Origin of the sequence: Streptomyces sp. NPDC037389 (assembly GCF_040636475.1) — a bacterium.
GTDB classification, from domain to species: domain Bacteria; phylum Actinomycetota; class Actinomycetes; order Streptomycetales; family Streptomycetaceae; genus Streptomyces; species Streptomyces hesseae.
The window spans coordinates 246,633-302,911 of record NZ_JBEZUS010000004.1; the positions used below are offsets into that span (position 1 = coordinate 246,633).

The following is a 56,279-nucleotide window of genomic DNA, read 5'->3' on the forward strand; positions in this document are numbered from 1 at the left end:
TGTAGACACCCTCGCTGTACTGGGTGTTCCACTGCATCGACACCTCGAGGGAGAGCATCCGCTCCTTGTCCTCGGACTCGAAGGCGATCACCGAGGGGTGAACGACCTCGCCCTTGCGGGAGTTGAGGTAGCGGACGAAGTCGGAGATGCCGCCCTCGTAGTGGTAGCGGACGGAGAGGGGCTTGCCCTCCTCGTCCACGTGCGCCGGGCGCTCGTCGGTCAGCGAGATGGTCAGGCCCTTGTTGAGGAACGCCATCTCCTGGAAGCGCCGCGAGAGCGTCTCGAAGGAGTACTCGGTGGTCTCGAAGATGTCGCCGTCGGCCCAGAAGGTGACGGAGGTGCCGGTCTCGTCCGTCGCCTCGTTCTTCTGCAGCGGGGCGGTCGGGACGCCGAGCTTGTAGTCCTGGGTCCAGCGGAAGCCGTCGGTCCTGACCTCGACGGCGACGCGCGTGGACAGGGCGTTGACGACGGAGACGCCGACGCCGTGCAGACCACCGGAGACGGCGTAGCCGCCGCCGCCGAACTTGCCGCCCGCGTGCAGCACGGTCAGGACGACCTCGACGGCGGGCTTGCCCTCGGAGGGCACGATGCCGACCGGGATGCCTCGGCCGTTGTCGACGACGCGCACGCCGCCGTCGGACAGGATCGTCACGTCGATGGTGTCCGCGTGACCGGCGAGAGCCTCGTCGACGGAGTTGTCGACGACCTCGTAGACGAGGTGGTGGAGGCCGCGCTCGCCGGTGGAGCCGATGTACATGCCGGGCCGCTTGCGGACCGCGTCCAGGCCCTCCAGCACGGTGATCGCACTGGCGTCGTACGACGTCTCACCGCCAGGGGCGGACCCGGCGCCCACAGCCTCGGAGGGGGTGGTGTTCTCGTTGGGGTTGCCGGAATCGGCCACGAAGCGCCCTTTCTGGCACAGCACAGGCCATCCCCTACCGCGGCGGGAATCCCGGGGGCAGGCAGGAGCGGCTGCGTCGTTCAGTGTTGGTCGACGACTCCCGCGATCCGGCGGGATTACTACCAGTGTACCGGTGGCGCTGACATGAATGGGGGTTTGCCGGTGCCTGAGTCCTCTTGTGGCGCCCTGAACCGGCATCAGCCGACTCCCCATATTCGGCCCCGGCCTCCAAGAGGCTCACAGGGGCACTCAGCGCTTCGGGCTGTCAACCGCCCGCTACCGTGCGCGGAGTGTCCACCGGCCCCGGGCGTCACTCTGCGCATCACCCGTCGTCGGCCCGGCTTCCGCACGGCCGTCCCCGGTGCTTCCGACCTGGGACAACCTTTGACCAACCATGACCGGTAGATCATCCATAGGTGTCGCCGGGGCCGGTGCTCCCGGGGGCGCGCAGCGGCCCGTACCGGCGCGCGGGCCCGCCCGGACCCAGCACCTTGATCGTCTTCACCGTGCCCTGGCCCAGGTCGTCGTTGAGCCGGGCCACCAGCGTGGGCGCCAGCAGCCGCAGCTGGGTCGCCCAGGCCGTCGAGTCGCACTGCACCGTGAGCACCCGCGCGTCCTCGTCGTACTTCTGCGGCTCGCAGTGCAGCGCCACCTCGGGGCCGACCATCTGCGGCCAGCGGCCCATCACCCCGCCGACCGCCGCGGGCGTCTCCCAGCCCCGCTCGGTGATCAGCCGGTTGATCGCGGCACCCAGCGGCAGCGGATCGCGACCGTCGGCGCGCGCCCCGGAGCGCAGTCCCCCGCGGCGGGCCTGCTTCTTCTGCTGCGCCGCCGCGCCCCGCGCCCGGGCCTGCTCCTTGGCGGCCCGCAGCGCCACGCGCGCCAGGTCCACTCCGGAGGGCTCCGGCGGCTTCCCCTGGTCCCCCGGACCGTGGTCCCGATGGCCGGACGGCGTGCTCATACGCGCTCGACCCCGCCCCGCTCGACCGCGTAGCGGGCACCGGTGAGGACACCGGGCACGTCGTCGTCCACGGCCGCCGTCACCAGGACCTGCTCGCCCGGAGCAACCAGCTCCGCCAGCCGTTCCCGCCGTCTGGCGTCCAGCTCGGCGAAGACGTCGTCGAGCACCAGCACCGGCTCGTCGCCCTCCGCGCGCAGCAGCTCGTACGAGGCCAGGCGCAGCGCCAGCGCGTACGACCAGGACTCGCCGTGGCTCGCGTACCCCTTGGCGGGCAGCTCGCCCAGGCGCAGCAGCAGCTCGTCGCGGTGCGGGCCGACGAGCGTCACACCGCGCTCGATCTCCTGCTTGCGGGCCTCGGCGAGGGCGACGAGCAGCGCCTCGTAGAGCTCCTCGCGGGTATGGGCGCCCTCGATGCCGGCCGGGCCGCGGTAGTCGAAGGAGATGGGGCCGCCGCCGGGCGCCAGCTGCTCGTAGGCCTTGTCGGCCAGCGGGCGCAGAGTGGCTATCAGGTCGAGCCGCCGGGCGAGCAGCTCCGCGCCGGCGCGGGCCAGGTGCTGGTCCCAGATGTCGAGGGTGGAGAGGTCCATCTGGCGGCCGCCGTGGCGGCGGGCCATCGCGGCGGACTTCAGCAGGGTGTTGCGCTGCTTGAGGACGCGCTCGTAGTCGGAGCGCACACCCGCCATACGGGGTGAGCGCGCGGTGATCAGCTCGTCGAGGAACCGGCGGCGCTCGCCGGGGTCGCCCTTGACGAGGGCCAGGTCCTCGGGGGCGAACAGCACGGTGCGCACGATGCCGAGCACGTCGCGCGGTCTGACCTGGGAGGAACGATTGATCCGGGCCCGGTTGGCCCGGCCCGGGTTGAGCTCCAGCTCGACGAGCTGCTGCCGCTCGCCCTGGACGACGGCGGCGCGGATGATCGCCCGGTCGGCGCCCATCCGTACCAGCGGCGCGTCCGAGGAGACCCGGTGGCTGCCGAGGGTGGCCAGATAGCCGACGGCCTCGACGAGATTGGTCTTGCCCTGGCCGTTGGGGCCCACGAAGGCCGTGACGCCCGGGTCGAGCGGGACCTCGGCCCGGGCGTACGAGCGGAAGTCGGCCAGCGACAGATGCGTGACGTGCATGGTTGCGTGCCGACCTCCCCCGGCTGCTGGGTATCGCTTCTCGGAACTACTTCTTGGTCTCGACCGCGTGGCCACCGAACTGGTTGCGCAGCGCGGCGATCATCTTCATCTGCGGGGAGTCCTCCTGGCGCGAGGCGAAGCGCGCGAAGAGGGAGGCCGTGATCGCGGGCAGCGGCACGGCGTTGTCGATGGCGGCCTCGACCGTCCAGCGGCCCTCGCCGGAGTCGGCCGCGTAGCCGCGCAGCTTGTCGAGGTGCTCGTCCTGGTCGAGGGCGTTGACGGCCAGGTCCAGCAGCCAGGAGCGGATGACCGTGCCCTCCTGCCAGCTGCGGAAGACCTCGCGCACGTCGGTGACGGAGTCGACCTTCTCCAGGAGCTCCCAGCCCTCGGCGTAGGCCTGCATCATCGCGTACTCGATGCCGTTGTGGACCATCTTGGCGAAGTGGCCGGCGCCGACCTTGCCCGCGTGGACCGAGCCGAAGTCGCCCTCGGGCTTGAGCGCGTCGAAGACCGGCTGGACCTTCGCGACGTTCTCGGGGGAGCCGCCGTACATCAGCGCGTAGCCGTTCTCCAGGCCCCAGACGCCGCCGGAGACACCGCAGTCGACGAAGCCGATGCCCTTGGCCGCCAGCTCCTCGGCGTGCTTCTCGTCGTCGGTCCAGCGGGAGTTGCCGCCGTCGACGACGACGTCACCGGGGGAGAGCAGCTCTGCCAGCTCGTCGATCGTCGACTGGGTGGCGGCACCGGCCGGGACCATGACCCACACGACGCGCGGGCCCTGGAGGGAATCCACAAGCTCCTTCAGGCTGTGGACATCCGCCAGATCCGGGTTGCGGTCGAATCCGATGACGGTGTGGCCTGCGCGGCGGATGCGCTCGCGCATGTTGCCGCCCATCTTGCCGAGACCGACGAGACCGAGCTCCATGGGTGATCCTCTTTGCCGTAGTCGTGCGGGTCGTACCAGGGGTACGTGCTTCGAGCCTACGCCGAGGGCTGGGAGCACACCTGTGGGGTGAGAGCGCTCAAACGGGTCGGCCCGCGCCCCGTCAGGGGCGCGGGGAACTGCGCGACCAGCCATGACCGGCCCGCAGCCGAAATGACCGGCTACGAGCCCATAGCGGCAATCCTCAGCCGGACAGGCGAACCGGCATGATCAGGTACTTGTAGGCGTCGTCCGCCTCCGCGTCCATGGCCGGCTTGCCACTGAGCAGCGCCGGCTTGGTGGACGTGGTGAAGGACAGCTGGGCGACCGGCGAGTCGATCGCCGAGAGACCCTCCAGCAGGAAGCCCGGGTTGAAGGCGATCGAGATGTCGTCGCCCTCCAGGTGGGCGTCGACCCTTTCCACAGCCTGTGCGTCGTCGCTGGAACCGGCCTCCAGGATGAGCACGCCCTGCTCGAAGCTGAGCCGCACCGGGGTGTTCCGCTCGGCGACCAGGGCCACACGCTTGACGGCCTCGACGAACGGCGCGGTCTCGATCACGGCGACCGAGTTGAACTCGGTCGGGAAGAGCGTGCGGTACTTCGGCAGGTCGCCCTCGAGCAGACGCGTGGTCGTACGGCGGCCGGCGCCCTCGAAGCCGATCAGGCCCTCACCGGCGCCGGAGCCGGACAGGGCGATCGAGACGGTGTCGCCGCCGCTGAGGGACTTGGCGGTGTCCAGGAGCGTCTTGGCGGGCACCAGGGCGACCGCGGAGATGTCCGGGGTCGCCGGCTTCCACATGAACTCGCGGACCGCGAAGCGGTAGCGGTCGGTGGAGGCCAGGGTGACGGTGTCGCCCTCGATCTCGATGCGCACACCGGTGAGCACCGGCAGCGTGTCGTCGCGGCCGGCGGCGATGGCGACCTGGGCGGCGGCGGAGGCGAAGACCTCGCCCGGGACCGTGCCCGTGGCGGTCGGCATCTGCGGCAGCGCCGGGTACTCCTCCACAGGCAGGGTGTGGAGTGTGAATCGCGAGGAGCCGCAGACCACGGTCACACGCACACCGTCGGTGGAGATTTCCACAGGCCTGTTGGGAAGCGCGCGGCAGATGTCGGCGAGCAGCCGGCCGGAGACGAGGACGGTGCCGTCCTCCTCCACATCCGCCTCGACCGAGACACGGGCGGAGACCTCGTAGTCGAAGCCGGAAAGGCTCAGGGAGCCGTCCTCCGCCTTCAGCAGCAGGCCCGCGAGGACCGGTACCGGCGGACGGGCCGGGAGGCTGCGGGCCGCCCAGGCCACTGCCTCCGCGAGTACATCGCGCTCCACCCGGATCTTCACCGGAACCGCCTCCTGCTTGTTGCTGGCTCGCCCTGCTGGCTTCTTCGTCGGCTGAGTGCCGGGGACCAGTCTGACGCACGCCGCTGACAGCCGGCGCTGCCGGCGGTCAAATCGAGCTCCGTGGCGCGAGGCCGGTTCATCCACAGCACCCACTTCGAAACGAGTTCTCCCCTTGAACACTGTGGTCGTAGTAGTAGGGGCTGTGGAAACCGTGGAAAACTTCCTTTGCCCAGGTCAGGGCCGATTTTTTATCCACCGGGCCTGTGGGTGGGGGGAGTGGAAAACCGGGGTGGTCTGTGGACCGCGAAAAGTTCTGCACACCCGGTGCACAGGCGAGGCGCACTTCTCCCCAGGGCTGTCCCCAGCTTTACCCCCGTTGCCCACAGCCCAACCCGGCACCCTGGTGTGACGCCTTTCACTCGGTGCGGTGAGATGGGGCGTTTCGTTGCCGAACAGTGGACAGCGGTGTGGAAAGGCTGTGTATAACACCGGTTCTCCTGTGGGCGGCCGGTGGACAACTTCGAGGGCGGTTGTGGGCGGCCCGGCTGTCCACAGGCTGTGGAACAAGGTTTGCCACAAATCCACACGCGGCTGACCTCGCCTGATGGCATATCAACAGCCCGGTCTGTGGACACCCTATGGATAACTTCGCGGTCCCCAGGGTGTGGACGGTGGACAGAGCCCGAATCTGTGGAGAACCGGCAGGTCAGGGGCAGGATTCGAACAGGCTGGGGACAGCGGGCACGGCGTCGGGGACGATGCGCGAGGCTCCGGGGACGTCTCCGACGGGTCCCGGAACGCCTCCGACGGTCCCCCGGGCGGCCCCTGAAACGCCGAAAGGGCGCTCCGGGAAGCGTCCCGGAGCGCCCTGGGACAGCCCTCGGCGGGCCGTCTCAGCCGTTCTTGATGCGGTTCGTCAGCTCGGTCACCTGGTTGTAGATCGAGCGCCGCTCGGCCATCAACGCGCGGATCTTGCGGTCCGCGTGCATCACGGTCGTGTGGTCACGGCCGCCGAACTGTGCGCCGATCTTCGGCAGCGAGAGGTCCGTGAGCTCCCGGCACAGATACATCGCGATCTGCCGGGCCGTCACCAGCACCCGGCTGCGCGAGGCCCCGCACAGGTCCTCCACGGTGTGCCCGAAGTAGTCGGCGGTCGCCGCCATGATGGCCGTCGCGGTGATCTCCGGCGAGGCGTCCTCGCCCCCCGGGATCAGATCCTTGAGGACGATCTCGGCCAGGCCTAGGTCCACCGGCTGCCGGTTCAGGCTGGCGAAGGCCGTCACCCGGATCAGCGCGCCCTCCAGCTCACGGATGTTCCGTGAGATCCGGGACGCGATGAACTCCAGCACCTCCGGCGGGGCGTTCAGCTGCTCCTGGACCGCCTTCTTCCGGAGGATCGCGATGCGCGTCTCCAGCTCCGGCGGCTGGACGTCCGTGATCAGGCCCCACTCGAAGCGGTTGCGCAGCCGGTCCTCCAGGGTCACCAGCTGCTTGGGCGGCCGGTCCGAGGACAGCACGATCTGCTTGTTCGCGTTGTGGAGCGTGTTGAACGTGTGGAAGAACTCCTCCTGCGTCGACTCCTTGCTCGCGAGGAACTGGATGTCGTCGACCAGGAGGATGTCCATGTCGCGGTAGCGCTTGCGGAACGCGTCCGCCTTGCCGTCGCGGATGGAGTTGATGAACTCGTTGGTGAACTCCTCGGAGCTCACATAGCGCACCCGCGTGCCCGGGTAGAGGCTGCGCGCGTAGTGCCCGATGGCGTGCAGCAGGTGGGTCTTGCCGAGCCCCGACTCCCCGTAGATGAACAGGGGGTTGTACGCCTTGGCCGGCGCCTCGGCCACCGCCACCGCGGCCGCGTGGGCGAAGCGGTTGGACGCGCCGATGACGAACGTGTCGAAGAGGTACTTCGGGTTCAGCCGCGCCGTCGGCTCGGCCGCTCCCGTACCCGCCGAGGACGACGAGCCGGATCCGGAGGGCGACGGGCCCGCCGACGGCGCCGGCCGGTCGGTGGGACGTCCGACGGCTCCCGTGTCGTGCGGCTCACGGCGCTGCTGCTCGTACGGCGCGCGCTCGGGGCGCTCCGGGGAGCGGTACTCGGGCTGCTGCTCGTACTGCGAGGCGTAGGGGTCCCGGTCACTCTCGGTGTACGAACCGAGCCGGGGCTGTTGCCATCCGTAGTCACCCCGGTCGCCCCGGTCGCCGCCGGGGGGCCCGGACGGGGCCGAGTGGCGCGGCCAGGCGCCCGGGGGCTCGCTGCGGGGCTGCTGGTAGTCCGGGTAGGCGGGCCGCACGGTCGGCAGGTCGTCGCCGGGACGGGCGCCGTAGCCGCCGTGGTTTCCCCCGTGGTTCGCGCCGTGGTTCCCGCCGTGGCTCTCGTACCCCTCGAACGTGTCACGGCCCTGGCCCGGGGCCGGGGCGTGCGGACGGGGGCGCTCGGGCTGCTGGGGGGCCTGGGCCGGGGGCTCGCCGGCGGATTCGTCGACGGTGATCGCGATCCGGATGGGGCGGCCGCACTCACGGCTCAGGGTCTCGCTGACGATCGGGGCGAGCCGGCCCTCGAGGACGCCCTTGGCGAACTCGTTCGGCACCGCCAGCAGGGCGGTGTCGGCCACCAGCGCCAGCGGCTGGCAGCGCTTGATCCAGTGCTCGTCCTTGCTCTCCACGCCCTGACCACGCCCCTCACCGAGGAGCTGTTCGAGCACGCGCGGCCACACTGCGGCAAGATCGGCGGGCAGGTCAGCCACAGGGCACGCTCTCTCAGTCACGGGGGGCGCCCCGGAGTCCCACGAATGTGTGGTTCTCGGGACAGGCGGGAAGGATTCAGAGTTCAGCCACGGTAGTCAGGGCGAGGCACGTGGTTCAAGTCGTTGTCCACAGGGTGTGTACAAATGTGCCATGAGGTGCCGCCTGTCGTCTTCCCGGCGCTGGAGAGGCTACGGTGGAGGCTGGGTACGCTGCCGGTTTGACCGGATGGCGTAACCACGCGTACCGTGACCAGGTCGAGTTGTCGATGGCTGCTGCCGCCTGCCTCCGATGGGCAAAGATCACGGGCCCCAGGTCCGTGTTCATGAAGCGGTGCACTTGGGCGTATTGCGAGTCTCCTCGTGGGCGCACGGTGACAGCCAGGCGATGTCCCGCCATCAATTCATTTCTGGAGTCCCCGAGTGAGCAAGCGCACCTTCCAGCCGAACAACCGTCGCCGCGCGAAGACCCACGGCTTCCGTCTGCGCATGCGCACCCGTGCCGGCCGCGCGATCCTCGCGTCCCGCCGTGGCAAGGGTCGCGCCAGCCTGTCGGCCTGACCAGCCTGACGTCGAGGTTCTGACGTGCTGCCTTCCGAGTCTCGGCTGAGGCGGCGCGAGGACTTCGCGGCCGCGGTTCGCCGAGGACGCAGGGCAGGCCGCCCGCTCCTCGTCGTCCACCTACGCAGCGGTAACACGGACCCGTACGCGCCCGGGGGGGTCGCCCCCTCGGCGCGTGCGGGTTTCGTCGTGAGCAAGGCCGTGGGCGGCGCTGTCGTCCGCAATCTGGTCAAGCGGCGATTGCGTCATCTGATGCGGGACCGGCTGGATCGGCTCCCCGCCGGTAGCCTGGTGGTGGTGCGAGCCCTGCCGGGCGCGGGCGAGGCGGGTCACGATCAGCTGTCCCGTGATCTCGACGCCGCGCTGGAGCGGCTCCTGGGAGGGGCGCCGCGAAGCAATCCCCCGGGGGGTGACCCCCGGAGCCCCGGTCACCCGGGAGGGAGCGCACAGTGAAGTACCCGCTGCTCTTGTTGATCAAGCTCTACCAGTGGACCATCAGCCCCCTGCTGGGCCCGGTCTGCAAGTACTACCCGTCTTGCTCGCACTACGGCTACACCGCGATCGACAGGCACGGTGCGGTCAAAGGAACGGTGCTGACGGCCTGGCGCATCCTGCGCTGTAACCCGTGGTCGCTCGGTGGCGTCGACCACGTCCCTCCCCGGAAGCGTCCGGTCTGGCACCAGCGGCTGAGGAGCCGACTGGGCGGGCACCCCGCCATGGGGCCCACCGCACAGCCCGAGACCCAGTCCAACGCCCAAGGAGCCTGATTCGTGGACACGATCCTCGGTCCCCTCTATTACGTTGTCTCCTGGATCATCGTCCAGTTCCACGCGTTCTACAGCTTGATCTTCAACAAGGACAGCGGCTGGGCGTGGGGTCTGTCGATCGTCTCGCTGGTGGTGCTGATCCGCATCTGCCTGATCCCGCTCTTTGTGAAGCAGATCAAGGCCACGCGGAACATGCAGGCGCTCCAGCCGAAGATGAAGGCGATCCAGGAGCGCTACAAGAGCGACAAGCAGCGCCAGTCCGAAGAGATGATGAAGCTCTACAAGGAGACGGGCACCAACCCGCTCTCGAGCTGTCTCCCGATCCTGGCCCAGTCGCCCTTCTTCATCTCGCTGTACCAGGTCCTGAACCACATCGCGCAGGGCAAGGTCGTCGGCGTCATCGACAAGCCGCTCCTGGAGAGCGCCCGGCAGGCGCACATCTTCGGTGCCCCGCTGTCGGTGAAGTTCATGGACTCCGCGTCCAAGGTCGAGTCCCTGGGCGCCAGCCTGACCGACGTCCGGGTCGTCACGGTCATCATGATCGTCCTGATGTCGCTGTCGCAGTTCTACACGCAGCGCCAGCTGATGACGAAGAACGTCGACCTCACGGTGAAGACGCCGTTCATGCAGCAGCAGAAGATGCTGATGTACGTCTTCCCGATCATGTTCGCCGTCTTCGGTATCAACTTCCCGGTCGGTGTCCTCGTCTACTGGCTGACCACCAACGTGTGGACCCTGGGTCAGCAGATGTTCGTCATCCGGCGCAACCCCACCCCCGGCAGCCTCGCCTTCCAGCAGCGCCAGGAGCGCCTGCGGGCCAAGGGCAAGCTGAAGGAGGACCCGGCGGAGGTCGAGGCGCGTGAGGTGGCCGAGGCCGCCCGTGCCGCCCGCCAGCAGCCGAAGCGCCAGACGAAGGCCAAGCGCCAGACCGGCGGCCCGGGCCATGCCGTCGCCTCCTCCTCCGGTAAGACTTCGCTGGAGAAGCAGGACGAGGAGTCCGGCGAGACCAAGGCCAAGCAGGCCGGCGGTACCGCCCGCGGCGCCAAGTCCGGACAGCGCAAGGGCGGCCCGCAGCGCCCCAAGCACCCGACCAAGAAGTGACGAAGGAGTCCCCCGTGACGGACACGGAGCGCCAGACCGCCGAGGGCACCGACACCCTGTCCCGCCTTGAGCAGGAGGGCGAGATCGCGGCCGACTACCTCGAGGGTCTGCTCGACATCGCCGACCTGGACGGCGACATCGACATGGACGTCGAGGCCGACCGCGCCTCGGTTTCGATCATCAGCGACTCCACCAGCCGTGATCTCCAGAAGCTGGTCGGCCGGGAGGGCGAGGTCCTGGAGGCCCTCCAGGAGCTCACCCGGCTCGCGGTGAACCGGGAGACCGGTGACCGCAGCCGGCTGATGCTCGACATCGCCGGCTTCCGGGCGCGCAAGCGCGAGGAGCTGGCCGGGCTGGGCGCCAAGGCCGCCCAGGAGGCCCTGAGCACCGGCCAGCCGGTCAAGCTGGACCCGATGACCCCCTTCGAGCGCAAGGTCATCCACGACGCCGTCGCCGCGGCCGGTCTGCGCAGCGAGTCCGAGGGCGAGGAGCCCCAGCGTCGCGTGGTCGTTCTGCCCGCCTGACCTGTCCCACGTCCAGGTGTGTACGGCCCCGTCTGCTCGCAGACGGGGCCGATCCTTGTCAGCCTGATATTCAGACTCCGACATCCGGATGGCCGGTGTCCGGAGACCCACAGATCAACGTTTGCCAATCAACGTTCACTGACGTTTGTACGGAAGGACGGTTCCCCGTGGAAGAGGCAGCGGAGCTCCCCCCGGCGCCCGCGGCGGCGCGGGCTGTTTTCGGTGACCGCTTTCCGGAGGCCGTCCGCTACGCGGAGCTGCTCGCGGACGCGGGCGTCAAGCGCGGGCTGATCGGTCCCCGTGAGGTCCCGCGGCTGTGGGAGCGCCATCTGCTGAACTGCGCGGTGCTGGCCGAGGCCGTGCCGGACGGCGTCTCCGTGTGCGACGTCGGCTCGGGTGCCGGACTGCCCGGTATCCCCCTGGCCCTGGTCCGGCCGGACCTCCAGATCACCCTGCTGGAGCCGCTGCTGCGCCGCACCACCTTCCTCCAGGAGGTCGTGGAGCTGCTGGGCCTGGACCATGTCACGGTGGTCCGCGGTCGCGCCGAGGAGATGCTCGGGAAGATCGACCCCGTGCATGTGGTCACCGCGCGGGCCGTGGCCCCGCTGGAGCGGCTCGCGGGCTGGGGCGTGCCGCTGCTGCGTCCTTACGGCGAGATGCTGGCGCTCAAGGGCGACACGGCCGAGGAGGAGCTCAAGGCCGCCCGTGCCGCGCTGGGCAAGCTGGGGGTCGTCAGGACCTCGGTGCTCCAGGTCGGCGAGGGAGTGGTGGACCCCCTGTCGACGCTGGTGCGGGTCGAGGTCGGGGAGAGCCCCGGCGGGGTGCGGTTCGCTGCCAAGCGGGCGAAGGCGGCCCGGGCCAACCGGCCGCGCCGTCGCTGATGCTCCATACAAGCTGGCAAAACTACCCGTAGCGGAGTGTCGTGGCGCTGTGACGGCGTGTGCCATGCATCGTGTTTCACGTGAAACATCGCTCCCTGCTGCATGGAATCATCGGCCGCGGTCGCGCGGCCGCCGCGCCGCGTGACCGCCGAGCGGTCAAGGACATGGTTTCGTCCACAGGCCCATGGGATTCATCCACAGGAGAACGGGCCTCGCTGGTTCACGACACCGAAAGCATGGCAGGCTCTGTTCATCGCGAGCCTGATGTCGAGGAGAGTGAATCCTTGCGGTCCGACGCCAATATCGCGGGGCCGATGACCGACCCGGTCCCCGGCCCCCGCCCCTCCGACTCCGAATCGATGTCCGCTCCCGGCCCCCTGCCCATGGGTGAGCTTGTTTCACGGGAAACGCCGCCGCCTCCCATGCCGAGGCCGGAGCGGACCCGAGTGATGGTGGTGGCCAACCAGAAGGGCGGGGTCGGCAAGACCACGACCACCGTGAATCTGGCGGCCTCGCTGGCGCTCCATGGCAACCGGGTACTGGTCATCGACCTGGACCCGCAGGGGAACGCCTCGACCGCGCTGGGCATCGACCACCATGCCGAGGTCCCGTCGATCTATGACGTCCTCGTGGACAACAAGCAGCTCTCCGAAGTGGTCCAGCCGGTCGTGGATGTGGAGGGCCTCTTCTGCGCCCCCGCCACGATCGACCTGGCGGGCGCCGAGATCGAGCTGGTCTCCCTGGTGGCCCGGGAGAGTCGGCTGGACCGGGCGATCAAGGCCTATGAGCAGCCGCTGGACTACATCCTCATCGACTGCCCGCCGTCGCTCGGCCTGCTGACGGTCAACGCCCTGGTCGCCGGCGCGGAGGTGCTGATCCCCATTCAGTGCGAGTACTACGCGCTGGAGGGCCTGGGGCAGCTGCTGCGCAATGTGGAGTTGGTCCGGGGGCATCTGAACCCCAAGCTCCATGTGTCGACGATCCTGCTGACGATGTACGACGGCCGGACCCGGCTCGCCTCCCAGGTGGCGGAGGAAGTGCGCACCCACTTCGGGCATGAGGTTCTGCGGACCAGCATCCCCCGCTCGGTGCGTATCTCCGAGGCACCCAGCTATGGGCAGACCGTTCTCACCTATGACCCGGGCTCCAGCGGCGCGCTGTCGTATCTGGAGGCCGCCCGGGAGATCGCGCTACGGGGGATCGGGGTGCGATACGACGGCAGCAGGGCACATACCGTGGGCCGTCAGCAACAGCAAGAGCAGCACAGCATGTCGGAGGGGCTTCAGTGAGTGAGCGACGTAGAGGACTGGGCCGGGGGCTCGGTGCGCTGATCCCAGCGGCGCCGAAGGGAGGGGAGCAGAGCGGACCGGCGGTCGGGGCCGGCGCGACGTCCCCGACCGCGGTGCCGGTGCTGACGGCCGAGCGGGGGGTCGCCGCGGCGAAGGTGGCCACCCTTCCTCTGGAGGAGATCGGCACGTCCCGGGACTCCCTGCGCGACTTCGGCTCACCGGACTCCGTTTCACGTGAAACCGAGGACGCCTTCAAGGCCGGACCGGGCGGCGAGGGTGAAGGCGGCCAGGTGGCCGGCGCCCACTTCGCCGAGCTTTCGCTGGACTCCATCACGCCCAACCCCCGGCAGCCCAGGGAGGTGTTCGACGAGGACGCCCTCGCCGAGCTGGTGACCTCCATCCGTGAGGTCGGTCTTCTCCAGCCCGTTGTGGTGCGGCAGCTGGGCCCGGAGCGCTATGAGCTCATCATGGGCGAGCGCCGTTGGCGGGCGTGCCGGGAGGCCGGGCTGGAGCGGATCCCCGCCATCGTCCGGGCCACCGACGACGAGAAGCTGCTGCTGGACGCGCTTCTGGAGAACCTCCACCGGGCTCAGCTGAACCCGCTGGAGGAGGCGGCGGCCTATGACCAGCTGCTCAAGGACTTCAGCTGTACGCATGACGAGCTGGCGGACCGTATCGGGCGCTCGCGCCCCCAGGTCTCCAATACGCTGCGGCTGCTGAAGCTGTCGCCGACCGTGCAGAAGCGGGTCGCCGCCGGTGTGCTCTCCGCCGGGCACGCCCGGGCCCTGCTCTCCGTCGACGATTCGGAGGAGCAGGAGAAGCTCGCCTATCGCATTGTGGCCGAGGGGCTGTCGGTGCGTTCGGTGGAGGAGATCGTGACTCTGCTGAAGTCGCGGTCGAAGAAGCCGGTGAAGGGCAAGGGCCCCCGGGCCGGCGCCCGTGTCGCCCCGGCGCTGACCGATCTGGCCTCGCGGCTGTCGGACCGCTTCGAGACCAGGGTGAAGGTCGACCTCGGCCAGAAGAAGGGCAAGATCGTCGTCGAGTTCGCCTCGATGGAGGACCTTGAGCGGATTCTGGGCACGCTCGCCCCCGGCGAGGGCCGGGTGCTGGAGCAGCGGCTCTCCACCGACGAGGAGCAGACCGCCGACGCATAATCCCCCGGGACGACGTCGGACGCGTTGGCTTCGCACAGCGCTCACTTTGAGGGCGGGCCGTGTTTCACGTGGAACTCTTTTGCGTGGAACACGACCCGCCCTTTGCCCTGTCGAGCTATCGACTCAATCGACGTGCGGATACGATGCGTTGAGGTGTGGCACATCCACGTTGGACACAGTTCACGGAGGGGCGGGGCCATGCGAACGGTGAGCCGGACCGGACTGATGGCAGCGGGCTTGAGCCTGGGGGCGGTCGGCGGATTCGTCGGCAGTCTTCTCCGGGAGCGGAGCGTCCTGGCCACCGCCCGGAGCGTGGCACGCGACGGAAGTGAGGAACTGACTGCATGGGGCGTCGGCTCGTACCGCTCACTTTGGACAACCTCCCGGACCTGCCCAAGCGCTGCCGCGCCTGTGTCTTCTGGGAGCTGGATCCCGTCAGTGGTGAAGCCGCGCTGAGAGCCGGGCGCCCGGAGCTGGAGAAGGAAGCCTGGATCTCCGCCGTGCTGCTGGAGTGGGGATCCTGCGGCCGGGTGGTCTATGTCGACGAGATTCCGGTGGGCTTTGTCCTCTACGCTCCCCCCGCATATGTCCCCCGCTCGACCGCTTTCCCCACCAGCCCGGTCGCCGCTGATGCCGTTCAGCTGATGACGGCATGGCTGATGCCCGCCTACCAGGGGCAGGGGTTGGGCCGGGTCATGGTGCAGACCGTCGCCAAGGACGTTCTCCGAAGGGGATTCAAGGCGATCGAGGCCTTCGGCGACGCCCGGTGGAAGGAGCCGGCGTGTGTCCTGCCCGCCGACCATCTACTGGCGGTCGGCTTCAAGACCGTACGCCCGCATCCCCGCTACCCCCGGCTGCGGCTGGAGCTTCGTTCGGCGCTCTCCTGGAAGGAGGACGTCGAGCTGGCCCTGGACCGGCTGCTCGGAGCCGTCCAGAAGGAGCCCGCTCTACGGCCGCTGTGAAGGCCTGACGGGGCGGCGAGGCGGCGAGGCGGCGAGGCAAAAAACAGCGCGCGGTTTCACGTGAAACCGCGCGCTGTCTTCTGTACTTCGCTTACACGTGGATGAAGTCCGTGAGCTCGCGCTCCAGAGCGGCCTTCGGCTTGGCGCCGACGATGGTCTGGACGACCTCGCCACCCTTGTAGACATTGAGCGTCGGGATCGACATCACGCCGTACTTGGCGGCCGTGGTCGGGTTCTCGTCGATGTTCAGCTTGACGATCTCGATCTTCTCGCCGTGCTCGGCGGCGATCGCCTCCAGGGCCGGGGCGATCTGGCGGCAAGGGCCGCACCACTCAGCCCAGAAGTCCACCAGGACGGGCTTGTCGCTGTTGATGACGTCCTCGTCGAAGGAAGCGTCGGTGACGGCCTTGAGAGCCATTGAGATGTCTCCTTGAATCTTCTGTGCGTGGGGGGGGAGAGAGAGGTGAAGGTCAGACGGCGGCGGACTGCTCGGGCTCGCGGACGTTCTCGCCGTCGGTGAGTGCGGCCAGGTAGCGCTCGGCGTCGAGGGCGGCGGAGCAGCCCGTACCGGCGGCGGTGATCGCCTGGCGGTAGGTGTGGTCGACGACGTCGCCGGCGCCGAAGACACCGGTGGCGTTGGTGCGGGTGGAGGGGGCGGCGACCTTGAGGTAGCCCTCGTCGTCCAGCTCCAGCTGGCCCTTGAACAGCTCGGTGCGCGGGTCGTGACCGATGGCGATGAACAGACCGGTCACCGGCAGCTCGGAGGTCTCATCGGTCTGGACGTTGCGCAGGGTGAGGCCGGAGAGCTTGTTGTCGCCGTGGATCTCGGCGACCTCGCTGTCCCAGACGAAGGAGATCTTCGGGTCGGCGAAGGCCCGCTCCTGCATCGCCTTGCTGGCGCGCAGGGCGCCACGGCGGTGGACCACGGTGACGGACTTGGCGAAGCGCGAGAGGAAGGTGGCCTCCTCCATCGCGGTGTCGCCGCCGCCGATCACGGCGATGTCCTGGTCCTTGAAGAAGAAGCCGTCACAGGTGGCGCACCAGGAGACACCCCGGCCGGAGAGCTCGTCCTCGCGCGGCAGACCGAGCTTGCGGTGCTGGGAGCCGGTGGTGACGATCACGGCCTTGGCACGGTGGACGGTACCGGCGGAGTCCGTGACGGTCTTGATCTCGTCGCTGAGGTCGACGGCCACGACGTCGTCCGGGATGAGCTCGGCGCCGAAGCGCTCGGCCTGGGCCCGCATGTTGTCCATCAGGTCGGGGCCCATGATCCCCTCGCGGAAGCCGGGGAAGTTCTCCACGTCGGTGGTGTTCATCAGCGCACCACCGGCGGTCACCGCGCCCTCGAAGACCAGCGGCTTCAGAGAGGCGCGGGCGGTGTAGAGCGCGGCCGTATAGCCCGCGGGCCCGGAGCCAATGATGATCACGTTACGGACGTCGCTCACGGGTGTCTTCCTTGTCTGCCGACAGCTGTCTGGAACCTTGCTGGGTCTCACCCCACCCAACGGATCCTACGGGGCGAGCATTCCCGGCAGGTACGACAGCGCGGGCGCGGCGGCTCAGCCACGCGGCAGGGTCTGGTTGATCAATACCTTCCCGGGGGCGGGGGACGTGGCCGAGCCACAGGCGGCGGAGACCAGATACGCGTCGACAAGGGTGGTGTCGCCGGGATGCGGCAGGACGATCAGATAGGCGTCCTCGCCATCGAAGGTGTCCTGGTGGGTGGCCAGCGCCTGCTCCGGCCGGCCGATGCCCTCCCTGACACACGCGGGAGCGGTGACGCCCGAGTCGCTCAGCGTCTTCTCGGGAGCGGTCCGCGGGGTCATGCCCTGGACCTCGGCGCCCTTCGCGGACTTCAGAAGGGCCTGGACCCGTGCCGTGAGATCCCCGGTCGACCGGTCCGACGGGGAGACCCTGTCCGTCCGGAGACCGTTCGCATGGGTGTCATCACCCCCACCGGACTGGAGGAGGAAGCTGCCCACCCCAATGACGGCGGCGGCACAGGCGGTGCCGAGCAGCGCCCTGGGCCAGCGCCGGGCACGTCGGGTGCGTGGGCCCGACGCGGGGTCGCGTCGCTTGGGGCCGGTCATGGCGTGGGGGCGGCCCGCCGGGCGGTCGGCGATATCGCGCTTGGCGGTGTCGAGCCTGGCGGTGCCGTGAACAGGTGCGGCATCGGGTGCGACGCCGGTTTCACGTGAAACAGCGGCGTCGGCGAGTGCCGGGGACTCCGTGGTGGGCTCCCCGGTCCCCGTTTCACGTGAAACAGCGCTGTGCTGGGAGACGACGACGTCCATCTCGGGGGCGGTGGCGCTCAGCAGTGCCTCGGCCGCGAGCGCGGCGTCGATGCGCTCGGCGACATCCACCGGCATGCGCGTGGGGCCCGGCAGGGTGCCGAGCAGCCCCCGGATCTCGTCCAGGGAGCTCCGTACGTCCTCGCACAGCGCGCAGTCCGCGAGATGCTCCCGGATGTCCGTCGTCCGTGCGGGAGAGAGCACACCTTCGGTGAGTGCGGAGATCTCCGCGACCTCCGGGTGCCCATCCGTGCCGGTCCTCGAAGTCACGCTCGCCCACCTCCGCCCTTCACTGGATCTGTGTCGCTGTGCCCCGCCGGTGGTGGGACGGACGTCCCCTGCGACCGGTTCCTTTCCCGGTCGAGGGTGGGGCTACCCCTGCCATCCGGGCGCAGATGGGTGAGCATCGGCAGCAGCCGTGCCCGCCCCCGGGCGCATCTGCTCTTCACCGTGCCGACGGGAACGTCCAGGACCCTGGCCGCCTCGGCGACCGGATAGCCCTGCATATCGACGAGGACCAGGGCGGCCCGTTGGTCCGGGGGGAGTTTGGCCAGGGCCCGGATCAGCTCGCGGTGGAGGTCCCCGCGCTCGGCCGGCGCGGCGGCGGACTCATGGGGTTCGAGGAGCTGCTCCAGGCGCTCGGTCTCCGCGAGCGGGTCGGTGCGCCGTGAGGCGGCCTTGCGGGCCCGGTCCAGACAGGCGTTCACGGTGATGCGGTGGAGCCATGTGGTGACGGCCGACTGGCCACGGAAGGTGTGAGCCGCCCGGTAGGCGGAGACCAGCGCGTCCTGTACGGCGTCCGCGGCTTCTTCCCTGTCGCCGAGCGTCCGGAGCGCCACCGCCCAGAGCCGGTCGCGGTGGCGCCGCACTATCTCGCCGAAGGCGTCGGGGTCGCCGTCGATGTGCAGGGCCAGCAGCTCGGCGTCGCTCGCGCCGCCACATGTGACGTCGTCCACCGTCGAGCCCTCCCCCTTGAGCGGTTCGATCCCGCCGTCAGCCGGTGAACTTCACCTCGTTGATGGCCTGCTTGTAGCCGGCGTTGCTGAAGGTCTTGCTGTCGTATCCCGAGTAGGGCACGGCTGTGATCCACAGCAGGACGTAACGGGTCTCCGGGGTCTCCTTGAAGGAGACATGGGCCGTCGTCCCGGAGGTCTTCGCCGTCGAGAGTTTCTTCATCGAGCTCAGCGGGCCCGACGGTGACAGCGAGTCGGCCGCGTAGAAGGACATGCTGGTGTGGTCGCCCTCGTAGCGCAGCTGGACGGAGACGCTGCTGAGCTTCTGGCTCGACCCGAGGTCGTAGACGATGCCGATGCCGGACTTGAAGGGGGCGAGCGCCGGGCCGTCCTTGAAGGAACGGGAGCGCCAGAGGGAGCCCTCGTTGCCGTCGTAGGTGTTCCTTACGTCGCCTGCCTGGAGACCGCCGTCCGGCGCGTACTCCCTGGCGTCCACGATGCGGATCGGCTGGGGCGTCTTCTTGGGAAGGTCGTCCCCCGAGGACTGGGAGCGCGGCGTGTCCGACTCCCCGTCCTTGAGCAGCGTGTCCGCGAGCTGCCAGCTGCCGAGGCCCAGCGCGGCGATGAGCAGGGCCGAGACCGTCCACTTCAGGGCGCGGCCCGTGCGTCCCTCGAGCGGCGCCGGCGGAGGCACGGGCACGGGCTGGACCGGGCCGCCGGTGCGCGTCGACGTGTGCGGGCGGGAGTAGGCCACCGGCGTGGGGTACACCGGCTCCGGGGGCCGGATGCGCGGCATCGCCGCGACGGCCTTGGCCAGTTCCTCCGGGGTGGTGCAGGGCTGCTCCTGCCGGGAGGCGGTGGCCCCGTCGTTGACGAGCGCGCGCATGGCCAGTTCGGAGAGGCCGCGGTGGACCCCGGCCCGGACCTGGTCGGGGGCGATCAGGCCGACGCCCTTGGGCAGCCCGGAGAGGCCGTGGGCGTTGGACTCATAGGGCCAGCGCTGGGTGAGGGCCGCGTACAGCAGGGCGCCGATGGCCTCGGTGTCCGTGCGCTGGGGGTGTTCGGAGGTGATGCCCCGCAGCGCCGCCATGACGGCGAGCCCGCGGATGCGGTACTGGCCCGTCTCGGTGCGCAGCACGGAGCCGGGGTTGAGGCGCAGATGGGCCAGGCCCTCGCGGTGGGCGGCGGCCATGGCCTGGGATACCTGGCTGACGAGCTGGTACGCCTCGTGGGGCTCGAGCGGACCGGCGCCGAGGACGGGCGTCAGCTCGGTCGCGTCGGGCAGCCACTCGTGGACCACATAGACCAGGTCGTTCTCCTCGACGGCGTCGAGGACCTGGACGAAGCGCGGGTCGCCGAGGAGTGCCGCGGAGCGGGCGGCGGCCAGGACGGGACGGGCGCGGGGATGGTCGGCGGGCAGGAGGTGGACGCCCACCGCGCGGCGCAGCTTCTCGTCGACTGCACGCCAGCTGCTGAATCCCTCCAGACGGGTGACGCACTCCTCCAGGCGGTACCTTCTGGCGAGCTTATGGCCGCTGTGCAGCTCGGGCGGTTGCGCGTCGCGCGCGGGGCTTTCGCTCTCCGCGCGCTGGGTGTCCTTGTGGGTGCCGACCTTCTTCGCGGTCTTCGCCCCGTCGGTCGTGGCCTGGTCCGCCTGGGCGGTCAGCGGCTGGTCGCCGTTGTTGTCAGCCACGTCGACGGCAGCCGTGCTCCGTTCCGCCACCGTCGCTCCTGCCTCCCCATCCGTTGGACGCTGTCCACAGCCAAGACAATTGTGCCCACAGTCCGGCGCTATGCACGACACGCGGCGGCGGGCGATGGTTGTGCTCCGGTCAGCGACCGAGCCGGCCGCGAACCATACCGACCATGGCGGTCAGTTCCTCGATGCGCATCCGCTTCGCCGCGATGTAGAACACCGCGATCAGTACCAGTCCGCCACCGACCAGGGAGCCGAGCGAACCGGGAACACCGCTGCCCAGAACCTGACCGATTCCGAATGAGGCGGCGCCACCGATCAGAGCCGCCGGGACACAGGCGCCGATCAGCCGGGCGTAGGTGCGGACGACGTGCGAGCCGTCGAGATCGCCGCCGAGGCGGGTGCGCAGGCGGCGCCAGGCGACCCCGACGCCGACGGCGTAGCCCAGGCCGTAGGAGGCGGCCATGCCGGCGACGGCCCAGCGGGACGGCAGGAGCAGGAAGCTCAGACCGGAGGCCGCGGCGTTCACGGCGGCGACGATCACCGTGTTGTAGAAGGGGGTCCGGGTGTCCTCGTAGGCGTAGAAGCCGCGGAGGATGACGTACTGCGCGGAGTACGGGATGAGGCCGAGGCCGAAGGCCATGAGGATGTAGCCGATGTTGGTGGCGGCGGCGCTGCCGGAGCCGCTGCCGAACATCAGGGTCGCCATGGGGACGCCCAGCGCCAGGAAGGCGAAGGCGCACGGCACGATCGCGACGGCGGACGTCCGCAGCCCGTGGGAGAGGTCGTCGCGGACGGCTGAGACGTCCCCGTCGTGGGCGGCGCGGGAGATCCGGGGCAGCACGGCGGTCATCACCGAGACGGTGATGATGGCCTGCGGCATCTGCCAGAGCTGGAGGGCGTAGTTGTAGGCGGTGATACCGGTGCCCTCGTGGCCGGCCTTGGTGGCCAGGCTGCCGGCGCGGGTCGCGAGCTGGGTGACGACGACCAGGCCGAGCTGGTTGGCCAGCACGAAGAAGAACGTCCACTTCGCGAGCCCCGCGGCCTTGCCCAGCCCCTGCCCGCGCCAGTCGAACCGGGGCCGGACCCGGAAGCCCGCGTCGTGGAGATAGGGCAGCATGGCCAGCGCCTGGACGACGAGGCCCAGCAGGGTGCCGACGCCGAGCAGACGGACGCCCTCGGGCGTGATGGTGGAGGAGGTCACGCCGCTCTGGGTGAAGGGACCGAAGGCCCAGATGAAGGAGCCGAAGGTCGCGATGATGATGATGTTGTTGAGGACCGGGGTCCACATCATCGCCCCGAAGCGGCCCCGCGCGTTGAGGATCTGGCCCAGGACGACGTGCACTCCCATGAAGAACATGGTCGGCAGGCAGTAGCGGGCGAACGCGACCGCCACGTCCATGCGGTCCGGGTCGGACGCGATGTCCGGGGACATCATCTGGATGAAGAGCGGGGCGCCCAGCACACAGACCGTGGTGACACCCGCCATCAGGACGACGACGAGGGTCAGCAGCCGGTTGGCGTAGGCCTCACCGCCGTCCTCGTCGTTCTTCATCGCGCGCACCAGCTGCGGGATGAAGACGGCATTGAGAGCTCCGCCGCCGACCAGGATGTAGATCATCGTCGGCAGGGTGTTGGCGACCTGGTAGCCGTCGCTGAGGGTGCTGACGCCGATGGCGGCCGCCATGACGAGGTTCCTGGCGAAGCCCAGGAGGCGGGAGACGAGCGTGCCCGCGGCCATCAGCGCGCTGGACTTCAGCAGCCCGGACGCCTTGCCGCCGCCCTTGGCCGCCGGCTCGGCCGCGGCCGGCTCGGGCTCCGCCGCCGGCGGGACCGGAGGCTGCGGGGGCGGCACGGGGGAGCCGTACTGACCGGGGGCCGGGATCGGCCGGCCGTCCGGGCGCGGGGGCTCGTACGGCTGCTGCTGATCGCGGTAGAGGTGCGCGAAGGCGTCCCGCTGCGGCTGCTCGCCGAAGCCGCCCACGCCGATGACCTGGGTCGCGTCCTGGTCCTCGTACGGGTGGGCCGGCGCTGGGGGCTGCTGAGCCTGGGCCGGGGCCCACACCTGGGTGTCGGGGCCGTGCGGCGGCACCGGAGGCTGCTGGTAGCCGCCGGGCTGCGGCGCGGCGTACGGGTCCGACGCGTAGGCGTCCCGGAGGTACGGGTCCCGGGCGTACGGGCCCTGATGCGGCTGGTCCGCGGCGGCAGGGGCCGGGGCAGGCGGGGGCGGCGGGTACTGACCCCGCTGCTCGCCCCCGGCGCCCTGACCGCGGTCACCGTCGTACGGCGCGCTCATCGCTACCCCACCTCATCGTCCGCGGCCTGCCGGCCCCATAAAACGTCAACGTTCCACTTTCTCACCTGAGCCGGACGGGTCACCGTTCCGCGCTCCGGTTTCGGCTGCCGGATCACCCGGCTGCTCCGGCTTGTCGTCACCGGGCCCACCACTGTCGCCCGAGTCTCCGCCGTCCGCCCCGTCGGGCCCGCCACCCGCGGCCTTACGGGCGGCGGCCCGCTTGCGCTGGAGGTAGATACGCAGTCCCGCGAGGACCAGGAGAAGGACCCCACCGGCGATGACGAGCAGAACCATAGGGGTGATGGAGGTGACATGCACAGTGAAGAAGATCGGCTCACCGTACGGCTGGCCGTCCTCGGCGTAGAGCCGGGCCGTCACCTTCACCGGGCCGTTGGCGTTGGCCCGCGTCTCGAACTTCACGGACTGCTGGCGCCCGCCCCCGACCTCCACCGGCTGCGGCGCGTCGATCTTGAGGCGGTTGGGCTGGCTGGAGGTGAGGACGAGCTTGAGTCCCCGCACCCCCTGGAGCAGGCCGTTCTGGACGGTCACCGGGATGGTCGCGCTGCGCCCGGAGAGGGTGGCATCGGACTTCGCGATCAGGTGGACCTGCCGGACGAGCTGGTCCAGATACGACTGCACCGCGTCCCGGAACGCCTCCGCGCCCTTGGGGTCGCCCCGCCACGAGGTGGACATCTCCCGCATGATCGCGCTGCCGAACGGGGTGACCACCCGGTCGGGGGAGGTCAGGATGACCTTGAAGCTGTCCAGGGAGCTCTGGGTCCGCTGGATCGCCTCGAACGCCTCGGTGGGCAGCTCCTGCGAGCGCAGCGAGTCCGGATACGAGCCCGTGCCGGGGATGTGCTGGTTGGCCGCCGGGTCGGGCTGGGCCTTGGCCGCGTCGCCGAGGTCGGCCGACTGGGTCCAGCGGCCGTCCGTCAGGCCCTTGAGCGCCGTCGCCATCGCCTGGGCCTGGCTGGTCGTGGGCATGCGCTGCGGCGCGACCACGATACTGCGCTCGTTCTCGGGAGCCTGCTTGTTCACCATGAGGCTCTGGGCGAGGAAGCGCTGGACGGCCAGCGAGGAGTCATTGGCCTTGATCATCTCGCCGTCGAAGACGGTGGAGAGCCGGGCGTCCGCCACGATCGCCGTGTTGCCGCCGCCGATCTGCCGGGCCGCGGTGGGCGCGTACGAGGAGCCGCCGGGCTCCCGGACGCTGTCGCTGCGGGCGATCACATTGTGGGCGCCGGCCGAGGTGGCCACGTCCACGATGGAGGAGTCGACGGCGCCGTCGACGGGCCAGGCGAAGTCCGTGCGCGGCTTCACCCCGAGGATCGTCTCCACGGTCGTCGAGGCGAGCTCCGTGGCCGACTGGAGGTGGCTGAGCGCCCCGGGGACGTCCTTCCCCCGGTGGGCGAGCGAGGCGATGTCCGGGTCGCCGAACGGCAGCGCCACCACCTGGTGGTCCGCGACGGCCTGCTGGAGCTGGTTGAGCCACTGCTTGGCCACCGCCTGGCCCCGGCCGGGAGCGGGGTTCTGGTCGTCCGGCCCGCCGATCCGGTAGCTCTTCGTCATCGCCTCGACCGTGGCGAGCAGATCCGGGTCGATCACCCAGGTGACCGGCAGGTTCTTGCCCAGCGCCACGAGCTGCTGGAGCCGGCCCCCCGGCGCCAGCTCGGCGGCCAGGTCGTCATTGGGGAAGACCGGGGTCTGCTGCTGGTCGGAGACCGTACGGGCGGTGAGGCGGGTCGAGGAGACCAGCGGCCACAGATAGGTCAGCCGGGTCTTCTTGCCGTCGGTCGTCGAGGGCTGCCAGGGCAGCAGCGTGCGCTGGATGCCCAGGACCTGCTCGGACTGCCCGCCGGACTGTCCGGAGAGGGTGACACCGAGCTGGTAGACGCCGTCCTTGCCGAGCTCCAGGTCCTTCACCGGAACGGTCAGGACGAAGTCACGGCCGATACCCGGCGGCAGGTTGTCGATCTTCTGGGCGTGGTTGCCGCCCACCTCCGGGCCGTCGGAGCCCGCCGAGAAGGGCGCCCGGCCGCCGATGTCGTCGATGTCGCTGCGCGTGGTGATCTGCGGGCCCACCCGGAGCGCCACATGGCCACCGGTGATCGTCGACCTCGTGTTGTTGGTGACCCGCCCCGAGACGGTGAGCGTGTCGTCCTGCTTGGGGGCGACGGGCGTCACGGTGTCGAGGGAGACGTCGACGGACCGGGAGCTCGCCGAGCTCGCGGACTCGGCGCGTGCCGCCGGAGCCTGCGGGAGCTGTCCCAGCCCCACGACCAGCAGCACCCCGGCCAGCAGCAGAGCGGTGCGCCGGAACCACCGGCAGGCAGGAGCGGGCGATGTCCCCTCGAAGGCCCCTTGGACCTCTGCCGCCTCGGCCACGCGCTGCCCGTCCCTCGTCATCGTCGGTGGTCGTCGGATGGTGCGTCCACGAATGGTAACGAGGCCCGCTGTGGCGAAGTGCTGCGGACCGGACTACAAGATCGCCGCGGGGCCCGTTGTCCAGGCTGCGCCTGCTTTGTGAGTGGTGTCATAGTGCGTCCGACAACCGGGAGGCTTCGGCGCGCCCGGACACGTACCCTCTTCTGTTGTGCCGAACGCCAACAATGACAGCCACACCCCGCCGTCGACGACCGAGCTCAGCCAGGCGCAGCGCCGTGCCGTGAGCGAGCTCCTGCGGGTCTCCCCCGTAGCCGACGATCTCGCCCGCCGCTTCAAGGAGGCCGGCTTTACGCTCGCCCTGGTCGGCGGGTCGGTACGGGACGCTCTGCTCGGCCGTCTCGGCAACGACCTGGACTTCACCACCGACGCCCGTCCCCAGGACGTGCTGAAGATCGTGCGGCCGTGGGCGGACGCGGTCTGGGAGGTCGGCATCGCCTTCGGCACCGTGGGCTGCCGTAAGTCGGACTTCGACATCGAGGTCACCACATACCGGTCGGAAGCGTATGACCGGACCTCCCGCAAGCCCGAGGTCTCCTACGGCGACTCCATCGAGGAGGACCTGGTCCGCCGCGACTTCACCGTCAACGCCATGGCCGTGGCGCTGCCGGAGAAGGAGTTCATCGACCCGCACAACGGCCTGGAGGACCTGGCCGCGCGGGTCCTGCGCACCCCCGGGACCCCTGAGGAGTCCTTCTCCGACGACCCGCTGCGCATGATGCGGGCCGCCCGCTTCGCGGCCCAGCTGGACTTCGAGGTGGCGCCCGAGGTGGTGGCGGCCATGACCGGGATGGCGGACCGTCTGGAGATCGTCTCGGCCGAGCGGGTCCGGGACGAGCTGAACAAGCTGATCCTTTCCAGCCACCCCCGCAAGGGCCTCACCCTGCTCACGGAGACCGGGCTCGCCGCCCTGGTCCTCCCCGAGCTCCCGGCGCTGCGCCTGGAGCGCGACGAGCACCACCGCCACAAGGACGTCTACGACCACACGCTCATCGTCCTGGAGCAGGCCATGGCCCTGGAGGCCCCCCGTGACCAGCCGGGCGGCGGCCCCGACCTGGTCCTGCGCCTGGCGGCGCTGCTCCACGACATCGGCAAGCCGAAGACGCGTCGCTTCGAGAAGGACGGCCGGGTCTCCTTCCACCACCACGAGATGGTGGGCGCGAAGATGACCAAGGCCCGGATGGCCAAGCTCAAGTACTCCAACGACCTGGTCAAGGACGTCTCGAAGCTGGTCGAGCTCCATCTGCGCTTCCACGGCTATGGCACCGGAGAGTGGACCGACTCCGCCGTCCGCCGCTATGTCCGTGACGCCGGGCCGCTGCTGGACCGGCTCCACAAGCTGACGCGGTCCGACTGCACCACCCGCAACAAGCGCAAGGCCAACGCCCTCTCGCGCGCCTACGACGGGCTTGAGGAGCGCATCGCCCGGCTCCAGGAGCAGGAGGAGCTGGACTCGATCCGGCCGGACCTCGACGGCAACCAGATCATGGAGATCCTGGGTGTCGGCCCCGGCCCGCAGATCGGCAAGGCCTACAAGCACATGCTGGAGATGCGTCTGGAGCACGGTCCCATGGAGCGGGAGGCCGCCGTGGCCGCGCTCAAGGAGTGGTGGGCCGAGCAGGGCTGATGCCGCGCGGTGGTGTTTCACGTGAAACACCACCGGAGTGCGGACAAGCGAAGAAGGCCAGGGGCGGTGTTTCACGTGAAACACCGCCCCTGGCCGCATCCGGGCCGAGCCGCCCGCTACTTCTTGACGTCGCCCAGGCAGAGCGTGAACTTACTGGAACGCTCCTCCCAGGTGAGCGCGGCCGTGGTGCCCTCGACGTTGTTGCAGGCGAGGGTGTACAGCGTCGAGCCGTCGACCTTCTTGAGCACCTTGTGGCTCGCCTTGCTGTCGGTGCAGTCGACCTTCCGGATGTCCGGCTTGGAGTCCGTGCCCTTGTTCTGGAGGCAGTCGCCGACCGTCAGCACGGTGGTGTCGTCGTCCGTGAGCATGTGCTTGCCGATGTAGATGCCCGTGCTGACCAGGACGCAGAGAACGATCGTGCCGATCTTCTTGCCGATCTTCTTGCCCCTGGACGGGGCCGGCGGCGGCATCGTCGCGCCACCCCAGCCACCCGGCTGCTGCCCGTACGGCGGCGGGGCCGGCTGGCCGGGCTGCTGGGCGTACGGGCCCGGCTGGCCGTACGGGCCGGGTTGCTGGCCGTAGGGCGGGGGCGGCTGCTGGCCGTAGGGGGCACCGCCCTGCGGGCCGTACGGGTTCTGGTTGGGCGGCGGAGTGGTCACGGGGATGCCTTCACGGGACGGTGGTTTTCGGTCGGCTGACGCCGCCCGTAAGTTATCCCGTGTCCATGACATTTCCGCAGTTCGGTGGGGTGCTGTGGCCTTGATGTAATAGTCAGCGGCGTAGAAATCCAGCCATAGCGGAAGCAATTGCCGCGTAGATCAGAGCCACTCCGATCACCAGCGCGGGCGACTGTCCGTCCGGTGGCAGCATCAATGAGGCCACCGCCGCCGCGCCCACGAAGGCGACGTTGAACAGGACGTCGTAGAGGGAGAAGACCCTCCCCCGGAAGGCGTCGTCGACCGACGCCTGGACCACCGTGTCCGTGACGATCTTGGCGCTCTGGGTGGCGAGCCCCAGGACGAAGGCGGCGATCAGCATGGGGACGGGCTCGAAGGGCAGGCCGAGCGCGGGTTCCAGGACCGCCGCGGCCGCGGCGCAGGCCACCAGCCAGCCCAGCCGCCCCAGCCGGCCGACCGCCCAGGGGGTGATGGCGGCCGCGGCGAAGAAGCCGGCCCCCGAGGCGACCACGGCGTAGCCGAGCAGGATCAGACCGCCGGGGCCACCGCCGGACCAGGCGTACCGGCAGAGCATCAGCAGCATCACCGTCAGCGCGCCGTAGCAGAAGCGCATCAGCGCCATCGCCGCCAGGGCTCGGGCGGCGACGCGCCGTTCGTTGAGATGACGCAGCCCGTCGAGCAGGCCCCGGGCGGTGACGGCCAGCGCCGTGCGCAGCCCGGCCCTGGGAGCCGAGGCGTCCGGGCCCAGCAGGCCGATGGGCATGCGCAGCGAGCAGAGCGCGGCGCAGAAATAGAGGACGGCGCCGAGGAGGACGACGGACGCGTCGTCGGCAGTGCCCTCCGGAGGGGCGAGGCGGACGGCGAAGGCGAGGCCGCCGCCGATGGTCGCCGCGAGCGTGCCGGCGGTCGGGGAGAGGGCGTTGGCCATGATCAGGCGCTCGGGGGAGTCGACGACGCGCGGCAGGGCGGCCGACAGGCCGGCGAGGACGAAGCGATTGACGGCGGTGACCGAGAGCGCGGAGGCGTAGAAGAGCCGGTCGGGCACTCCGCCGACGATGAGCAGGGCGGTCACCGTGGCCAGTGCGGCACGGAGCAGATTGCCGTGGAGCAGCACCTGGCGGCGGCTCCAGCGGTCGAGCAGTACTCCGGCGAAGGGGCCCAGCAGTGAATAGGGCAGGAGGAGCACGGCCATGGCCGAGGCGATGGCGGCGGGGGAGGTCTGTTTCTCGGGGGAGAAGACGACGTACGCGGCGAGCGCGACCTGATAGACGCCGTCGGCCGCCTGGGAGAGCAGCCGTACTGCCAGCAGTCGGCGGAAATCGCCCAGCCGGAGCAGGACGCGAAGATCACGCACAACGGGCATGGTCCACACCCTCACACAACGCACAGGTCCCCGGGCGGATTACCCGGGGACCTGTGGTCGAGCGGAGCGGGCCCGTGGTCGGTGCCCGGTCGGCGCCTTTAGCGCTCGACCTCGCCCTTGATGAACTTCTCGACGTTCTCACGGGCCTCGTCGTCGAAGTACTGCACGGGCGGCGACTTCATGAAGTACGAGGAGGCGGAGAGGATCGGGCCGCCGATGCCCCGGTCCATGGCGATCTTCGCGGCGCGCAGGGCGTCGATGATGACACCGGCGGAGTTCGGGGAGTCCCAGACCTCGAGCTTGTACTCCAGGTTCAGCGGGACGTCACCGAAGGCGCGGCCCTCGAGGCGCACATAGGCCCACTTGCGGTCGTCCAGCCAGGCCACGTAGTCCGAGGGGCCGATGTGGACGTTCTTCTCGCCCAGGTCGCGGTCGGGGATCTGGGAGGTGACGGCCTGCGTCTTGGAGATCTTCTTGGACTCCAGGCGCTCGCGCTCGAGCATGTTCTTGAAGTCCATGTTGCCGCCGACATTCAGCTGCATCGTGCGGTCGAGGACGACGCCGCGGTCCTCGAACAGCTTGGCCATCACGCGGTGGGTGATGGTGGCGCCGACCTGGGACTTGATGTCGTCACCGACGATCGGGACGCCCGCCTCGGTGAACTTGTCCGCCCACTCCTTGGTGCCGGCGATGAAGACCGGGAGGGCGTTGACGAAGCCGACCTTGGCGTCGATGGCGCACTGCGCGTAGAACTTGGCGGCGTCCTCGGAGCCGACCGGCAGGTAGCAGACCAGGACGTCGACCTGCTTGTCCTTGAGGACCTGGACGACGTCGACGGGGGCCTCGGCGGACTCCTCGATGGTCTGGCGGTAGTACTTGCCCAGACCGTCGAGGGTGTGGCCGCGCTGGACGGTGACGCCGGTCTGCGGCACGTCGCAGATCTTGATGGTGTTGTTCTCGCTGGCGCCGATGGCGTCGGCGAGGTCCAGACCGACCTTCTTCGCGTCGACGTCGAAAGCGGCCACGAACTCGACATCACGCACGTGGTAGTCGCCGAACTGCACGTGCATCAGACCCGGCACGCGGCCATTCGGGTCGGCGTCCTTGTAGTACTCGACGCCCTGCACCAGCGAGGCGGAGCAGTTGCCCACACCGACGATCGCTACGCGAACCGAACCCATTCCGGTTGCTCCCTGTTTGTACTCGACGTAGCCCTGCGGGGTGCAGGGCTCACTGATCCGGGCCGGGGCGTTTGTCACGCCCGGCCCGCTCGCTCTCGATCAGCTCGTTCAGCCAGCGAACTTCGCGCTCCACGGACTCCATGCCGTGGCGCTGCAACTCGAGGGTGTAGTCGTCCAGCCGTTCCCGGGTACGGGCCAGAGAGGCGCGCATCTTCTCGAGGCGCTCCTCCAGCCGGCTGCGGCGGCCTTCCAGCACCCGCATCCGTACATCCCGTGAGGTCTGCCCGAAGAACGCGAAGCGGGCGGCGAAGTGCTCGTCCTCCCACGCATCCGGGCCGGTGTGGGCGAGGAGCTCCTCGAAGTGCTCCTTGCCCTCCGCCGTGAGGCGGTAGACGATCTTCGCCCGTCGTCCGGCCAGTGACGCCGCAAGGGCGTCCTCCGGGGAGCTTCCGGGTTCCTCGATCAGCCAGCCGTTCGCCACGAGGGACTTCAGGCAGGGATACAGGGAGCCGTAGCTGAACGCGCGGAACACCCCGAGCGAGGTGTTCAGCCTCTTGCGCAGCTCGTAGCCGTGCATCGGGGCTTCGCGGAGCAGGCCGAGGACGGCGAACTCGAGGATGCCGGAGCGTCTGCTCATATGTCGCCTCCTTGTCGCCCACAGCCTAGTTCCTTGTGATCCCTAAATCCTTATTGGTCCCTTATGGCGAGCTGATGTATCGACTCGATACATCCAGACGATAGAACGGGCGATCATTAACGACAAGAGGAAGCACGGTGAACGAGGTCACATCACTGATTCGTGGGATACAAGCGGCCTGATTTGGAGTGAACATCCGCAGTGGGCTGGATTTGGCCGTGCGTAGTCTGTGCGCCATGCAGACCACAGGGAACCGGGTAACGCCCACAGACGTCCTGGACCTGTACGCAGTGCGGCCCACCGGTCAGGGGGACATGGAGGCCGCACGTCGGGGGGAACGCAAGCCACCCTGCCGCTGTCAGGCGATAGCGCCTGCCCGAGGAGTATTCGTTCGATGAGCGAGCACCGCCGCAAGCCGCCGCCGCCTCAAGGCGGCGGACGAGCCGAGGCCCGTCGCGCGGCCCAGCAGCCGACGCCCGGCCGTCGCGCAGCACCATCCACCCACTCGGCCGCGCCCGGCTCCGGCCGCGGTGAGCCTCCGCACGGCAGTCGGCCGGGGGCCCGTCGCGGTGCCCCGCCAGGCGGTGCCGGCGGGCCGGGCGGGCGCAGACGCACCCCCGAGCAGGGGCTCGGGGGCCGAGGACGCCGGGACGGCGGCCGGTCCGGAGCCAAGCGGCTCATCGACTACCCGCGCGCGGGCAAGTCCGGGTTCCGGCGCTGGATCCCCTCCTGGAAGCTCACCGCGGGCCTGATCGTCTCGTTCGCGGGCCTGATCGTCGGCAGCGTCGGCGTCGCGCTGGCGGTGGTGCAGGTGCCGAGCGCGCAGAAGGCCGCCGTGGTCCAGAAGAACGTTTATTACTGGGCCGACGGCAAACAGATGGTCGTCGCGGGCGGTGGCAGCCTCAACCGCCAGATCGTGCCGATCGCCCAGATCCCGCTCGCGATGCAGAACGCGGTGATCTCGGCGGAGAACGCCAGCTTCGACCAGGACATGGGTGTCGACCCCATGGGTATCGCCCGGGCCGTCGTGAAGATGGCGCAGGGCGGTGAGACGCAGAGCGGCTCGACCATCACGCAGCAGTTCGTGAAGAACACCTATCTGAGCCAGGAGCAGACGCTCAAGCGCAAGATCACCGAGCTGCTCATCTCGGTCAAGGTCGGGGCCACGCAGGACAAGAAGGACATCCTTGCCGGCTACCTCAACACGGCCTATTACGGGCGTGGCGCCTATGGCATCCAGGCCGCCGCGCGGGCGTACTTCGACAAGGACTGCGCGGACCTGACGCCCAGCGAGAGCGCGTTCCTGTCGGCGACCCTGAACGGCCCGAACCTCTACGACCCCTACGGCGGCCAGGGCCCGGCGGCGACGCCGGAGAAGAACACCAAGCGCGCCACCGACCGCTGGAAGTGGACGCTCGACCGTGAGGTCCAGGTCGGCCGCATGCAGCCCGCCGACCGCGACAAGTGGGTCGCGGGGGGCTTCCCCAAGGTGCAGAAGCCGAAGCCCGCGACCAACCGCGCCGGCCAGATCGGCTACCTCACCGACCTCGCCGACAACTACATCGTCGCCCACTCCAAGCTCAGCAAGGCGGAGCTGGACAAGGGCGGCTACCAGATCTACACGACGTTCGACCGGGACAAGGTGGACGCGCTGTCGAAGTCGGTCGAGGAGGTGCGCAAGGCGAACATCAAGCCGAAGGTGCGCGACGTCGACCAGTTCGTCCAGTTCGGCGGCGCCTCGGTGGAGCCCAAGACCGGCAAGATCGTCGCCATCTACGGCGGCGAGAACGCGCTGGAGCACTTCACCAACAACGCCGACTACACCGGTGTCCAGGTCGGTTCGACGTTCAAGCCGTTCGTACTGGCCGCGGCGATGACGCACGGCAAGCGCAACCCGGCGCTCGGCCCGAAGCAGAGCGACAGCCAGCGCACGGTCGTCTCGCCGGAGAGCGTCTACAACGGCAACAACAAGGTGACCCTGCGGACCTACAACGGCACGGTCTGGCACGACCAGGACGGCAAGGAGTGGCACCAGCCGAACGACGGTGACGAGGACAAGGGTCTCGTCACCCTCCGCACGGCCATGCAGTTCTCGGTGAACACCCCCTATATCCAGCTCGGCATGGACGTGGGCACCGACCTGGTGCAGGAGGCCGCGCTCAAGGCCGGTCTGGACAAGGACCAGCTCGCCTCGCTGACTCCGACCTTCTCGCTGGGCACGTCGGCGCCCAGCGCCATCCGGCTGGCCGGTGCCTACGCGACGTTCGCGGCCAGCGGCAAGCAGGTCGACCCCTACTCCGTGACGAAGGTCGAGAAGGACGGCAAGCCGGCCTTCGAGCACGAGGAGAAGAGCGCCCAGGCCTTCGACTCCAACGTCGCCAACAACGTCACCGACGTGCTCAGGACCGTCGTGGAGTCGGGCACCGGCACCAAGGCCAAGCTCGGCGACCGCCCAGTGGCGGGCAAGACGGGTACGACCGACGGCAACCGCTCCGCCTGGTTCGCGGGCTACACCCCGCAGCTGTCGACGGCGATCGGCATGTACCGCGTCGACCCCAACGCCAAGCAGCAGGAGTTCCTGTCGATGCGCGGTGTGGGTGGCCAGCCCACCATCCACGGTGCCTCGTTCCCGGCGGAGATCTGGGCGGACTACATGGCCGACGCGCTCAAGGGCAAGCCGGTGCTTCAGTTCGACGCGCCGCAGCCGATCGGGCAGAAGGTGTTCGGGGACGGGGCCAGTCCCTCCCCCAGCATCGTGCCGTCCACGCCCCCCTCGGCCCCGCCGTCGGCGTCCCCCTCGCCCTCGAAGTCCCCGTCCGCCTCCCCGTCCCCGAGCGGGTCCTGCGCTCCGTTCGACTTCAAGTGCAAGATCGGCGGCAGTGGCGGGAACAACGGAAATGGCAACGGCGGTAAGGACGGGGGCGCTTCGGGCGGTCCCGGAGGACCCGGCGGCGCCGGAGACCCGAGTGAGTCGCCGTCGCCGGGCGGGAACCGGCGCCCGCCGGGCGGTGGTGGCGGACTGTTCGGCGGACCGGGTGGCTGATCATCGTATGAATCCGGCGCAGGCTGTCTGAGCACGTCTTTTCGAGGGCCGTCCCGCGTTCGCGCGGGGCGGCCCTCGTGGTTTTCCACAGGCGCCGCGGGTGCGACCACGGGTACGGCAGGATGAGGGCATGAGGAGCGCGCGGGACGATCAGCTTGTACGGCCCACCGTCGAGGACGAGGTGGCCGCGGCCGGCAGTGAGCTCATCGGCGGACCGGTGGGGCGGCGTGCGCTGACCGGTGCGCACTGGTGGACGCCGGTGCGGGTGATCGCGCTCGTGGCGATCGGGATGTTCGCGCTCGGCATGGTGCAGAAACTGCCGTGCTACGACCACGGCTGGTTCTTCGGCGCCACCACCCAGTACACCCACGCCTGTTATTCCGACATCCCGCACCTCTACAACGGCCGGGGCTTCGACCAGGGCCTCATCCCGTACTTCGACCGGGTTCCCCAGTCGGTCGGCGGCGGCATGGACTATCTGGAGTACCCGGTCCTGACAGGGCTGTTCATGGAGGTCGCGGCGCTGTTCACGCCGGGCGGCGGAAGCCTCCAGCACCGCGAGCAGCTGTACTGGTTCGTGAACGCCGGCATGCTGCTGGCCTGCACGGCCGTCATCGTGATGTGTGTGGCCCGTACGCACCGGCGCCGCCCCTGGGACGCGCTACTGGTGGCCCTCGCCCCGGCCTTCGCCCTCACGGCCACCATCAACTGGGACCTCTTCGCCGTCGCTCTGACGGCCGCCGCGATGCTGATGTGGTCCCGTGGGCGCACGGTGCTGACGGGCGTGCTGATCGGCCTGGCGGCCGCGGCGAAGCTCTACCCCGTGCTGCTGCTGGGGCCGCTGCTCGTCCTGTGCTGGCGGGCCGGGCGGCCGCGGGCCTTCCTCACCGCCACGGGCGGCGCGGTCGCCGCCTGGCTGGCGGTGAATCTGCCGGTCATGTTCACCCATGACGCCACGGGCTTCCACATCCGCGAGGGATGGGCGAAGTTCTACGTCTTCAGCAAGGAACGGCCGGTCGACTTCGGCTCTCTCTGGCTCTTCATCTCCGAGCACACCGGCAGTTCGATGGACGACGTCAACGTCTACGCGATACTGCTGATGATCCTCGGCTGCCTCGGCCTGGGAGCCCTCGCGCTGAGCGCCCCCAGGCGCCCGCGCTTCGCGCAGCTGGCCTTTTTGATGGTGGCGCTGTTCGTCCTCATAAACAAGGTCTATTCGCCGCAGTACGTGCTGTGGCTGGTGCCGCTTGCCGCGCTGGCCCGGCCCAAGTGGCGCGACTTCCTGGTCTGGCAGGCCTGCGAGGTCCTGTACTACCTGGCCATCTGGCTCTACCTGGCCTACACCGGCAGCGGCGACAAGCACCAGGGGCTGCCGATGGACGCCTATCAGCTGGCGATCGTCGTCCACTTGCTGGGCACGCTCTACCTCTGCGCGCTGGTCGTGCGGGACATCCTGAAGCCCGAGCGGGACGTGGTGCGCCGCGACGGTTCGGACGATCCTTCCGGAGGCGTCCTGGACGGGGCCCCGGACATATTCGTCCTCGGCTCCGCGCGCCGCGAGCGGCACGCCGAGCCTTCCGGAGGCACACGCGTCGAATGGGGGACCGGGAGCCACGACGCCTGAGTCATGGCTCCCGGCCACATCACACGGGGGGGTGGAATCAGTGATCGACGACGCGGTCGAACTGCGTGGTGGTGTGCCGCAGATGGGCCTCCAGCTCATCGCCGACCTGCGGGGCGGGAGCGTCGTTCGGCACGAACAGGATGGAGACCTGCATGTGCGGGGGCTCCGCGAACCACCGCTGCTTTCCGGCCCAGACGAAGGGCGACAGATTGCGGTTCATGGTGGCCAGGCCCGCCCGGGCCACGCCCTTGGCGCGCGGCATCATGCCGTGCAGCGCCTTCGGCGCCTCCAGCCCGACGCCGTGCGAGGTGCCGCCGGCCACCACGACCAGGTAGCCGTCACCGGGAGCCTTCTGCTGCCGGTAGCCGAAGCGGTCGCCCTTGGAGACGGGGGTGACGTCCAGGACGGCGCCCCGGTACTGGGTGGCGTCGTGGTCGCCAAGCCACAGCCGGGTGCCGATCCGGGCCCGGAAGCGGGTCTGGGGGAACCGCTGCTGGAGCTCACGGAGCTCCTCGGCCTTGAGGTGGCTGACGAGCATCGTGTGCAGCGGCAGATGGGCGTTGCGAAGCCGCTCCATCCAGGCGGTGACCTCGTCGACCCCGCTGCCGCCGTCCGCGTGGTCGAGCGGGAGGTGTATCGCGAAGCCCTCCAGGCGCACGTCCTCGATGGCGGCGTGCAGCTTGGGGAGGTCCTCCTCGCTGATGCCGTGCCGCTTCATGCTGCTCATGACCTCGATGACCACACGGGCGCCCACCAGCCCGCGCACGCCCTCGACCGAGGAGACGGACCGGATGGCCCGGTCCGGCAGCGGCACCGGCTCCTCGCCGAGCCGGAAGGGCGTCAGCACCAGCAGGTCGCCGCTGAAGTAGTCCTTGATCCGGGCCGCTTCGTAGGTGGTGCCGACGGCGAGGGTGTCCGCGCCCATGCGCGTGACCTCGTCGGCCAGGCGCTCATTGCTGAAGCCGTAGCCGTTGCCCTTGCAGACGGGGATGATCCCCGGAAACTGCTGGATGACGGACTGCTGGTGTGCCCGCCAGCGCGCGGTGTCGACGTAGAGCGTGAGCGCCATGGCCGGTCCCGGAACCTTTCCCTGAGTGTGGATGGAGCTGCTGGATCAACGCCGCGACATGTACATGTCGAGGGCCTTGTGCAGCAGCTTGTTGAGCGGGAAGTCCCACTCGCCGAGGTACTCGGCCGCCTGACCACCCGTACCCACCTTGAACTGGATCAGGCCGAAGAGGTGGTCGTTCTCGTCCAGCGAGTCGCCGATGCCCCGCAGGTCGTAGACGCTGGCGCCCAGGGCGTAGGCGTCGCGCAGCATCCGCCACTGCATCGCGTTCGACGGACGGACCTCGCGCTTGTGGTTGGCCGAGGCGCCGTAGGAGTACCAGACGTGCCCGCCGACGATCAGCATCGTCGCGGCGGCGACGGCCTCGCCCTCGTGCACGGCGAAGTACAGCCGCATGCGGTTGGGGTCCTCGCTGTTGAGGGCCGTCCACATGCGCTGGAAGTAGCTCAGCGGGCGCGGGCGGAACTTGTCGCGCTCGGCGGTGATCTCGTAGAGGTGCTGCCAGGTGGGCAGGTCCTCGTAGCCGCCCTGGACGACCTCGACGCCGGCCTTCTCGGCCTTCTTGATGTTGCGCCGCCACAGCTGGTTGAAACCCTTGTGGACGTCCTCCAGCGAGCGGCCCTCCAGCGGCACCTGGAAGACGTAGCGCGGCTGGACGTCACCGAAGCCGGCGCCCTCCTCCTCGCCCTGCTGCCAGCCCATCCGGCGCAGCTGGTCGGCGACCTCGAAGGCGCGCGGCTCGATGAAGGTGGCCTCGACGTCGCGCAGGCGCTTGACGTCGGGGTCGGCGATGCCCTTCTTGATCGCGTCGGCGTCCCAGCGGCGGATCACCACCGGCGGGCCCATCTTCACGGAGAAGGCGCCCTGCTGCTTGAGGTGGGCCAGCATGGGCTCCAGCCAGTCGCGCAGGTTCGGGGAGTACCAGTTGATGACCGGGCCCTCGGGCAGGTAGGCCAGGTAGCGCTTGATCTTGGGGAGCTGGCGGTAGAGGACCAGACCGGCGCCGACGATCTGCCCGGTCCTGTCGAACCAGCCCAGGCTCTCCGAGCGCCACTCGCCCTTCACATCCGCCCACCCCGGCACCTGCATGTGACTGGCCGCGGGCAGGCTCTGGATGTATGCCAGATGCTGCTCTCGGCTGATTGTCCTCAGGGTCAGGCTCATGCGGGGCGCTCCTCGGCAGGTGTGTCCCCATGGTCGGGGCTCCGGCTCTCGCGCCGAAGCCTACTGCGACAGGGGAGCGCCCCGTTTGGGCGTACGGTCCGCTATCCGATCACACCCCCGAAGAGTCCGCCGTGCGCCATGCCCAGGAAGAAGCCGATGGCCGAGGCGCCGAGCCCGATGATCAGCAGGAAGCGCTCGCCGGTGGTGGCCGAGATGAACTGGCCCCAGGCCCCCGTGAGGATGCCCACGAGCCCGCTCCAGGACGAGAGCAGATGGAGGTTGCTGAACGCCGAGGAGATAAAGGCGAGCGCACCGAGCACGACCGTCACGGCGACGAGGGTGTTCTCGACGGGATGGGGCTTTCCGTCGCTGTTCAGCACACCGCTGAGCAGCGAGCGGAGCCCGCGGGGCTGTCGTGCTGCCTGTGTCATGGGGGCACCTCCTGAAGGCAGGCGGCGCGCTATGGCGCCGGTCACACCCGTCGGTTCCAGACTGGGGGGCCGGGCCGCCCGATTTCAACCACACGCCGAAGTGCGGGTACTCTGTACGGTCTGCACCGGTGTCTGCCCGGACCCAGCTTCGGTCCCAGGGGCAACCCAGGGACTTTCCGCTGATTGTCAGTGTCCGCCGATACCGTTGTTCACGCATCACGACCCTCCTGCCACGGATCGACCGTGGCCGCTGAGTCCAAAGGAGGTGGGTTCCACATGCGTCACTACGAGGTGATGGTCATCCTCGACCCCGATCTCGAGGAGCGCTCTGTCTCCCCGCTGATCGAGAACTTCCTCTCCGTCGTCCGTGAGGGCAACGGAAAGGTCGAGAAGGTCGACACCTGGGGCCGTCGTCGTCTCGCTTACGAGATCAAGAAGAAGCCCGAGGGCATCTACTCGGTCATCGACCTCCAGGCCACGCCTGAGGTCGTCAAGGAGCTCGACCGACAGATGAACCTGAACGAGTCGGTCCTCCGGACCAAGGTCCTCCGTCCCGAGACCCACTGAACCTGACGGTTCAGAGGTAATCGGGCTGCACTCAACCGAGTAGCACAAGCAGCCAGCAGCACACCCGCCGAGAGGTTCATCCATGGCAGGCGAGACCGTCATCACGGTCGTCGGCAATCTCGTCGACGACCCCGAGCTGCGCTTCACCCCGTCCGGTGCGGCGGTCGCGAAGTTCCGTGTCGCGTCCACTCCCCGCACCTTCGACCGCCAGACCAACGAGTGGAAGGACGGCGAGAGCCTCTTCCTCACGTGCTCGGTGTGGCGTCAGGCGGCGGAGAACGTCGCCGAGTCGCTTCAGCGAGGCATGCGCGTCATCGTGCAGGGCCGTCTGAAGCAGCGGTCCTACGAGGACCGCGAGGGCGTCAAGCGCACGGTCTTCGAGCTCGACGTCGAAGAGGTCGGGCCCAGCCTGAAGAACGCTACGGCGAAGGTCACCAAGACCACGGGTCGCGGTGGCCAGGGTGGCTTTGGCGGCGGCAGCGGTGGTGGCCAGGGTGGTGGCGGCTGGGGCTCCGGCTCCGGCGGCCAGCAGGGCGGCGGGGCTCCCGCCGACGACCCCTGGGCGTCCAGCGCTCCGTCCGGCGGCCAGCAGGGCGGCGGCGGAGGTGGCTGGGGCGGCGGCTCCGGCAACTCCGGCGGCGGCTACTCGGACGAGCCGCCCTTCTAGGTCCCTCCGGGGACCCGGGCCCCTGTGGCCCGAGGGCGACGGCACAAAACTTCTTGATTTCACAGGAGAGAGACAATGGCGAAGCCGCCCCCGCGCAAGCCTAAGAAGAAGGTCTGCGCGTTCTGCAAGGACAAGACCGCTTACGTGGACTACAAGGACACGAACATGCTGCGGAAGTTCATTTCCGACCGCGGCAAGATCCGTGCCCGTCGCGTGACCGGCAACTGCACTCAGCACCAGCGTGACGTCGCCACGGCCGTGAAGAACAGCCGTGAGATGGCGCTGCTGCCCTACACCTCGTCTGCGCGATAAGGGAAGGGTGACCAAGTAATGAAGATCATCCTCACCCACGAGGTCTCCGGCCTCGGCATCGCCGGTGACGTCGTCGACGTCAAGGACGGCTACGCCCGCAACTACCTGGTCCCGCGCGGTTTCGCGATCCGCTGGACCAAGGGTGGCGAGAAGGACGTCGAGCAGATCCGTCGCGCTCGCAAGATCCGCGCGATCGCCACGATCGAGCAGGCCAACGAGGTCAAGGGCCAGCTCGAGGGCGTCAAGGTCCGCCTTGCCGTCCGCGCCGGCGAGGCCGGCCGCCTGTTCGGCTCCGTGACCCAGGCCGACGTCGCTTCCGCGATCAAGGCTTCCGGTGGTCCCGAGGTCGACAAGCGCCGCGTCGAGCTGGGCTCGCCCATCAAGACCCTGGGCGCCCACCAGGTGTCCGTGCGTCTGCACGCCGACGTCGTTGCCAAGCTCGGCATCGAGGTCATCGCCGCCTGACGTTCGCATCAGGCAGCTGTCGAAGGGCCGCATCCCGCCAGGGGTGCGGCCCTTCCGCCGTTCAGCGGAACCGTTTCGCCTGAATGGGCCGACGTCTCGCCCGAATGGACCTCGGCCCGTTCCCGGTGGCCGCCGGTGCCGTCAGCCCCGTACGCCCCCGGTGACGATCCAGCGGCCCGAGCGCGCCCGGATCCACAGGCTCACCAGCCGGGCCGTCATCATCAGCGTCATGGCCCACCACAGCGCCGTCAGACCGCCCCCCAGGGCGGGGACCAGCAGGGCGACGGGGGCGAAGACGGCGAGGACCACCAGCATCGCCCGGGCCAGATAGGACCCGTCCCCAGCGCCCATCAGCACCCCGTCCAGGACGAAGACCACTCCGGCGACGGGCTGCCCCACGGCGACCACCAGCAGGGCGGGCAGCAGGGCGTCCCGTACGGCCGGGTCCGAGGTGAACAGCGGGATGAACGCGAACCGGCCCGCCACCACCAGGGCCCCCAGCACCACACCGGAGACGATGCCCCACCGCACCATGCGGCGGCAGGCGGCCCGGGCTCCGGCGGTGTCCCCGGCGCCCAGGTAGCGGCCTATGATCGCCTGCCCGGCGATGGCTATGGCGTCCAGCGCGAAGGCCAGGAGGTTCCACAGGGAGAGCACGACCTGGTGCGCGGCGATGTCGATGTCACCGAGCCGTGCCGCCACAGCCGTGGCGATCATGAGGATGGCGCGCAGGGAGAGAGTGCGCACCAGCAGGGGCGCCCCGGCCCGGGCGCAGGCCCGTATCCCAGAGGCGTCGGGGCGGAGCGAGGCGCCGTGCCGTCGGGCTCCCCGGACGACGACGGTGAGGTAGACGGCGGCCATGGCGAACTGGGCGAGCACCGTCCCCCAGGCGGATCCGGCGATGCCCAGGCCCGCGCCGTAGACGAGCGCGACGTTGAGCACGCCGTTGGCGATGAATCCGCCGACGGCGACGTACAGCGGCGTCCTGGTGTCCTGTAGCCCGCGCAGCACTCCCGTGGCGGCGAGGACGGCGAGCATCGCGGGGATGCCCAGCGCGCTGATCCGCAGATAGGTGGTGGCGTACGGGGCGGCTGTGGCGGAGGCTCCGAAGGCGCGGGCGAGCAGCGGGGCGGTGGCCAGTACGGCGGCGGTGACCACCGCCCCGAGTATCAGCGCCAGCCAGATGCCGTCCATCCCCTGCCGGATGGCGGCCGGGAGATCACCGGCGCCGACCCGGCGGGCCACGGCGGCGGTGGTGGCGTAGGCGAGGAAGACGAAGACGCTGACGGCGGTGGTGAGCAGCGCGGCGGCGATGCCGAGGCCCGCGAGCTGAGGGGTGCCGAGATGCCCCACGATGGCGCTGTCGGCCATCACGAAGAGGGGCTCCGCGACGAGGGCGCCGAAGGCCGGGACGGCCAGGGCGACGATCTCGCGGTCGTGCCGGCGGACGTCGGGCCGGACGGGCGCGGGGGCCTGGGGCACGGAGTCCCTCCCATCTTCCACAGGTAATCAGTGCATACAGCTTAGGACCCTTACCGGGGCGGGTGGTGCGCGATCTTCTCTGCGCCGTTTGTCGTGATCTCGGGCCAACAGGGAAAGTTTTTCTTCTCAACAGCCGGTGGATGGCAAAGCCGCAGGTCAGAGCGGTGCGGTGGAGGTGATTGTGTGTTTGTCCACAGTGCTTTCCCCCGGCCCGTGCACAGGTTACGGGGACTTCTCCACAGCCTTGGGCCGCTCATCCACAAGGCCTGTGGATAACCAGATTGGCTGACGGTGCCCGCGGCCCTACCGTGGACCGGCGCCCACCGTCTGTCTTCTGCTTCGTCATCGCTTCGCGGGCCTCACGGGTCCGACACGAACCCGCCGCGAACTCGACGCGCCAGAACCGGAGTCGGGCGTCCTATTTGTCAGAGCCGTGCCGTAAGAAAGAGTGGCACGGCGAGGTCCGCTCCGCGGACGGGAGGAGGTGGCCCGGGTGAGCATTCCCGAGCCCATGGACGACGGCCCGTGGGGCGACAGCGGCCCCGGCGACCGGCTCCCCTTCCCCCGCTCCCGGCGCGGTGACGGCAAGGGCCGCGGCGAGCAGCACGACCGGGGCGACGAGGGCTCCTGGGAGCGGAGCAGCGGCTTCGAGCGCGTACCCCCGCAGGATCTCGACGCGGAGCAGTCCGTCCTCGGCGGCATGCTGCTGTCGAAGGACGCCATCGCCGACGTGGTCGAGGTCCTCAAGGGCCAGGACTTCTACCGTCCGGCGCACGAGACGGTCTACCAGGCCATCCTCGACCTGTACGCCAAGGGCGAGCCCGCCGACCCCATCACCGTCGCCGCCGAGCTCACCAAGCGCGGTGAGATCACCAAGGTCGGTGGCGCGGCGTATCTGCACACCCTGGTGCAGTCGGTGCCGACCGCGGCCAACGCCGAGTACTACGCCGAGATCGTCCACGAGCGCGCGGTCCTGCGCCGTCTGGTCGAGGCCGGCACGCGCATCACGCAGATGGGATACGCGGCTGACGGCGATGTCGACGACATCGTCAACAAGGCCCAGGCCGAGGTCTACGCCGTCACCGAGCAGCGCACCAGCGAGGACTACCTCCCGCTCGGCGACATCATGGAGGGCGCGCTCGACGAGATCGAGGCGATCGGCTCCCGCAGCGGTGAGATGACCGGTGTCCCCACGGGCTTCACCGATCTCGACGCCCTGACGAACGGCCTCCACCCCGGCCAGATGATCGTCATCGCGGCCCGTCCCGCCATGGGTAAGTCGACCCTCGCGCTGGACTTCGCCCGCGCCTGTTCGATCAAGCACAACATGCCGAGCGTGATCTTCTCGCTCGAAATGGGCCGCAACGAGATCGCGATGCGTCTGCTGTCCGCCGAGGCCCGCGTCGCCCTCCACCACATGCGCTCCGGCTCGATGACGGACGACGACTGGACCCGGCTCGCCCGCCGGATGCCCGACGTATCCGCCGCCCCGCTCTTCATCGACGACTCGCCGAACCTGTCGATGATGGAGATCCGCGCCAAGTGCCGCCGGCTGAAGCAGCGCAGCGGCATCAAGCTCGTGATCATCGACTATCTCCAGCTGATGCAGGCCGGTGGCGCCAAGCGCGCCGAGAGCCGCCAGCAGGAGGTCTCGGACATGTCCCGAAACCTCAAGCTGCTGGCCAAGGAGCTGGAGCTCCCGGTCATCGCGCTCTCCCAGCTGAACCGTGGCCCCGAGCAGCGTACGGACAAGAAGCCGATGGTCTCCGACCTTCGAGAGTCCGGCTCCATCGAGCAGGACGCCGACATGGTCATCCTGCTCCACCGCGAGGACGCCTACGAGAAGGAGTCGCCCCGCGCGGGCGAGGCGGACATCATCGTCGGCAAGCACCGTAACGGTCCCACCGCCACGATCACCGTGGCCTTCCAGGGCCACTACTCCCGCTTTGTCGACATGGCGCAGACCTGATCGGAAACGCGTCGCCCAGGTCATGGGCCTGCGCCGCACCTGGCTAGGGTGCGGGCATGACCGTCTCGCGCGAAGTGCCCAAGGAAGAGCTCCCGGACGCCGAACTCCTCGACGAGCTCCTTCCGGCCACCCGGCGCGCGCTGCTCCACCGGGTCGCCTCCGGCCAGACCGAGGGCCGCGCGCCCTCGCTGGTGGGCGCGGTGACGCGGAACGGGCGGATGGTGTGGTCCGCCGGGCGGGGCGACGTGGCCGGGGAGACCCCCAGTGCCGACACGCAGTACCGGATCGGTTCGATCACCAAGTCCCTCGTCGCCGTTCTCGTCATGCGGCTGCGCGACGAGGGGCTGATCGGCCTCGAGGAGCCGCTCGGGACGTATCTCGACGTGCCCGAGGGCGGCCGGGCGACCATCGCCCAACTGCTGTCGCACACCTCCGGACTGGCGGCGGAGGCGCGCGGCCCCTGGTGGGAGCGTACGGACGGCGCTCTGCGCCCCGAGCTCGCGGACATCTTCGGCGAGCGCCCCCAGCGCCATCCCGCAGGGCGCCTGCACCACTACTCCAACCCCGGATACGCGCTGCTCGGCGCGCTGGTGGAGCGGCTGCGCGGTGAGCACTGGTACGAGGCGCTGCGCCGGGAGGTGCTGGCGCCGCTGGGCATGCTCCGTACGACCCTCGGGCCCGAGGCGCCGTACGCCGAGGGCCGGGCCGTGCACCCCTGGGCGGACGTGCTGCTTCCGGAACCCGCGGTGGACACCGGGCGGATGGCGCCCGCCGGGCAGCTCTGGTCCACGGCCGCCGATCTGTGCCGCTTCGCGGAGTTTCTGCTGAACGGCGACGACCGGGTGCTCAGGGCGAGCTCGGTGGCGGAGATGCGGACGCCGCGGACCGAGCCCCAGGGGCCGGACTGGACGGGCGGCTACGGCCTGGGCCTCCAGCTGACGCGCCACGACGGCCGGGTCCTGTACGGGCACACAGGCTCGATGCCGGGCTTCGTGGCGTCGCTGTGGGCCGACCCCGAAGAGGGCGTCGCGGCCGTGGCGCTGAGCAACCTCACCTCGTTCTTCGGCCTGGTCCCCGTCGTGACGGACCTCGTGCGCACGGTCGTGGCGCACGAGCCCCGGATCCCGGAACCCTGGCGTCCGCTCGATGGCGCGGACCCGGCCCTGCTGGAGCTGACCGGCCCCTGGTACTGGGGCGCCACCCCGTTCGTACTGCGCCTGGTCGCCGACCGGGGGCTGCGGCTGCACCCGGTGGGGAACGGCGGGCGCGCCGCGCGCTTCCGCGCCGAGGAGGACGGCACCTGGACGGGGCTCGACGGCTACTACGTGGGGGAGACCCTGCGGGCCGTGCGCCGCGAGGACGGCACGCTGAGCCATCTCGACCTCGGCACCTTCGTCTTCACCCGTGAGCCCTACGAGCCCGGGAACGCGGTACCGGGCGGCGTCGACACGGGCGGCTGGCGATAGTCGGATTGTCGGCATGACTGGGGGTGCGGCGTAGAGTCGACAGGAGATTGGCGGGCGCCGCGTCGCGGCGCGACATCCCTGGAAGGCACCGTGACTGCGAACACCGCACCGGACCTGCTCGACTTCGCGCCTCTCGGCGCGGGCCACTTCGCTCGGATCGAGGACAAGGTCGCGGCGCTGATGCGCACGCGCCAGACCGTCGTCGCCATGCAGGGCGAGGCACTGCTCCCGCTGGAGGCGTGCATCCGCTCGGCCGTGCGTCCCGGCAGCACCGCGCTGAACATCATCACCGGCCCGTACGGCGAGACGTTCGGCGGCTGGCTGCGCTCCTGCGGCGCCGAAGTGGTGACCGTGAGCGCGCCGTTCAGCGGGGCGGTCACCGCCGAGCAGGTGGCCGAGGCGCTCCGCGCGCACCCCGCCATCGACTTCGTCAGCCTCGTGCACGCCGAGGCGGCGACCGGCAACACCAACCCCGTCGCCGAGATCGCCGCGGTCGTGCGTGAGCACGGCGCCCTGCTGATGCTGGACGCCGTCGCCTCCATCGCCGCCGAGCCGCTGCTCACCGACGACTGGGGCGTCGACCTGTGCGTCATCGGCGGCCAGAAGGCCATGGCGGGCCCGGCGGGCGTCTCCGTCGCCTCCGTGAGCGCCCGCGCCTGGGAGCGCATCGCCGCCAACGAGCAGGCGCCGCGCCGCTCCTACCTCTCCCTGCTGGACTGGAAGGAGCGCTGGATCGACGGCGGCCGCGCCGCCCTTCCGCACGCGCCGGCCCAGCTGGAGATGCTCGCGCTGGAGCAGGCCGCCGACCGCATCGCCGCGGACGGCCTGGACAGCGTGATCGCCCGCCACCGCGCCGCCTCCGCCGCCACACGTGCGGGCGTACGGGCGCTGGGCGCGCTCGCGCCCTACGTCGTCCGTGACGAGGACGCCGCGCCCGCCGCCACCACGCTGCGCGCGCCCGACGGCGTCGACGCCCGCGACATCGTGGCGGCGGCCCTGGCGGCGGACGCGTCCGTGCCCGTCCAGGCGGCCGCGGGCACGCTCGCGACGGAGATGATCCGGGTCAACCACTACGGCCTCGACGCGGACCGGGAGGTCGTGCTCGGCTCGCTGGCGGCGCTCGCCGAGGGGCTGCGCGCCCTGGGCGTTCCGCTCGCGGACGAGGACGGTGCCCTGGCGGCCGCAGGCAAGGCCTGGGACGAGGTGATCTCCGGCTGACCCGCAGGACGCGGCCGCATCGAGCCGCCGTCGGCGCTTCACGCGTCGGCGGCGGCTCTTTTGCTTTCCCGGGCCGACTCTTCACCGGCCCCTTCTTCTTGCGGGCTTTTGCCCCGGTATGGCGCCGCGGGCCCTCGCTCGTTCGCGCGGATAGAATCGGAATCACAGTCCCGTTTCTCTCTCAGGCCTCCGGAGACCCAGGCGCATGGCACAGCGCAGGACCCCGTCGACCGCTTCCCCGGCCTCCCAGCCGCTGCGCTCGGACGCCCGCCGCAACCGCTCGCTGGTTCTCCAGGCAGCCCGATCGGCCTTCGAGGAAGAGGGGTTGGCGGTACCGCTCGGGGAGATCGCGCGCCGTGCCGGGGTGGGCGCGGGCACCGTCTACCGCCATTTCCCTTCCAAGGAAGCCCTGTTCAGGGCCACCGTCGTGGATCGGGTGCGGCTTTTCACCGATACCGCACGGGAGTTGGCCGACTCGGACGACCCCGGTCGGGTGTTCTATCGCTATCTGGCGGCCGTCGTGCGGCTGTCCGTGCGGAACAAGGGCCTGTGCGACGCGCTGGAGGGCAGTTTCGAGCCCTCTCCCGGGGTCGAGGCGGACTTCCGGGAGGCTCTCGCGGTCCTGCTGGAGCGGGCCCAACAGGCGGGCGCGGTACGGAAGGACGTGTCCGTCGCCGATGTGGCGGCCCTGCTCATGGGGTGTCTGTCGATGGAGCAGCGGCGGGGGCCGGGCACGGCGCCGGGCAGGATGACCGCGCTGGCGTGCGACAGTCTCCGACCGGGACGTCATGTGACGAAACTGCCTCCGAATCCGGCCCCGGAGCGTAACGAAACCCGGTGTGCCGTGTGTGGCGGCCCCGTGGCCGTCGCCCGTACGGGCCGGCCCGCCCGGTACTGCGCCGCGGCCTGCCGGCAGAAGGCGCACCGGGAGCGGGCCCGCTCCCACGAAGCCTGACCGGTCCCACGAAGCCTGACCGGTCCCACGAAGCCTGACCGGTCCGGCGGGCCGACCGGGCCCGGTGCGACCGGTCCGGTGGTTACGAGTCGGCGGGGGCGAGGGATTCCACGGCGGCGACCAGCGGGGCGAGCTCGGTCCGGTTCGCGGCGTCGTCCAGCGCCTCGCGGAGGGCCGTGTCGTTGGTGGGGCGGGCCTCTTCCAGAAGGACGCGGCCCGCGTCCGTGACGTCGGTGTAGATACCGCGCCGGTCGGTGAGGCAGAGGTAGCGCGTCAGCAGCCCGCGGTCCTCCAGGCGGGTGACCAGGCGCGTCGTCGCGGACTGACTGAGGACGACGGCGTCCGCCACCTCGTTCATCCGCAGGTGGCCGCCCTCGCCGTCGTGCTGGCGGTTGAGGACGTCGAGCACGGAGAACTCGCGCACGCTCAGCTCGTGGTGGGCCTGAAGGGCGCGCTCTATGTGCGCCTCGATCCGGCTGTGCAGTGCCGAGAGGGCGCACCAGCCCTGCGCCAGGCCGGTCAGGGCGGGGTCCGGGGTGCGGGACATGGGTGAGCCCTCCTTCGGGGACGTCCGAGTGTGCCGTCCGCGCGTGCCCGTGCGGTCACGACCAGCGTATCTCCCCCGCGCAATAGCCCGCGCTTGCAAGTAAATGCGTCTGCAATTATTGTGGAGACATGTAGAAGTCGGCCGCAATCACCTGGCCGGAAGGTCTTCCCTGCCTCGATCCCGTACGAAGGACCCCCATGCCCCTCGCCCTGCTGGCGCTCGCCATCGGCGCCTTCGGAATCGGCACCACCGAATTCGTCATCTCGGGACTGCTCCCCGACATCGCCGCGGACTTCGGGGTCTCGATCCCGACCGCCGGCCTTCTGACCACCGGCTATGCCCTCGGTGTCGTCGTCGGCGCCCCGGTCCTGGCCGTCGTCGGCGGTCGCGTCGCGCGCAAGACGATGCTGATGGCCCTGATGGGCCTGTTCGTCGCGGGGAACGTCCTCTCGGCCGCCGCGCCCGTCTTCGGGGTGATGCTCGCCGGGCGCATCGTCGCCTCGCTCGCGCACGGCGCGTTCTTCGGCATAGGCGCGATCGTGGCCGCCGGTCTCGTCGCCCCGCAGAAGAAGGCGGGCGCGATAGCGATGATGTTCACCGGGCTCACCACCTCGACCGTGGTGGGCGTGCCCCTGGGCACCCTCGTCGGCCAGAACGCGGGCTGGCGGGTCACCTTCCTGATCATCGCCGGGCTGGGTGTGCTCGCCGTCCTGGGCATCGCGGCCCTCGTACCGCGGCAGCCGCGCCCCGAGCGGATACCGCTCAGCGGCGAGACGGCCGCCTTCCGCAACCCCCAGGTGCTGCTCGCCATGGCGATGACGGTCCTCGGCTTCGGCGGCGTCTTCACCATGAGCACCTACCTGGCCCCGCTGGTCACCGACGTCGCCGGCTACGCGCCCTCGTCCGTCACCTGGATGCTCGTCCTCTTCGGCCTCGGCATGCTGATGGGCAACCTGATCGGCGGCAAGTACGCGGACCGCGTGCTGATGCCCATGCTCTTCACCGCCCTCGGCGGGCTCGCGGTCCTGCTCGCCCTGCTGCCGCTCACCGCCCACAACAAGATCGCGATCGCGGTCGTCATCCCGCTCATCGGGGCCTTCGGCTTCGCCACCGTGCCGCCGCTCCAGAAGCGGGTCCTGGACCAGACCGCCGACGCCCCCACGCTCGCCTCCGCCGTCAACATCGGCGCCTTCAACCTGGGCAACGCCATGGCAGCCTGGCTCGGCGGGCTCGTGATATCCGCCGGATTCGGCTACACCGCGCCCAACTGGGTCGGCGCCGGGATGGCCGCGGCCGCGCTGCTCCTCGCCCTTCTCTCCGCGTCGCTGGAGCGTCGCACGGAGCGGGGCGGGCGGATCGTGGCCTCGGGGCCGAAGCCGGTGGCCTCCGACGCGGAGCGCGTGACGGCCGGCCGCTGACCCCCGGAACGTTCTCCCACCCGGGTGCCTGGGCCTGCCGGGCGCTTGGACTCGCCGGGCGCCTAGGCTCGGTGGTCATGACCAGACTGCACCTGTTCGACCTGGACGGAACGCTCATCCACGGCTCGGCCGCCGCTGTCGAGATATCCCGGCAGCTGGGCCTGGAGAAGGAGATCGGCGAGTTGGAGAGGGCCTTCGCCGCGGGGGAGCTGGTGCCGTCCCGGTTCGCCCAACTGGCCGTGGAGCTCTGGGCCGAGCTGACGGAAGCACAGGTCACGGACGCCTTCGAGGGGGCTCCCTGGCTGGCCGGCATCCGGGAGGTCTGGGCCGCCATCCGGACCCGCGGCGAGCGCTGCGCGGTGATCTCCCTGTCGCCGGGCTTCTTCGTCGAACGCCTGCTCGACTGGGGTGCCGACGCGGCCCACGGCTCGCGCTGGCCCTCGGTGCCGTTCCGCGATCCGGTGGACCCGGCGGGGATCCTCGACGCCTCGGCGAAGGTGCGGATCGCCGACGAGCTCTGCGGGCAATACGGGCTGGGCCGCGCCGACTGCGTGGCCTACGGGGACTCGATGTCGGACGCGCGGCTCTTCGCCGAGGTGCCGGTATCCGTCGCGGTCAACGCGGACCACCATGTGCGGGGCATCGCCTCGTACGCGTACGACGGCCTCGACCTCCGGGAGGCGTACGCGCTGGCCGGCGGCGACCTCTAGCCGACGCGAGCCGGGAGAGCGGGCACGGTCGCCCCGTGCCACGCCGGATCGGGACAGCCTAGCCCCAACCGGAGCCCCATCACCCGGAGTTCCGGGAAGACACCCGGAATCGGGGACCCGTGGTGCCATGCTGCGTGGACGGGAACAGCGACTCATCAGCAGTGCGGGGAATCGCGGAAACCTTCCCGCCCTCTTCGGCGGAAGCGCGCGGCCCGGCCGGGAAACGCTCGAGGCGAGGCAACCATGAACGCTCCGACCACCCCGCCGACCCACGGCGGCGCGTCCGGACCGGGAGGTGAGAGGAACCGGTTCGCCCCGGCCGGGTCGCCGCAGATGGCGGAGGCGGAGGGGTTATCGGCGCCGGGAGGGTTACCGGCCGCGGGGGAGGGACTCGAGGGGGCGCCCGCCGCGGTCCGCCCCCGGACCCCGGTCCATGAGCGCGGTTCGTCCCCGGGCGACCGCTGGCAGCCGCTGGCGTACCGCGCGCACACGCGTGAACACGAACGCCCGGCCGAGGAGCCCCCCGCAAGCCACCCCGTCCCACCCCTTGCCTCTGCCTCGGCACCCGCCGCCTCGGCCACGCATCCCGGGAACGCCCCCTCGCCCGGCGGCACACCGTCCCCCGACGCCCTGCTGATCCGCCGCACGCTCGCCGAGATCGAGCCCATCGCCGACAAGGTGACCTCGTACTTCTACGCCCTGCTCTTCGTCCGCCGGCCGGAGCTGCGCGTCCTCTTCCCCGCCGCCATGGACACCCAGCGCGACCGGCTGTTCAAAGCGCTGCTCACCGCCGCGCGCCACGCCGACGACACAGCGATCCTCACCTCGTACCTCTCCCAACTCGGCCGGGGACACCGGAAGTACGGCACCGCCCCCACCCACTACCCCGCCGTGGGGGAATGCCTGATCGACGCGCTCGCCCGCCATGCCTCCCGGACCTGGAACGACGCCGCGCAGGCCGCGTGGGTGCGGGTCTACACCGCCATCTCCCAGATCATGATCGACGCGGCCGCGGAGGACGAGCGGAGCTCCCCGCCCTGGTGGCAGGCCGAGATCGTCGGCCATGAGCCGCGCACCTCGGACGTCGCCATCGTGACCGTACGGACCGACCAGCCCTATCCCTTTCTCGCCGGGCAGTACGCGAGTGTGGAGACGCCCTGGTGGCCGCGCGTATGGCGGCACTACTCCTTCTCCTGCGCCCCGCGCGAGGACGGTCTGCTGTCCTTCCACATCAAGGCCGTACCGGCCGGCTGGGTCTCCGGTGCCCTGGTTCACCGCGCCCGCCCGGGCGACGTCATCCGGCTCGGCCCCCCGGCCGGCTCGATGACCGTCGACCACGGCAGCGACAACGGGCTGCTGTGTCTCGGCGGCGGTACCGGAATCGCTCCGATCAAGGCACTGGTCGAGGATGTCGCCCGGCATGGGCGAAGTCGCCCCGTCGAGGTCTTCTACGGTGCTCGTCATGATGATGACCTCTACGACATCGACACCATGCTGCGACTACAGAAGTCGCACCGCTGGCTCTCCGTGCGTCCAGTGATCTCCGACGGCCCCACGCTCGGCCTGAGTGGGCAACTCCCCCAGGTCGTCCGTAAGTACGGCCCCTGGAACGCCTACGACGCCTATCTCTCCGGGCCGCCCGGAATGGTCCGCAGCGGGGTGGACACCCTGGTCGGCATAGGGGTCCCGGCGCACCGGATCCGCCATGACTCGATAGACGAGCTGATGGCCTCGGCGGCGGGCTGAGGAAGCGCCGGCCGGGGGGCGTGTCTGGGGGGGAGTATCAGGCCAGATCGTGCGCGAGCAGGGCCTGTACTCCCTCGATGTTCGCGTGCAGGAACACCCGGAGGGAGGGTGGCACGACCTCCACCGAGTCGATGCCGGCCCGGGTGAAGGGGACGCGCACCACCTCGTACGTCCCGCACGGTTCGTCGACCTCGGGGCCGTGCCGCCGGGACAGGTCCATCGAGGCCAGCCGGCAGACGAAGAAATGCTGCACCTTCACACCGTGGGCGGCGTGGTGGAGGGAGTGGGAGACGGTGTCGACGAAGGCGGGGACCACGTCGACGACCTTGGCGCCGAGTTCCTCGTCCACCTCGCGGTGGAGAGCGGCGACGACGGTGCTGTCCTCGGGCTCGACCCCGCCGCCCGGGGTGATCCAGTACGGTGCCTCGCCGGGCTTGGTGCGTTTGATCAGGACGAGCCGGAGCGCCTCGGAGCCGGGTTCGCCGTCGAGCAGGATGGCGCGGGCGGTGCGCTTGACCACGGGCCGTTCGGTCATAGGGGACATCTGCCGCGCGAGCCCCCTGGTGAAACCCCTTCTCACCAGGAAACGGCAGCGCGCAGCAGCCACTCGTGCGCCCGCGCGAGATGGGGATGCGCCAGCGTGCCGGCCCTGACGACCAGGAAATAGGTGCGCAGCGGTGGTACCGGCGGATCCAGGAGCGCCACGATCTCGCCGGTGTCCAGAGCCTCTCCGCACAGATAGCGCGGCAGTACGCCGAGGCCGGCCCCGGCGGCGACGCAGGAGAGCACCGCGCGCAGGTCGGGGACGATGACGGTGCCGGTGGCCAGCGGCTTGGAGTCGAAGACGGCCGACCAGTAGCGGGAGACGAAGGGCAGGCTCTCGTGGACCTCGACCACGGGCAGGTGTTCCAGGGCCTGGAGGCCCTTGTCGCGGACGACGGCCGGGCCGCCGAGCCGGGCCGCCCAGCGCGGGGCGGCGACGAGGACGTGTTCCTCGTCGCAGAGCGGGGTGGCGGTCAGCAGCCGGCCGCGTGGCCGGGAGGTGGCGATGGCGAGGTCGTGGTGCCCGTCGGCCAGGCCCTCGAAGAGCTCCTCGGCCATGCCGTGGGTGGCGCGTACGGTCAGCCCCCGGCCGATCAGGGGGACGAGGGCGGGCAGGACGCGCAGGGAGGTGAACTCGGGAGGGCCGGCGAGGTGCAGGGTGCGGCTGGCCCACTGGTCGTCGAGGTCGGCCTCGGCGATCTCCAGCAGTGCGTCGACATGCGGGGCGATCTTGTGGGCGAGCTCGTCGCCGATGGCGGTGGGGCGGACCCCGCGCGCCTGGCGGAGGAAGAGCGGCCGGCCCAGTTGTCGCTCCAGTGTCCGGATCTGGCTGGTGACGGCGGGCTGGGAGAGACCGAGGAGCGCGGCGGCCCGGGTGAAGGAGCCGGCCCTGTGCACCATGACGAATGTGCGCAAAAGGGCCAGATCCATGTCGTCTCCCTGAGATGCCGCCACCGATCGTGAAGGAACGATAAATAAGTCGATAGGGCTGTGCCGCTAGGGTGATTGGACACTGACGCAGAGTCAACTAGCCTGGGTCGCGCGGTTCTTCGCGCGTGGAGCCGTGGCGGCTCGAGCCAAGAGGGGGGAGGCTCGAGCCGTCCTCCTGTCGTGGCCCCGACGGGTCGGCCGAGGCGCCGATGCGGGGCCCGGCGCCGGCGGATCCCAGCGGTTCAGTCGTTCTCGTCCGGCAGGATGATGTGCATCGCCCAGGCCACGATCGAGATGATCACGCCGCCGACCAGCGCGGACCAGAAGCCCTCCACATGGAAGGCCAGATCGAGCTTGTCCGCCAGCCAGGAGGTCAGCAGCAGCATCAGGGCGTTGATCACCAGGGTGATCAGGCCGAGGGTCAGGATGAAGAGCGGGAACGACAGCAGCTTCACGACCGGCTTGACGATGAAGTTGACCGCGCCGAAGACGAGCGCGACCAGGAAGAGCGTGAGCACCTTGCGAGCGGTGTTCTCGCCGGACAGCGTGATTCCCTTGAGCAGCCAGATGGCCACCGCCAGGGCCGCCGCGTTGGCGATCGTCTTGACTACGAAATTCTTCATGGTGAGATCGTTGCAGACGGGCGCGGCCGACGGGGATGCGCTCGAGGACCACGACCGGCCCGGCAGGGTCGGGCGGCGAGGAATGGACGGCGGATGAAGGCGTTCCGGCTGGACGAGCTGGAAATGGAGCGCGCTGCCAACGACGGCGCGTATTTGCAGTTCCTGCGGGAGCGGAACATGTCCGTGGGGCTCTACGCGCTGGACGCCGGTGCCGCCGATCCCCAGGGGCCGCACGCTCAGGACGAGGTCTATGTGGTGGTGAGCGGCCGGGCGTCGATCACGGTGGGCACGGAGACCACCACCGTCGGGCGCGGCAGCGTGGTCTACGTACCGGCCGGGACGCCCCACAAGTTCCACCACATCAGTGAGGATCTCCGGGTTCTCGTCGTCTTCTCTCCACCGGAGAGCTGACCCCCGCCCCCGGAATCCCGTAGGGGGCCGTTCAGGGGTCTACGGGGGCTGTCGGGCCCCCGCCGGGCCCCTCCCCGGGCCTAGCATCGAGAACAGGCCGGGGCATTCCGCTCCGGACGGCCGGTGAATCACGGCGGGGCATTCATTCCCGCCGACGCGGCGGCCATGACGTGACAACAGCGTGTGAATCCACGCGTGAACCGGAGATCAGGAGTCGAGATGGCTGAGAAGGGGATATTCGCGGGACTGCCGTGGTGGGTGACCTGGGTCGCGGTGCCGGTTCTCGTGCTGGTGGTGTTCGGCAGCCTGATCATGAGCCTGCTCGGCTTTGTCATCAGCCTGCTCTTCAAGGCGCTGCTGCTGGTGGCGCTGGTCGCCGGCCTGGTCTTCGTCGTCAAGAAGTTCACGTCGTCCTCCTCGTCGAAGGGCGACTGGTAGGAGCCGGCCGTCCCGGGCGAGGGGGACGCCCGGGCAGCGCCCACCGGTCGGGCGACGTCGCCCACGCCACCTTCCGGTGCCCGCTGGTCAACTCAACGAAGCGGAAGGCGAGGAGTTATCTCTCTCGTCAACATTCCTCCGTCAACGTGAACGCCCCGGGCACCGCCCCTGCGGTAATCCGTGCGCCCTAGGCCCACTTTGGCCAGTTCTCGGCCGGTCCGTGCCAGCAAATCCCCCGTTACGACTCCGCCCCGTAGTCGAGTCGCTACGCTCCAGAGTCGGCGAGCTCGTATGCTCACCCTCGGTCTCCATGGGTAACTGGAAAATCACTCCTTGTGATCCACCGGGCGTTCTTGTCAGACTATGGCGTCATTGGGGCCATCAGGCTTCAATCCCTGCCAAACCGACGAAGACGGGGCATTGGGCGATGCGCGACACAGTTCAGGCAGAAGTGGTCATGACCTTCCTCGTCTCCGAGGAGCTGTCCTTCCGGATCCCGGTGGAGCTGGGCTACGACAGCAGCGACCCCTACGCGGTGAAGTTCACCTTCCACCTCCCCGGCGACGCGCCCGTGACATGGGCCTTCGCCAGGGAGCTGCTCCTCGACGGGCTGAGCCAGCCCTCCGGCGAGGGCGATGTGCACATCGCCCCCGCCTCCTCCCAGCATCTGTCGGACGTCTTCATCCGGCTGCAAGTGGGCGGCGAAGGTGCCCTGTTCCGGGCCGGGGCGGCGCCGCTGGTGGCCTTCCTGGACCGGACCGACCGTGTCGCCCCGCTCGGCGAGGAGCACACGGTCGCCGACTTCGACTACGAACTCGCCGCGGCGCTCGACAGCATCCTCGCCGGTAACCCCGAGGGGCAGAACGCGGGTTAGCCGGCCTCGGGAGCCGGTGCGCCGCCGCCCGTCACGGGCGTATCGCCGTCCTCCTCGATCGGCACCCGCTCGGCGCGCGGTGCCGCCCCCCGACCCTGCGGAGCGAACGCCGGGACCCGCGCCCGCGGCCCCCTGCCGCCGTCCGCCACCGTGTCCGTGGCCACGCCGGCCGTACCGCCGTGCGCGTCCGCGCCGACGACCGTTCCCCCGACTGCTCCACCGGCGCCACCCGCAGCACCGGACGTCCCGGCGCCGCCGATCAGGCCACCGTTCCCCACCGTGCCCGCGCTCGTGCCCGGGCCCGCTCCGTCGGTCGTGCCCATGGCCGAGAGCAGCTGCCGGGCGAGCCCCAGACCCGTACCTCCCATCGTCAGCGCTTTCGCGAACAGGTCGGACATGCCGTCCGCCCCGTTCAGCAGCACCATGTGATCCACGCTTCCGAACGCCTGAGCGCCCGCCTGGACGATCTCGGGCCACTTCTCGGCGAGTTGCTGCGCGACCACCGCGTCCTGGTTCTCCGCGAGGGCCGCCGCCCGGGCCTTGAGGGCCTCGGCCTCGGCGAGCCCCTGGGCCCTGGCCGCCTCGGCCGCCGCCAGACCCTTGGCCTGCGCGGCAGCGGCCTCGGCCGCACCGGTGGCACGGGTCGCCGCGGCGGCGGCGTCACCGCGCGTCCTGGTGGCCTCGGCCTCGGCCCCCGCCGCCGTCTTCACGCGCGTCGCCTCGGCCGCCGCGGCGAGCTCCGTCTCCTTGGCCTTCGCCTCGGCCGCCGAGATCCGGGCGTCGCGCTCGGCCTCCGCCAGCGTCCGCTTCTCGTACGCCGTCGCGTCCGCGGGCTTGCGGACATCGGCCTGGAGCTGCTGCTCCCGGCGCATGGCGTCCAGCTCCGCGACCCGGGTCTCCTGGACGACGACCTCCTGGCGCGCGGCGGCCTCCGCCAGCGGGCCCGCCTGCCGCGCCTTGGCGGCGGCGCTGTCCCGCTCGGCCTGATAGCCGGCCTGAAGGATCTCGCTGTCGCGCTGGGCCTCCGACATCCGCGCCGCGGCCTGCTGCTCCGCCTCGGTGGCCAGCCGGTCCGCCTCCGCCTGGGCGATCCGGGCGTCCCGGCGCACGGCGGCGGCGTGCGGCGCGGAGAGGTTCTGGATGTACCCCGAGGGGTCCTGGATCTCATGGATCTGGAGGGAGTCGATGATCAGGCCCAGCTTCTCCATCTCCGTGCCCGA

The 56,279-nt window shown here is 70.1% G+C and carries 51 protein-coding genes and 1 pseudogene (2 of these 52 cut by a window edge); 26 read left to right on the top strand and 26 right to left on the bottom strand.

Annotated elements, in window-relative coordinates:
* From gyrB to dnaA, 6 genes are all read right to left on the bottom strand, one after another.
* A protein-coding gene (gyrB, locus tag AB0E98_RS10760) for a DNA topoisomerase (ATP-hydrolyzing) subunit B (protein WP_361701065.1) crosses the window boundary here: on the bottom strand, positions 1 to 925 show its start. The gene continues 1,118 nt to the left of window position 1, outside the view; 925 of the gene's 2,043 nt are visible here — the first part of the coding sequence; it begins with the start codon at positions 923 to 925; its stop codon lies beyond the left edge, outside the window.
* Between the two features lie 382 nt (positions 926 to 1,307).
* The gene (locus AB0E98_RS10765) at positions 1,308 to 1,862 is read right to left on the bottom strand and encodes a DciA family protein (RefSeq protein ID WP_361701067.1); all 555 of its coding nucleotides are present in this window, start codon (positions 1,860 to 1,862) and stop codon (positions 1,308 to 1,310) included.
* Positions 1,859 to 2,983, bottom strand: a complete 1,125-nt coding sequence (gene recF, locus AB0E98_RS10770) for a DNA replication/repair protein RecF (protein ID WP_361701070.1) — start codon at positions 2,981 to 2,983, stop codon at positions 1,859 to 1,861. Before recF ends, AB0E98_RS10765 begins: the two co-directional genes overlap by 4 nt.
* 46 nt (positions 2,984 to 3,029) lie before the next feature.
* A complete protein-coding gene (gene gnd / locus AB0E98_RS10775) occupies positions 3,030 to 3,908 on the bottom strand; it encodes a phosphogluconate dehydrogenase (NAD(+)-dependent, decarboxylating) (RefSeq protein ID WP_361701073.1) in 879 nt (292 codons plus the stop codon).
* 202 nt (positions 3,909 to 4,110) lie between these two features.
* On the bottom strand, positions 4,111 to 5,241 hold the full coding sequence (gene dnaN / locus AB0E98_RS10780; RefSeq protein WP_361701076.1) for a DNA polymerase III subunit beta: 1,131 nt from the start codon (positions 5,239 to 5,241) through the stop codon (positions 4,111 to 4,113).
* Between the two features lie 893 nt (positions 5,242 to 6,134).
* Positions 6,135 to 7,985 (bottom strand): chromosomal replication initiator protein DnaA, encoded by a 1,851-nt coding sequence (gene dnaA / locus AB0E98_RS10785; protein WP_361701079.1) that lies wholly within the window; start codon positions 7,983 to 7,985, stop codon positions 6,135 to 6,137.
* Between the two features lie 420 nt (positions 7,986 to 8,405).
* On the opposite strand from dnaA, the gene rpmH reads away from it, so the two are divergent.
* From rpmH to AB0E98_RS10830, 9 genes and pseudogenes are all read left to right on the top strand, one after another.
* Complete coding sequence (gene rpmH, locus AB0E98_RS10790) at positions 8,406 to 8,543, top strand: 50S ribosomal protein L34 (RefSeq protein WP_010985740.1); 138 nt, start codon at positions 8,406 to 8,408, stop codon at positions 8,541 to 8,543.
* 24 nt (positions 8,544 to 8,567) lie between these two features.
* Positions 8,568 to 8,936: pseudogene (gene rnpA / locus AB0E98_RS10795) on the top strand (ribonuclease P protein component); the annotation flags it as partial.
* A gap of 56 nt (positions 8,937 to 8,992) precedes the next feature.
* Positions 8,993 to 9,310 carry a membrane protein insertion efficiency factor YidD gene (gene yidD, locus AB0E98_RS10800; RefSeq protein WP_311614594.1) on the top strand — a complete coding sequence of 106 codons (318 nt, stop codon included), beginning with the start codon at positions 8,993 to 8,995 and terminating at the stop codon, positions 9,308 to 9,310.
* Between the two features lie 3 nt (positions 9,311 to 9,313).
* Complete coding sequence (yidC, locus tag AB0E98_RS10805; RefSeq protein WP_361701083.1) at positions 9,314 to 10,411, top strand: membrane protein insertase YidC; 1,098 nt, start codon at positions 9,314 to 9,316, stop codon at positions 10,409 to 10,411.
* 14 nt (positions 10,412 to 10,425) lie between these two features.
* Complete coding sequence (locus tag AB0E98_RS10810) at positions 10,426 to 10,935, top strand: R3H domain-containing nucleic acid-binding protein (protein WP_361701086.1); 510 nt, start codon at positions 10,426 to 10,428, stop codon at positions 10,933 to 10,935.
* 167 nt (positions 10,936 to 11,102) lie between these two features.
* The gene (gene rsmG / locus AB0E98_RS10815; protein WP_311614589.1) at positions 11,103 to 11,816 is read left to right on the top strand and encodes a 16S rRNA (guanine(527)-N(7))-methyltransferase RsmG; all 714 of its coding nucleotides are present in this window, start codon (positions 11,103 to 11,105) and stop codon (positions 11,814 to 11,816) included.
* A 236-nt stretch (positions 11,817 to 12,052) separates the two neighbouring features.
* Entirely contained in the window at positions 12,053 to 13,105 is a 1,053-nt protein-coding gene (locus AB0E98_RS10820; RefSeq protein WP_361701089.1) for a ParA family protein, read from the top strand.
* Positions 13,102 to 14,259: a ParB/RepB/Spo0J family partition protein gene (locus AB0E98_RS10825; protein WP_361701091.1), complete on the top strand. Its 1,158-nt coding sequence runs from the start codon at positions 13,102 to 13,104 to the stop codon at positions 14,257 to 14,259. Before AB0E98_RS10820 ends, AB0E98_RS10825 begins: the two co-directional genes overlap by 4 nt.
* Positions 14,260 to 14,603: 344 nt before the next feature.
* Positions 14,604 to 15,221: a GNAT family N-acetyltransferase gene (locus AB0E98_RS10830; RefSeq protein ID WP_126915039.1), complete on the top strand. Its 618-nt coding sequence runs from the start codon at positions 14,604 to 14,606 to the stop codon at positions 15,219 to 15,221.
* A 91-nt stretch (positions 15,222 to 15,312) separates the two neighbouring features.
* On the opposite strand, the gene trxA is transcribed toward AB0E98_RS10830, so the two are convergent.
* The 7 genes from trxA to AB0E98_RS10865 form a co-directional block, all read right to left on the bottom strand.
* A complete protein-coding gene (gene trxA / locus AB0E98_RS10835; RefSeq protein WP_361701095.1) occupies positions 15,313 to 15,639 on the bottom strand; it encodes a thioredoxin in 327 nt (108 codons plus the stop codon).
* Between the two features lie 52 nt (positions 15,640 to 15,691).
* Positions 15,692 to 16,666: a thioredoxin-disulfide reductase gene (gene trxB / locus AB0E98_RS10840; RefSeq protein ID WP_361701098.1), complete on the bottom strand. Its 975-nt coding sequence runs from the start codon at positions 16,664 to 16,666 to the stop codon at positions 15,692 to 15,694.
* 114 nt (positions 16,667 to 16,780) lie between these two features.
* The gene (locus AB0E98_RS10845; RefSeq protein WP_361701100.1) at positions 16,781 to 17,782 is read right to left on the bottom strand and encodes a hypothetical protein; all 1,002 of its coding nucleotides are present in this window, start codon (positions 17,780 to 17,782) and stop codon (positions 16,781 to 16,783) included.
* The gene (gene sigM, locus AB0E98_RS10850; RefSeq protein WP_361701101.1) at positions 17,779 to 18,468 is read right to left on the bottom strand and encodes an RNA polymerase sigma factor SigM; all 690 of its coding nucleotides are present in this window, start codon (positions 18,466 to 18,468) and stop codon (positions 17,779 to 17,781) included. The genes AB0E98_RS10845 and sigM overlap by 4 nt, the downstream gene beginning before the upstream one ends.
* Before the next feature lie 37 nt (positions 18,469 to 18,505).
* The gene (locus AB0E98_RS10855) at positions 18,506 to 20,188 is read right to left on the bottom strand and encodes a protein kinase family protein (RefSeq protein WP_361701103.1); all 1,683 of its coding nucleotides are present in this window, start codon (positions 20,186 to 20,188) and stop codon (positions 18,506 to 18,508) included.
* Positions 20,189 to 20,297: 109 nt separating this feature from the next.
* Positions 20,298 to 22,457, bottom strand: a complete 2,160-nt coding sequence (murJ, locus tag AB0E98_RS10860) for a murein biosynthesis integral membrane protein MurJ (RefSeq protein ID WP_361701105.1) — start codon at positions 22,455 to 22,457, stop codon at positions 20,298 to 20,300.
* 45 nt (positions 22,458 to 22,502) lie between these two features.
* A complete protein-coding gene (locus AB0E98_RS10865; RefSeq protein WP_361701107.1) occupies positions 22,503 to 24,845 on the bottom strand; it encodes a DUF6049 family protein in 2,343 nt (780 codons plus the stop codon).
* A gap of 208 nt (positions 24,846 to 25,053) precedes the next feature.
* Here AB0E98_RS10865 and AB0E98_RS10870 point away from each other — a divergent pair, with 208 nt between their 5' ends.
* Positions 25,054 to 26,529, top strand: a complete 1,476-nt coding sequence (locus AB0E98_RS10870) for a CCA tRNA nucleotidyltransferase (protein WP_361701108.1) — start codon at positions 25,054 to 25,056, stop codon at positions 26,527 to 26,529.
* 116 nt (positions 26,530 to 26,645) lie between these two features.
* Here the strand turns inward: AB0E98_RS10870 and AB0E98_RS10875 are convergent, their stop codons facing one another.
* The 4 genes from AB0E98_RS10875 to AB0E98_RS10890 all read right to left on the bottom strand — a co-directional run bounded on the left by AB0E98_RS10875 (position 26,646) and on the right by AB0E98_RS10890 (position 30,387).
* A complete protein-coding gene (locus tag AB0E98_RS10875; protein ID WP_361701109.1) occupies positions 26,646 to 27,188 on the bottom strand; it encodes a hypothetical protein in 543 nt (180 codons plus the stop codon).
* Positions 27,189 to 27,300: 112 nt separating this feature from the next.
* Positions 27,301 to 28,569: an MFS transporter gene (locus tag AB0E98_RS10880; protein WP_361701111.1), complete on the bottom strand. Its 1,269-nt coding sequence runs from the start codon at positions 28,567 to 28,569 to the stop codon at positions 27,301 to 27,303.
* 98 nt (positions 28,570 to 28,667) lie between these two features.
* The gene (locus AB0E98_RS10885) at positions 28,668 to 29,750 is read right to left on the bottom strand and encodes an inositol-3-phosphate synthase (protein ID WP_311614564.1); all 1,083 of its coding nucleotides are present in this window, start codon (positions 29,748 to 29,750) and stop codon (positions 28,668 to 28,670) included.
* A 49-nt stretch (positions 29,751 to 29,799) separates the two neighbouring features.
* Positions 29,800 to 30,387, bottom strand: coding sequence for a helix-turn-helix transcriptional regulator (locus tag AB0E98_RS10890; RefSeq protein ID WP_311614562.1), 588 nt, complete (start codon positions 30,385 to 30,387; stop codon positions 29,800 to 29,802).
* A 394-nt stretch (positions 30,388 to 30,781) separates the two neighbouring features.
* Here AB0E98_RS10890 and AB0E98_RS10895 point away from each other — a divergent pair, with 394 nt between their 5' ends.
* Positions 30,782 to 33,430, top strand: coding sequence for a transglycosylase domain-containing protein (locus AB0E98_RS10895; protein ID WP_361701113.1), 2,649 nt, complete (start codon positions 30,782 to 30,784; stop codon positions 33,428 to 33,430).
* 130 nt (positions 33,431 to 33,560) lie between these two features.
* Complete coding sequence (locus AB0E98_RS10900) at positions 33,561 to 35,054, top strand: glycosyltransferase 87 family protein (protein WP_361701115.1); 1,494 nt, start codon at positions 33,561 to 33,563, stop codon at positions 35,052 to 35,054.
* Positions 35,055 to 35,091: 37 nt separating this feature from the next.
* Here the strand turns inward: AB0E98_RS10900 and AB0E98_RS10905 are convergent, their stop codons facing one another.
* From AB0E98_RS10905 to AB0E98_RS10915, 3 genes are all read right to left on the bottom strand, one after another.
* The gene (locus AB0E98_RS10905) at positions 35,092 to 36,123 is read right to left on the bottom strand and encodes an alanine racemase (RefSeq protein ID WP_361701118.1); all 1,032 of its coding nucleotides are present in this window, start codon (positions 36,121 to 36,123) and stop codon (positions 35,092 to 35,094) included.
* Positions 36,124 to 36,168: 45 nt separating this feature from the next.
* Positions 36,169 to 37,287, bottom strand: a complete 1,119-nt coding sequence (locus tag AB0E98_RS10910; RefSeq protein ID WP_361701120.1) for a peptidoglycan bridge formation glycyltransferase FemA/FemB family protein — start codon at positions 37,285 to 37,287, stop codon at positions 36,169 to 36,171.
* A gap of 101 nt (positions 37,288 to 37,388) precedes the next feature.
* Complete coding sequence (locus AB0E98_RS10915; RefSeq protein WP_229349277.1) at positions 37,389 to 37,718, bottom strand: hypothetical protein; 330 nt, start codon at positions 37,716 to 37,718, stop codon at positions 37,389 to 37,391.
* Between the two features lie 276 nt (positions 37,719 to 37,994).
* On the opposite strand from AB0E98_RS10915, the gene rpsF reads away from it, so the two are divergent.
* From rpsF to rplI, 4 genes are all read left to right on the top strand, one after another.
* Positions 37,995 to 38,285 (top strand): 30S ribosomal protein S6, encoded by a 291-nt coding sequence (gene rpsF / locus AB0E98_RS10920; RefSeq protein WP_126915057.1) that lies wholly within the window; start codon positions 37,995 to 37,997, stop codon positions 38,283 to 38,285.
* Positions 38,286 to 38,367: 82 nt separating this feature from the next.
* A complete protein-coding gene (locus tag AB0E98_RS10925; protein WP_361701123.1) occupies positions 38,368 to 38,952 on the top strand; it encodes a single-stranded DNA-binding protein in 585 nt (194 codons plus the stop codon).
* A gap of 75 nt (positions 38,953 to 39,027) precedes the next feature.
* On the top strand, positions 39,028 to 39,264 hold the full coding sequence (gene rpsR / locus AB0E98_RS10930; protein ID WP_004950692.1) for a 30S ribosomal protein S18: 237 nt from the start codon (positions 39,028 to 39,030) through the stop codon (positions 39,262 to 39,264).
* Between the two features lie 18 nt (positions 39,265 to 39,282).
* Positions 39,283 to 39,729: a 50S ribosomal protein L9 gene (gene rplI, locus AB0E98_RS10935; RefSeq protein ID WP_229349274.1), complete on the top strand. Its 447-nt coding sequence runs from the start codon at positions 39,283 to 39,285 to the stop codon at positions 39,727 to 39,729.
* A gap of 141 nt (positions 39,730 to 39,870) precedes the next feature.
* Here rplI and AB0E98_RS10940 read toward each other — a convergent pair whose 3' ends face one another.
* A complete protein-coding gene (locus AB0E98_RS10940; protein WP_361701128.1) occupies positions 39,871 to 41,211 on the bottom strand; it encodes an MATE family efflux transporter in 1,341 nt (446 codons plus the stop codon).
* Positions 41,212 to 41,722: 511 nt separating this feature from the next.
* Between AB0E98_RS10940 and dnaB the strand changes: the two genes are divergently transcribed.
* From dnaB to AB0E98_RS10960, 4 genes are all read left to right on the top strand, one after another.
* On the top strand, positions 41,723 to 43,180 hold the full coding sequence (gene dnaB / locus AB0E98_RS10945) for a replicative DNA helicase (protein ID WP_361701524.1): 1,458 nt from the start codon (positions 41,723 to 41,725) through the stop codon (positions 43,178 to 43,180).
* A gap of 56 nt (positions 43,181 to 43,236) precedes the next feature.
* A complete protein-coding gene (locus tag AB0E98_RS10950) occupies positions 43,237 to 44,646 on the top strand; it encodes a serine hydrolase domain-containing protein (RefSeq protein ID WP_361701131.1) in 1,410 nt (469 codons plus the stop codon).
* Between the two features lie 90 nt (positions 44,647 to 44,736).
* Positions 44,737 to 45,864, top strand: coding sequence for an aminotransferase class V-fold PLP-dependent enzyme (locus AB0E98_RS10955; protein ID WP_361701134.1), 1,128 nt, complete (start codon positions 44,737 to 44,739; stop codon positions 45,862 to 45,864).
* A gap of 205 nt (positions 45,865 to 46,069) precedes the next feature.
* Positions 46,070 to 46,819 (top strand): helix-turn-helix domain-containing protein, encoded by a 750-nt coding sequence (locus AB0E98_RS10960; protein ID WP_361701137.1) that lies wholly within the window; start codon positions 46,070 to 46,072, stop codon positions 46,817 to 46,819.
* An 82-nt stretch (positions 46,820 to 46,901) separates the two neighbouring features.
* Here AB0E98_RS10960 and AB0E98_RS10965 read toward each other — a convergent pair whose 3' ends face one another.
* Positions 46,902 to 47,366 carry a MarR family transcriptional regulator gene (locus tag AB0E98_RS10965; RefSeq protein WP_361701140.1) on the bottom strand — a complete coding sequence of 155 codons (465 nt, stop codon included), beginning with the start codon at positions 47,364 to 47,366 and terminating at the stop codon, positions 46,902 to 46,904.
* Positions 47,367 to 47,563: 197 nt separating this feature from the next.
* On the opposite strand from AB0E98_RS10965, the gene AB0E98_RS10970 reads away from it, so the two are divergent.
* The 3 genes from AB0E98_RS10970 (at position 47,564) to AB0E98_RS10980 (ending at position 51,240) form a co-directional block, all read left to right on the top strand.
* Complete coding sequence (locus tag AB0E98_RS10970) at positions 47,564 to 48,784, top strand: MFS transporter (protein WP_361701143.1); 1,221 nt, start codon at positions 47,564 to 47,566, stop codon at positions 48,782 to 48,784.
* 77 nt (positions 48,785 to 48,861) lie between these two features.
* Positions 48,862 to 49,494: an HAD-IB family phosphatase gene (locus AB0E98_RS10975; protein WP_361701146.1), complete on the top strand. Its 633-nt coding sequence runs from the start codon at positions 48,862 to 48,864 to the stop codon at positions 49,492 to 49,494.
* Between the two features lie 243 nt (positions 49,495 to 49,737).
* Positions 49,738 to 51,240: a globin domain-containing protein gene (locus tag AB0E98_RS10980; protein WP_361701148.1), complete on the top strand. Its 1,503-nt coding sequence runs from the start codon at positions 49,738 to 49,740 to the stop codon at positions 51,238 to 51,240.
* A 37-nt stretch (positions 51,241 to 51,277) separates the two neighbouring features.
* On the opposite strand, the gene AB0E98_RS10985 is transcribed toward AB0E98_RS10980, so the two are convergent.
* The 3 genes from AB0E98_RS10985 to AB0E98_RS10995 form a co-directional block, all read right to left on the bottom strand.
* Positions 51,278 to 51,775, bottom strand: a complete 498-nt coding sequence (locus tag AB0E98_RS10985) for an NUDIX hydrolase (protein ID WP_361701149.1) — start codon at positions 51,773 to 51,775, stop codon at positions 51,278 to 51,280.
* Positions 51,776 to 51,816: 41 nt separating this feature from the next.
* Positions 51,817 to 52,713, bottom strand: a complete 897-nt coding sequence (locus AB0E98_RS10990; protein WP_361701150.1) for a LysR family transcriptional regulator — start codon at positions 52,711 to 52,713, stop codon at positions 51,817 to 51,819.
* 242 nt (positions 52,714 to 52,955) lie between these two features.
* Positions 52,956 to 53,336 (bottom strand): phage holin family protein, encoded by a 381-nt coding sequence (locus AB0E98_RS10995; protein WP_361701152.1) that lies wholly within the window; start codon positions 53,334 to 53,336, stop codon positions 52,956 to 52,958.
* 93 nt (positions 53,337 to 53,429) lie between these two features.
* Between AB0E98_RS10995 and AB0E98_RS11000 the strand changes: the two genes are divergently transcribed.
* The 3 genes from AB0E98_RS11000 (at position 53,430) to AB0E98_RS11010 (ending at position 55,059) form a co-directional block, all read left to right on the top strand.
* Positions 53,430 to 53,747 (top strand): cupin domain-containing protein, encoded by a 318-nt coding sequence (locus AB0E98_RS11000; protein WP_361701154.1) that lies wholly within the window; start codon positions 53,430 to 53,432, stop codon positions 53,745 to 53,747.
* A 219-nt stretch (positions 53,748 to 53,966) separates the two neighbouring features.
* A complete protein-coding gene (locus AB0E98_RS11005) occupies positions 53,967 to 54,185 on the top strand; it encodes a DUF5326 family protein (RefSeq protein ID WP_361701156.1) in 219 nt (72 codons plus the stop codon).
* Positions 54,186 to 54,612: 427 nt separating this feature from the next.
* Positions 54,613 to 55,059, top strand: a complete 447-nt coding sequence (locus tag AB0E98_RS11010; protein ID WP_126915073.1) for an SsgA family sporulation/cell division regulator — start codon at positions 54,613 to 54,615, stop codon at positions 55,057 to 55,059.
* Here the strand turns inward: AB0E98_RS11010 and AB0E98_RS11015 are convergent.
* Positions 55,056 to 56,279 carry the 3' portion of an SPFH domain-containing protein gene (locus AB0E98_RS11015; protein WP_361701158.1) on the bottom strand. Its footprint extends 486 nt past the window's final position, so 1,224 of the gene's 1,710 nt are visible here — the last part of the coding sequence; its start codon lies off the right edge, out of view — the gene reads right to left on this strand; its stop codon occupies positions 55,056 to 55,058. The two genes, AB0E98_RS11010 and AB0E98_RS11015, sit on opposite strands and share 4 nt — an antisense overlap.

What these genes read in the sequence shown, in the direction of transcription:
- AB0E98_RS10765 (WP_361701067.1), bottom strand. Translation starts at nt 1,862, where the DNA reads ATGAGCACGCCGTCCGGCCATCGGGACCACGGTCCGGGGGACCAGGGG.
- recF (WP_361701070.1), bottom strand. Translation starts at nt 2,983, where the DNA reads ATGCACGTCACGCATCTGTCGCTGGCCGACTTCCGCTCGTACGCCCGG.
- gnd (WP_361701073.1), bottom strand. Translation starts at nt 3,908, where the DNA reads ATGGAGCTCGGTCTCGTCGGTCTCGGCAAGATGGGCGGCAACATGCGC.
- AB0E98_RS10820 (WP_361701089.1), top strand. Translation starts at nt 12,053, where the DNA reads ATGGCAGGCTCTGTTCATCGCGAGCCTGATGTCGAGGAGAGTGAATCC.
- AB0E98_RS10830 (WP_126915039.1), top strand. Translation starts at nt 14,604, where the DNA reads ATGGGGCGTCGGCTCGTACCGCTCACTTTGGACAACCTCCCGGACCTG.
- trxA (WP_361701095.1), bottom strand. Translation starts at nt 15,639, where the DNA reads ATGGCTCTCAAGGCCGTCACCGACGCTTCCTTCGACGAGGACGTCATC.
- murJ (WP_361701105.1), bottom strand. Translation starts at nt 22,457, where the DNA reads ATGAGCGCGCCGTACGACGGTGACCGCGGTCAGGGCGCCGGGGGCGAG.
- AB0E98_RS10880 (WP_361701111.1), bottom strand. Translation starts at nt 28,569, where the DNA reads ATGCCCGTTGTGCGTGATCTTCGCGTCCTGCTCCGGCTGGGCGATTTC.
- AB0E98_RS10885 (WP_311614564.1), bottom strand. Translation starts at nt 29,750, where the DNA reads ATGGGTTCGGTTCGCGTAGCGATCGTCGGTGTGGGCAACTGCTCCGCC.
- AB0E98_RS10890 (WP_311614562.1), bottom strand. Translation starts at nt 30,387, where the DNA reads ATGAGCAGACGCTCCGGCATCCTCGAGTTCGCCGTCCTCGGCCTGCTC.
- AB0E98_RS10895 (WP_361701113.1), top strand. Translation starts at nt 30,782, where the DNA reads ATGAGCGAGCACCGCCGCAAGCCGCCGCCGCCTCAAGGCGGCGGACGA.
- AB0E98_RS10900 (WP_361701115.1), top strand. Translation starts at nt 33,561, where the DNA reads ATGAGGAGCGCGCGGGACGATCAGCTTGTACGGCCCACCGTCGAGGAC.
- AB0E98_RS10905 (WP_361701118.1), bottom strand. Translation starts at nt 36,123, where the DNA reads ATGGCGCTCACGCTCTACGTCGACACCGCGCGCTGGCGGGCACACCAG.
- AB0E98_RS10910 (WP_361701120.1), bottom strand. Translation starts at nt 37,287, where the DNA reads ATGAGCCTGACCCTGAGGACAATCAGCCGAGAGCAGCATCTGGCATAC.
- AB0E98_RS10915 (WP_229349277.1), bottom strand. Translation starts at nt 37,718, where the DNA reads ATGACACAGGCAGCACGACAGCCCCGCGGGCTCCGCTCGCTGCTCAGC.
- rpsF (WP_126915057.1), top strand. Translation starts at nt 37,995, where the DNA reads ATGCGTCACTACGAGGTGATGGTCATCCTCGACCCCGATCTCGAGGAG.
- AB0E98_RS10925 (WP_361701123.1), top strand. Translation starts at nt 38,368, where the DNA reads ATGGCAGGCGAGACCGTCATCACGGTCGTCGGCAATCTCGTCGACGAC.
- rpsR (WP_004950692.1), top strand. Translation starts at nt 39,028, where the DNA reads ATGGCGAAGCCGCCCCCGCGCAAGCCTAAGAAGAAGGTCTGCGCGTTC.
- rplI (WP_229349274.1), top strand. Translation starts at nt 39,283, where the DNA reads ATGAAGATCATCCTCACCCACGAGGTCTCCGGCCTCGGCATCGCCGGT.
- dnaB (WP_361701524.1), top strand. Translation starts at nt 41,723, where the DNA reads ATGGACGACGGCCCGTGGGGCGACAGCGGCCCCGGCGACCGGCTCCCC.
- AB0E98_RS10950 (WP_361701131.1), top strand. Translation starts at nt 43,237, where the DNA reads ATGACCGTCTCGCGCGAAGTGCCCAAGGAAGAGCTCCCGGACGCCGAA.
- AB0E98_RS10960 (WP_361701137.1), top strand. Translation starts at nt 46,070, where the DNA reads ATGGCACAGCGCAGGACCCCGTCGACCGCTTCCCCGGCCTCCCAGCCG.
- AB0E98_RS10965 (WP_361701140.1), bottom strand. Translation starts at nt 47,366, where the DNA reads ATGTCCCGCACCCCGGACCCCGCCCTGACCGGCCTGGCGCAGGGCTGG.
- AB0E98_RS10970 (WP_361701143.1), top strand. Translation starts at nt 47,564, where the DNA reads ATGCCCCTCGCCCTGCTGGCGCTCGCCATCGGCGCCTTCGGAATCGGC.
- AB0E98_RS10975 (WP_361701146.1), top strand. Translation starts at nt 48,862, where the DNA reads ATGACCAGACTGCACCTGTTCGACCTGGACGGAACGCTCATCCACGGC.
- AB0E98_RS10980 (WP_361701148.1), top strand. Translation starts at nt 49,738, where the DNA reads ATGAACGCTCCGACCACCCCGCCGACCCACGGCGGCGCGTCCGGACCG.
- AB0E98_RS10985 (WP_361701149.1), bottom strand. Translation starts at nt 51,775, where the DNA reads ATGACCGAACGGCCCGTGGTCAAGCGCACCGCCCGCGCCATCCTGCTC.
- AB0E98_RS10990 (WP_361701150.1), bottom strand. Translation starts at nt 52,713, where the DNA reads ATGGATCTGGCCCTTTTGCGCACATTCGTCATGGTGCACAGGGCCGGC.
- AB0E98_RS10995 (WP_361701152.1), bottom strand. Translation starts at nt 53,336, where the DNA reads ATGAAGAATTTCGTAGTCAAGACGATCGCCAACGCGGCGGCCCTGGCG.
- AB0E98_RS11000 (WP_361701154.1), top strand. Translation starts at nt 53,430, where the DNA reads ATGAAGGCGTTCCGGCTGGACGAGCTGGAAATGGAGCGCGCTGCCAAC.
- AB0E98_RS11005 (WP_361701156.1), top strand. Translation starts at nt 53,967, where the DNA reads ATGGCTGAGAAGGGGATATTCGCGGGACTGCCGTGGTGGGTGACCTGG.
- AB0E98_RS11010 (WP_126915073.1), top strand. Translation starts at nt 54,613, where the DNA reads ATGCGCGACACAGTTCAGGCAGAAGTGGTCATGACCTTCCTCGTCTCC.